General features: G+C 47.1%; 49 protein-coding genes (2 of these 49 cut by a window edge). 36 read left to right on the forward strand and 13 right to left on the reverse strand.

The window, feature by feature from the left end:
- On the forward strand, positions 1-916 hold the 3' portion of the coding sequence (mnmA, locus tag S1OALGB6SA_RS05255) for a tRNA 2-thiouridine(34) synthase MnmA (protein WP_124032778.1). It extends 161 nt beyond the left edge of the window; 916 of the gene's 1,077 nt are visible here — the last part of the coding sequence; its start codon lies beyond the left edge, outside the window; it ends in the stop codon at positions 914-916.
- Positions 917-958: 42 nt separating this feature from the next.
- On the opposite strand, the gene S1OALGB6SA_RS05260 is transcribed toward mnmA, so the two are convergent.
- The 5 genes from S1OALGB6SA_RS05260 to S1OALGB6SA_RS05280 all read right to left on the reverse strand — a co-directional run bounded on the left by S1OALGB6SA_RS05260 (position 959) and on the right by S1OALGB6SA_RS05280 (position 5,336).
- The gene (locus S1OALGB6SA_RS05260) at positions 959-2,128 is read right to left on the reverse strand and encodes an iron-containing alcohol dehydrogenase (protein ID WP_037564484.1); all 1,170 of its coding nucleotides are present in this window, start codon (positions 2,126-2,128) and stop codon (positions 959-961) included.
- The gene (locus S1OALGB6SA_RS05265; protein WP_037564486.1) at positions 2,122-2,430 is read right to left on the reverse strand and encodes an antibiotic biosynthesis monooxygenase; all 309 of its coding nucleotides are present in this window, start codon (positions 2,428-2,430) and stop codon (positions 2,122-2,124) included. The genes S1OALGB6SA_RS05260 and S1OALGB6SA_RS05265 overlap by 7 nt, the downstream gene beginning before the upstream one ends.
- Positions 2,431-2,455: 25 nt before the next feature.
- On the reverse strand, positions 2,456-4,102 hold the full coding sequence (locus S1OALGB6SA_RS05270; RefSeq protein ID WP_124032779.1) for an NAD(P)H-hydrate dehydratase: 1,647 nt from the start codon (positions 4,100-4,102) through the stop codon (positions 2,456-2,458).
- Positions 4,103-4,107: 5 nt separating this feature from the next.
- Positions 4,108-4,446, reverse strand: coding sequence for a hypothetical protein (locus S1OALGB6SA_RS05275; protein WP_052080299.1), 339 nt, complete (start codon positions 4,444-4,446; stop codon positions 4,108-4,110).
- 299 nt (positions 4,447-4,745) lie between these two features.
- Positions 4,746-5,336, reverse strand: coding sequence for an SAM-dependent methyltransferase (locus tag S1OALGB6SA_RS05280; protein ID WP_124032780.1), 591 nt, complete (start codon positions 5,334-5,336; stop codon positions 4,746-4,748).
- Positions 5,337-5,513: 177 nt separating this feature from the next.
- Between S1OALGB6SA_RS05280 and S1OALGB6SA_RS05285 the strand changes: the two genes are divergently transcribed.
- The 7 genes from S1OALGB6SA_RS05285 to S1OALGB6SA_RS05315 all read left to right on the forward strand — a co-directional run bounded on the left by S1OALGB6SA_RS05285 (position 5,514) and on the right by S1OALGB6SA_RS05315 (position 11,603).
- Entirely contained in the window at positions 5,514-7,208 is a 1,695-nt protein-coding gene (locus S1OALGB6SA_RS05285) for a hypothetical protein (protein ID WP_124032781.1), read from the forward strand.
- 143 nt (positions 7,209-7,351) lie between these two features.
- Positions 7,352-7,963 (forward strand): rhomboid family intramembrane serine protease, encoded by a 612-nt coding sequence (locus S1OALGB6SA_RS05290; RefSeq protein WP_037564494.1) that lies wholly within the window; start codon positions 7,352-7,354, stop codon positions 7,961-7,963.
- A 77-nt stretch (positions 7,964-8,040) separates the two neighbouring features.
- Entirely contained in the window at positions 8,041-8,655 is a 615-nt protein-coding gene (locus S1OALGB6SA_RS05295) for a hypothetical protein (protein ID WP_124032783.1), read from the forward strand.
- A 329-nt stretch (positions 8,656-8,984) separates the two neighbouring features.
- Positions 8,985-9,227: a 4Fe-4S dicluster domain-containing protein gene (locus S1OALGB6SA_RS05300; RefSeq protein ID WP_200881743.1), complete on the forward strand. Its 243-nt coding sequence runs from the start codon at positions 8,985-8,987 to the stop codon at positions 9,225-9,227.
- On the forward strand, positions 9,228-10,307 hold the full coding sequence (gene vorB / locus S1OALGB6SA_RS05305; RefSeq protein WP_124032784.1) for a 3-methyl-2-oxobutanoate dehydrogenase subunit VorB: 1,080 nt from the start codon (positions 9,228-9,230) through the stop codon (positions 10,305-10,307). It abuts the gene before it with no gap.
- Complete coding sequence (locus S1OALGB6SA_RS05310; RefSeq protein ID WP_037561270.1) at positions 10,270-11,049, forward strand: thiamine pyrophosphate-dependent enzyme; 780 nt, start codon at positions 10,270-10,272, stop codon at positions 11,047-11,049. Before vorB ends, S1OALGB6SA_RS05310 begins: the two co-directional genes overlap by 38 nt.
- On the forward strand, positions 11,046-11,603 hold the full coding sequence (locus tag S1OALGB6SA_RS05315) for a 2-oxoacid:ferredoxin oxidoreductase subunit gamma family protein (RefSeq protein WP_037561269.1): 558 nt from the start codon (positions 11,046-11,048) through the stop codon (positions 11,601-11,603). Before S1OALGB6SA_RS05310 ends, S1OALGB6SA_RS05315 begins: the two co-directional genes overlap by 4 nt.
- Positions 11,604-11,718: 115 nt before the next feature.
- Here S1OALGB6SA_RS05315 and S1OALGB6SA_RS05320 read toward each other — a convergent pair whose 3' ends face one another.
- Positions 11,719-12,498, reverse strand: coding sequence for an META domain-containing protein (locus S1OALGB6SA_RS05320; protein ID WP_161786760.1), 780 nt, complete (start codon positions 12,496-12,498; stop codon positions 11,719-11,721).
- Positions 12,499-12,613: 115 nt separating this feature from the next.
- On the opposite strand from S1OALGB6SA_RS05320, the gene S1OALGB6SA_RS05325 reads away from it, so the two are divergent.
- The 7 genes from S1OALGB6SA_RS05325 (at position 12,614) to S1OALGB6SA_RS05355 (ending at position 22,304) form a co-directional block, all read left to right on the forward strand.
- Positions 12,614-13,672: an FPP/GGPP synthase family protein gene (locus tag S1OALGB6SA_RS05325; protein ID WP_052079907.1), complete on the forward strand. Its 1,059-nt coding sequence runs from the start codon at positions 12,614-12,616 to the stop codon at positions 13,670-13,672.
- 391 nt (positions 13,673-14,063) lie between these two features.
- Positions 14,064-15,188: an Ldh family oxidoreductase gene (locus tag S1OALGB6SA_RS05330; RefSeq protein ID WP_200881621.1), complete on the forward strand. Its 1,125-nt coding sequence runs from the start codon at positions 14,064-14,066 to the stop codon at positions 15,186-15,188.
- Positions 15,189-15,667: 479 nt separating this feature from the next.
- Positions 15,668-15,850: a hypothetical protein gene (locus S1OALGB6SA_RS05335; RefSeq protein ID WP_037561267.1), complete on the forward strand. Its 183-nt coding sequence runs from the start codon at positions 15,668-15,670 to the stop codon at positions 15,848-15,850.
- A gap of 172 nt (positions 15,851-16,022) precedes the next feature.
- On the forward strand, positions 16,023-17,303 hold the full coding sequence (locus S1OALGB6SA_RS05340) for a malic enzyme-like NAD(P)-binding protein (RefSeq protein ID WP_124032785.1): 1,281 nt from the start codon (positions 16,023-16,025) through the stop codon (positions 17,301-17,303).
- A 516-nt stretch (positions 17,304-17,819) separates the two neighbouring features.
- The gene (locus tag S1OALGB6SA_RS05345; protein WP_052079906.1) at positions 17,820-18,452 is read left to right on the forward strand and encodes a GyrI-like domain-containing protein; all 633 of its coding nucleotides are present in this window, start codon (positions 17,820-17,822) and stop codon (positions 18,450-18,452) included.
- Positions 18,453-18,651: 199 nt separating this feature from the next.
- Complete coding sequence (locus S1OALGB6SA_RS05350) at positions 18,652-21,030, forward strand: DNA polymerase II (protein WP_230204439.1); 2,379 nt, start codon at positions 18,652-18,654, stop codon at positions 21,028-21,030.
- A gap of 86 nt (positions 21,031-21,116) precedes the next feature.
- Positions 21,117-22,304 carry a MalY/PatB family protein gene (locus S1OALGB6SA_RS05355; RefSeq protein ID WP_124032787.1) on the forward strand — a complete coding sequence of 396 codons (1,188 nt, stop codon included), beginning with the start codon at positions 21,117-21,119 and terminating at the stop codon, positions 22,302-22,304.
- Here S1OALGB6SA_RS05355 and S1OALGB6SA_RS05360 read toward each other — a convergent pair.
- The gene (locus tag S1OALGB6SA_RS05360; RefSeq protein WP_124032788.1) at positions 22,294-23,283 is read right to left on the reverse strand and encodes a hypothetical protein; all 990 of its coding nucleotides are present in this window, start codon (positions 23,281-23,283) and stop codon (positions 22,294-22,296) included. The two genes, S1OALGB6SA_RS05355 and S1OALGB6SA_RS05360, sit on opposite strands and share 11 nt — an antisense overlap.
- A 542-nt stretch (positions 23,284-23,825) precedes the next feature.
- On the opposite strand from S1OALGB6SA_RS05360, the gene pheS reads away from it, so the two are divergent.
- From pheS to S1OALGB6SA_RS05380, 4 genes are all read left to right on the forward strand, one after another.
- Positions 23,826-24,917 (forward strand): phenylalanine--tRNA ligase subunit alpha, encoded by a 1,092-nt coding sequence (gene pheS / locus S1OALGB6SA_RS05365; protein WP_230204432.1) that lies wholly within the window; start codon positions 23,826-23,828, stop codon positions 24,915-24,917.
- Entirely contained in the window at positions 24,914-27,088 is a 2,175-nt protein-coding gene (locus S1OALGB6SA_RS05370; RefSeq protein WP_124032789.1) for a phenylalanine--tRNA ligase subunit beta, read from the forward strand. Before pheS ends, S1OALGB6SA_RS05370 begins: the two co-directional genes overlap by 4 nt.
- A gap of 168 nt (positions 27,089-27,256) precedes the next feature.
- Complete coding sequence (locus S1OALGB6SA_RS05375) at positions 27,257-27,589, forward strand: LB_289 family protein (RefSeq protein WP_037561262.1); 333 nt, start codon at positions 27,257-27,259, stop codon at positions 27,587-27,589.
- A gap of 167 nt (positions 27,590-27,756) precedes the next feature.
- Positions 27,757-28,092 (forward strand): thioredoxin family protein, encoded by a 336-nt coding sequence (locus tag S1OALGB6SA_RS05380; RefSeq protein WP_037561272.1) that lies wholly within the window; start codon positions 27,757-27,759, stop codon positions 28,090-28,092.
- Between the two features lie 133 nt (positions 28,093-28,225).
- Here S1OALGB6SA_RS05380 and S1OALGB6SA_RS05385 read toward each other — a convergent pair whose 3' ends face one another.
- Entirely contained in the window at positions 28,226-29,374 is a 1,149-nt protein-coding gene (locus S1OALGB6SA_RS05385) for an MORN repeat-containing protein (RefSeq protein ID WP_124032790.1), read from the reverse strand.
- A gap of 65 nt (positions 29,375-29,439) precedes the next feature.
- Here S1OALGB6SA_RS05385 and S1OALGB6SA_RS05390 point away from each other — a divergent pair, with 65 nt between their 5' ends.
- On the forward strand, positions 29,440-31,803 hold the full coding sequence (locus tag S1OALGB6SA_RS05390; RefSeq protein WP_148084032.1) for a response regulator: 2,364 nt from the start codon (positions 29,440-29,442) through the stop codon (positions 31,801-31,803).
- Positions 31,804-31,993: 190 nt separating this feature from the next.
- Here the strand turns inward: S1OALGB6SA_RS05390 and thrH are convergent, their stop codons facing one another.
- Entirely contained in the window at positions 31,994-32,614 is a 621-nt protein-coding gene (thrH, locus tag S1OALGB6SA_RS05395; RefSeq protein ID WP_124032792.1) for a bifunctional phosphoserine phosphatase/homoserine phosphotransferase ThrH, read from the reverse strand.
- A gap of 195 nt (positions 32,615-32,809) precedes the next feature.
- Here thrH and fusA point away from each other — a divergent pair, with 195 nt between their 5' ends.
- The 3 genes from fusA to S1OALGB6SA_RS05410 are packed head-to-tail and all read left to right on the forward strand — an operon-like array spanning position 32,810 to position 36,131.
- The gene (gene fusA, locus S1OALGB6SA_RS05400; RefSeq protein ID WP_124032793.1) at positions 32,810-34,891 is read left to right on the forward strand and encodes an elongation factor G; all 2,082 of its coding nucleotides are present in this window, start codon (positions 32,810-32,812) and stop codon (positions 34,889-34,891) included.
- Positions 34,892-34,899: 8 nt separating this feature from the next.
- Positions 34,900-35,613 carry a P-loop NTPase family protein gene (locus S1OALGB6SA_RS05405; protein WP_124032794.1) on the forward strand — a complete coding sequence of 238 codons (714 nt, stop codon included), beginning with the start codon at positions 34,900-34,902 and terminating at the stop codon, positions 35,611-35,613.
- 32 nt (positions 35,614-35,645) lie between these two features.
- Positions 35,646-36,131: a hypothetical protein gene (locus S1OALGB6SA_RS05410; protein ID WP_124032795.1), complete on the forward strand. Its 486-nt coding sequence runs from the start codon at positions 35,646-35,648 to the stop codon at positions 36,129-36,131.
- Here S1OALGB6SA_RS05410 and S1OALGB6SA_RS10200 read toward each other — a convergent pair.
- On the reverse strand, positions 36,128-36,292 hold the full coding sequence (locus tag S1OALGB6SA_RS10200; protein WP_195910320.1) for a hypothetical protein: 165 nt from the start codon (positions 36,290-36,292) through the stop codon (positions 36,128-36,130). The two genes, S1OALGB6SA_RS05410 and S1OALGB6SA_RS10200, sit on opposite strands and share 4 nt — an antisense overlap.
- A gap of 154 nt (positions 36,293-36,446) precedes the next feature.
- On the opposite strand from S1OALGB6SA_RS10200, the gene S1OALGB6SA_RS05415 reads away from it, so the two are divergent.
- The 3 genes from S1OALGB6SA_RS05415 to S1OALGB6SA_RS05425 all read left to right on the forward strand — a co-directional run bounded on the left by S1OALGB6SA_RS05415 (position 36,447) and on the right by S1OALGB6SA_RS05425 (position 38,290).
- Positions 36,447-36,677, forward strand: coding sequence for a hypothetical protein (locus S1OALGB6SA_RS05415; RefSeq protein ID WP_124032796.1), 231 nt, complete (start codon positions 36,447-36,449; stop codon positions 36,675-36,677).
- Between the two features lie 4 nt (positions 36,678-36,681).
- On the forward strand, positions 36,682-37,521 hold the full coding sequence (locus tag S1OALGB6SA_RS05420; protein WP_124032797.1) for a leucine-rich repeat domain-containing protein: 840 nt from the start codon (positions 36,682-36,684) through the stop codon (positions 37,519-37,521).
- A gap of 160 nt (positions 37,522-37,681) precedes the next feature.
- Positions 37,682-38,290, forward strand: a complete 609-nt coding sequence (locus S1OALGB6SA_RS05425; RefSeq protein ID WP_230204433.1) for a lysophospholipid acyltransferase family protein — start codon at positions 37,682-37,684, stop codon at positions 38,288-38,290.
- 130 nt (positions 38,291-38,420) lie between these two features.
- Here the strand turns inward: S1OALGB6SA_RS05425 and S1OALGB6SA_RS05430 are convergent, their stop codons facing one another.
- A complete protein-coding gene (locus tag S1OALGB6SA_RS05430) occupies positions 38,421-39,218 on the reverse strand; it encodes a hypothetical protein (protein WP_124032799.1) in 798 nt (265 codons plus the stop codon).
- Between the two features lie 507 nt (positions 39,219-39,725).
- On the opposite strand from S1OALGB6SA_RS05430, the gene S1OALGB6SA_RS05435 reads away from it, so the two are divergent.
- The 10 genes from S1OALGB6SA_RS05435 (at position 39,726) to S1OALGB6SA_RS05480 (ending at position 56,387) form a co-directional block, all read left to right on the forward strand.
- Positions 39,726-43,292, forward strand: a complete 3,567-nt coding sequence (locus tag S1OALGB6SA_RS05435; RefSeq protein WP_124032800.1) for an exodeoxyribonuclease V subunit gamma — start codon at positions 39,726-39,728, stop codon at positions 43,290-43,292.
- Positions 43,293-43,372: 80 nt separating this feature from the next.
- On the forward strand, positions 43,373-46,957 hold the full coding sequence (locus tag S1OALGB6SA_RS05440; protein ID WP_195910322.1) for a UvrD-helicase domain-containing protein: 3,585 nt from the start codon (positions 43,373-43,375) through the stop codon (positions 46,955-46,957).
- Positions 46,954-48,660 carry an exodeoxyribonuclease V subunit alpha gene (recD, locus tag S1OALGB6SA_RS05445; RefSeq protein WP_124032802.1) on the forward strand — a complete coding sequence of 569 codons (1,707 nt, stop codon included), beginning with the start codon at positions 46,954-46,956 and terminating at the stop codon, positions 48,658-48,660. The genes S1OALGB6SA_RS05440 and recD overlap by 4 nt, the downstream gene beginning before the upstream one ends.
- Before the next feature lie 10 nt (positions 48,661-48,670).
- Complete coding sequence (locus S1OALGB6SA_RS05450) at positions 48,671-48,994, forward strand: phasin family protein (protein ID WP_124032803.1); 324 nt, start codon at positions 48,671-48,673, stop codon at positions 48,992-48,994.
- 1 nt (position 48,995) lies between these two features.
- A complete protein-coding gene (locus S1OALGB6SA_RS05455) occupies positions 48,996-50,705 on the forward strand; it encodes an ABC1 kinase family protein (protein ID WP_124032804.1) in 1,710 nt (569 codons plus the stop codon).
- The gene (locus tag S1OALGB6SA_RS05460; protein ID WP_037564304.1) at positions 50,702-51,421 is read left to right on the forward strand and encodes an RluA family pseudouridine synthase; all 720 of its coding nucleotides are present in this window, start codon (positions 50,702-50,704) and stop codon (positions 51,419-51,421) included. Before S1OALGB6SA_RS05455 ends, S1OALGB6SA_RS05460 begins: the two co-directional genes overlap by 4 nt.
- A 9-nt stretch (positions 51,422-51,430) precedes the next feature.
- Positions 51,431-52,456, forward strand: a complete 1,026-nt coding sequence (locus tag S1OALGB6SA_RS05465; RefSeq protein ID WP_081950163.1) for a TRAP transporter TatT component family protein — start codon at positions 51,431-51,433, stop codon at positions 52,454-52,456.
- Positions 52,457-52,466: 10 nt separating this feature from the next.
- Positions 52,467-53,477 (forward strand): TRAP transporter substrate-binding protein DctP, encoded by a 1,011-nt coding sequence (gene dctP / locus S1OALGB6SA_RS05470; RefSeq protein ID WP_052080289.1) that lies wholly within the window; start codon positions 52,467-52,469, stop codon positions 53,475-53,477.
- Positions 53,431-54,504, forward strand: coding sequence for a TRAP transporter substrate-binding protein DctP (gene dctP, locus S1OALGB6SA_RS05475; protein ID WP_081950164.1), 1,074 nt, complete (start codon positions 53,431-53,433; stop codon positions 54,502-54,504). Before dctP (S1OALGB6SA_RS05470) ends, dctP (S1OALGB6SA_RS05475) begins: the two co-directional genes overlap by 47 nt.
- A gap of 23 nt (positions 54,505-54,527) precedes the next feature.
- Positions 54,528-56,387 (forward strand): TRAP transporter large permease, encoded by a 1,860-nt coding sequence (locus S1OALGB6SA_RS05480; RefSeq protein ID WP_081950165.1) that lies wholly within the window; start codon positions 54,528-54,530, stop codon positions 56,385-56,387.
- Here S1OALGB6SA_RS05480 and trpA read toward each other — a convergent pair.
- Positions 56,362-57,135 carry a tryptophan synthase subunit alpha gene (gene trpA, locus S1OALGB6SA_RS05485; protein ID WP_037564321.1) on the reverse strand — a complete coding sequence of 258 codons (774 nt, stop codon included), beginning with the start codon at positions 57,133-57,135 and terminating at the stop codon, positions 56,362-56,364. The genes S1OALGB6SA_RS05480 and trpA overlap by 26 nt on opposite strands.
- Positions 57,132-57,671, reverse strand: the 3' portion of a protein-coding gene (gene trpB, locus S1OALGB6SA_RS05490; protein WP_037564323.1) for a tryptophan synthase subunit beta. The gene runs 681 nt beyond the window's last position; only the last 540 of its 1,221 coding nucleotides appear in the window; its start codon lies off the right edge, out of view — the gene reads right to left on this strand; the stop codon is at positions 57,132-57,134. Before trpB ends, trpA begins: the two co-directional genes overlap by 4 nt.

Consider the following 57,671-nt stretch of genomic DNA (forward strand, 5'->3'; position numbering starts at 1 on the left):
GAACTACGCGCGCGCGGTTTGTGATATCGCGAAAACACCACTAAAAGTAATAAGTCTACAAAAAGAGTATTGGGAGCGCATAGTCTCCTACACTTTGGCCGAATTGAAAGCCGGTCGCACGCCAAGTCCGGATATTCTATGCAACCGACTAATCAAGTTTGATACCTTTTTTCACCGTGTCGGTGAATCCCTGGATAAGGTTGCTTCTGGTCACTACGCGGTTTGCACTCGGGGCTTCGATGGAATCCATTATATCCGAAAATCACCCGATCCAATCAAAGATCAAACCTATTTCCTCTCTCAACTCACACAGGAGCAAGCCTCGATGGCAATGTTCCCTATTGGTCGAATGACCAAATCCGAAGTACGTCGGCTGGCGGTGGAGTTAAATGTGCCGGCGAAGACGAGAAAGGACAGTCAAGGCATTTGCTTCCTCGGGAAAATAAAATATCGAGATTTCGTGCGGCATTATATGGGAGAGAAGAATGGAAAAATATTGGAACTTGAGACAGGTAGGGAACTTGGCACTCAAAGGGGCAGCTGGTTCTATACAATCGGTCAACGGACGGGATTGAGGCTTTCGGGTGGTCCCTGGTATGTAGTAGCCAAAAATCACGAAGAGAACACGGTAACGATAGCGAGAGGCATGGATGCGGAGGCGAAGGCACGCACTTCCTTCGTTACTGAAAGACCAAATTGGATTTCCGGTCCACCGCGAAAAACTCGGGTTAACCTGAAGTTGAGGCATGGTCCCAAAAACGTAGGAGCTACAATCGAAGAACTTGGTTCTGAGCAAAGGGGGCGATTGCGGGTGGATATGGATGAAGCAGACCGGGGTGTGGCACCCGGACAATTCGCGGTGCTGTACCACGAGGATATTTGTCTTGGCGGCGCGATGATTTGTAAGCAGCAATAGCCTTGTTGAGGAGATAGGCAGTGTTTGAACCGGCAGTGGCAGCTAGATGAGTTGAAGGAGAAACTCTCGGCGCTCGGAATAGCTGAAGTTCACGGGAGAATTCTTATTGTCTGAAGCACTTACGATGAGGTTTATGTCGGAGCGCTCAAGCCCATAGTCAACCAGCGGCCTCAATCTCCCCGCCCAGTTCTCTAAATGGTCTATTAAACACTCCACATCCCGGGCCCCAGGATTGGCATTGGAACCACGGTTTATTTGAGCCCCGGCAAATGCGAGTTTATCCAGCACAGCCTGATTGCTATCTTGGGAAAGCCGTTTGACTAGCAGGCGGAACACAGGGACGGCTAACAGTGCACAGGCCAGTCCATGAGGAATCTCCAGATGAGCTCCAAGCGGTCCTGCAAGGCCATGAACGGTTCCAAGCCCCGCGTTTGCCAGGCAGAGACCGGAAAGATATGCCGCCAGCGCCAAACTGCCCCTTTGACTTTCTTCGTTGATTCCAAGCTCTTCTCCGGAAAGAAGTTCGCAAGCGCTGCCAAATAACCGCAGTCCTTCTTTGGCCAACATGTTTGTAAACAGAGTGGCTCTGGTTGAGATATAGGATTCAATAAGCTGGCAAAGAGCATCCATGCCGCAGGCCAATGTCACATTCATCGGACAGCCAAGCGTGAGTTCGGGATCTATAACGGCAGTAGCAGGCACAAAGGCATCATGTCGAAGCGATTTTTTAAAGGGGGAATCTCCATGCTTGCTGATTACGGCGTTTTTTGTCGCCTCACTGCCAGTTCCAGCGGTTGTAGGCACGGCTATCATAGGTAGCGTACGACCGCCTGGAAGGCGGGTGCCGACACCCTCCAAATATTCTATCACACTGCCTTCGTGACATACCATTGCCGCAACGGCCTTGCCGGCATCAAGCACACTGCCACCGCCAATTGCCAGCACCGACACGGCGGCGGCTCCCCTGGCGATTTCCACTAAGCTATCGACAGTATCAGGCGACGGCTCTCCGCTGATTGTTTCATGCACATAAGCAATGCCAGCTTTTTTAAGTCCGGTTTCAAGCAGCGTCCATGCTTGGCTTTGTAGAAAATGGCCGCCGGTAAGTATGAGAATCAATCCTTCCTTTGAGACAAGCTCTGGTAAACTTGCCGCGGAACCGGCGCCAAAAATGAGATTAGAATTCCCTTTGTGTCGAAATGCGCTTACCAATCTTCGTCTTCTTTTGGATAGATAGCAAGAAATTTTTCGCCCTGTCGGTCGCAGGCCATCCAAGGCGCAACTTTTTTTCTCCAGTTCTTGTAATGGTAAGTTTCCTTATGGGCCCTCACCGCTTCTTCTGAACGATAAACCTCGTATAGCATGAAACGGCCAGGTTCGTTCTCACTTTGAAGTATATCAAAGCGCAGGTTCCCTTTCTCTTTCAGGGTTTCCTCACGGTTGATGCTAGTTTCTTTTATGAAATTGTCCACGCATCCATGTTTCACTGATACCGACACGCAATAGACTATCATCGCTACCTCCGTGTTACTGCAGAAATTAGATTTGCATTATTTTGCCGGAAAATGGGTTGAAAGTAAGTTTCTTTTTGTGTTCCATGAAGGCTTGGGGCAAAAAAGTAACAATATCACGAGCGTTTAGACTGATTTGTCCAAGGTTCAATGATGCCAAATCACCCGCAAGCCCATGTAGATAAACAGCTAAACGCAGGAGATCAGCAGAATCCAGATTCGGATGCGAGGCCGCCAGAGCTCCGAGTAAACCTGCAAGCACATCACCCGAACCAGCAGTTCCCATTCCGGCATTTCCCGTTAGGTTTATCCAAACCTTTCCATTGGGATTGGCAATGATGCTATGTGCTCCCTTGAGAACAATCATGGCCCCATAGCGATCGGCTGCTTCCAGGGCGGTATCAATCCGTCGTGTCGACACCTCGCTCGGTGATGAACCAAGAAGCCGGGCCATTTCTTTCGAGTGTGGAGTTAAAAAGGTAGGATAGGTTCGACTTCGACTCAACTCATCGCGACCGGCTAGCGCAGTAAGTCCGTCGCCATCGATAATAAGCGGTGCTTCTATCAAGGCAATGAGTTCCAGCGCCAGTCGGATGGATTCTGGTTGAGTGGAAAGGCCCGACCCCAAGACAACCGCATCTGCCCGACTGCTAGCTTCAAGCAGCTTCGGAAGATGCTCACTCCCCAGATAGCTCGATTCGCCCTGAGGTAAGAACACCGCCTCCGGTACTAGCGGGAAAGCCTGTGAAACCATAGCCGAGGGAATCGCCAAGTAGACATAGCCCACACCGCTCCTCAGTGCGGCTCCCCCCGCCAACGCCACTGCTCCGCAATATCCAGGCGAACCGCCAACGATCAGAATCTTCCCGAAAGTCCCCTTATGTCCCGCTGGTTCTCTCGCGCTCAGTACTGGCGGCACATTCACCGAAAGAGCAATCGAATCATCGTTGCACAGCTCCGGCGGGTAAGAGATCTCCGAGCAATACAAATCACCCCCCAAGTCGAATCCCGGATATAGCAAATTTCCTCTTTTCAAAAGCCCAAAGACAACCGTCACTTCCGCTCGAACTGCCACTCCGAGCACCTCCCCAGTATCAGCGTTCACTCCCGAGGGAATATCCAAAGATAAAATCGGAGTATCAGAGGCATTAATTCTCTCAACTAAAGCTGCCATCGGGCCTTCCAGATTGCGGGAGAGTCCCACCCCGAGAAGAGCATCGACAATAACATCAAACGAATCAAAATCCGTTTTTGCGAGCAAACTGGTAAGCGAGTATAATTGCAGAAATTTCAGAGGCAAGCGCTGCGCAATTCGCAGATTATCTCCCGCGGCTCCTTCCGAATCCTGGAGCCTGCTTGAATTGTCAAAACCTCTGTTTGTTGCGGCTCCGACAGTCGCGCCACCTCTGCTGTTTATATCCGATCTACCAGCCACCAACACAGTAACAGTCGCGCCCTGCGAATATAGCAACCTTGCCAGTGCAAATCCATCTCCCCCGTTATTTCCCGGTCCGCAAGCCACCAACACCCGTCTTCCAGGCACCCCCCAGCGTCTGGCAATCACCCCTCGTGCGGCGATAGCCGCATTTTCCATCAAAATGGACTCACTTATTCCATAGTTCACGATTGCAGAGCTGTCCAAACGCTGGATATCTAGCGCAGTTGCAACCTTCACATTCGTTATTTGCTTTCGGGATTCAAACCGGAGAAACGAAAAATCTCTGATTGCACCCAAATGAAATTTCCGCTCTCCGTCGGAACCAGGAACTGTGAAGTTTCCACGTTTTTTTCATCTTCTGCAATCATAGTCATATGCCTAACTGCCAAAACAGGATAGGATTTTCCCTTGGTGAAACTTTTTGAGATCGTTGTGTAGGAAGCTGCAATGTGAGGGAAGTAATCTTCTCGTGCTTTTTGATAATCTTCCCTAACCGTCACATAAAAAACAATGCTCGACATGTTTTTCATCCTTCCATCAAATTTTGCAGGTTCCGAACCTGTTTCATGATGCTTATTCATTTGATCAGCATCTTATCATGCATTGTCAAAAAAAGCATAGGAAAGGTTCAAATGACACAGTTCTTGGCGATGTCCAGACAAACTCAGTGCAAGAAGAACAGCGGCTCTCGTTCTATTCGGACGTCTAGCCGGTTTTACTTACCAAAAACGCGAAGTAGCGCTCAATCCTGATTATCATCAAGCTCGCCTCTGATTGTTCCAAATAAAAATTGCCGCATTCCGAGTTTTTCATTTCGAGTGATATCGCAGGTTATTACCACCCAGCGTGTGTGCCTTCCCGGCATCTGGTTTGGCAATTTTTACGGGCGGTGTCCCATACCAATGATATAAACCTCCATCGAGTTCTGTCTCACCGCCCTTGGTTTAAACAATTTCACTCTGCCAAAAATCATCTCCATTCTCTCCCGCACTTTTCCTGCATCACCTCCTTGGAAAAGCTTGAGCACTAGATTGCCTCCAACCGCCAAATTCATTTCCGCAATACTTATAATCTGTAAGACCAGATTATAAGAGCGACTAGTGTCCACTACTCGATTACCAGTCGTTGCAGGCGCGGCATCGCTTAACACGCACCCATAGGGCCCCCCCTGTTTCACAAACTCCATCCCCTCCTGCGAAAAAACATCACCCTTTAAAAAACTGATCTTACAGCCGGGTGGCGTCTTGACATCCAAATTCTCGAGATCAATAGCAACTATCCGCGTCCCGAGTCCCAGGGTTCTAAGCACAAAAAGCGTCCATCCACCCGGCGCCGCTCCTACATCCAGTATTGGTTCCTTTAACAGTTTCCATTTCCTCTGAATTTCCTGCAGCTTGAAAACCGAGCGAGAAGGATAACCAAGTCGTCTAGCCTCCATGGCATAGTAATCCGCCCTCTTCCTGTCCTGCATGTTCAGAATTCTCGCATCAAATTTGTTCCGTTCTCACACCTGCGTCAACCTCAATCGTTCAGTCCGGTATCCAAACATCAGTGTACAGTCAAGTTTTGCGCCATCGATACACCCCAAATATAGCGCTTTTGTGTTCAGAAAATCCAATAAAACTCCATTATATGATATCATAAATTTATGAATACTCCTCCTCATCATTTGTGGAAAACGCTGGCACACAATCTGCCATCCAGTTCCCAGCAAAGCAGTCAAGCGGCAGAGCTCTTTCGCGAATACGAATCAGAGGGCTACTTGCGGTACAGCGGAACAGTTCTGGTATCGCTCCCACTTCCGCTAATTGCAGATTTTTTCAATCGAGTGCTGTTAATGCACTCGGCTGAGAGTCCCATTCTTAGACGACGCGACACCCGATGGATGAGCGAATATGACTACACTTTGATAAATATCCGCGCCGCCGGCACTCAAGATTGTCCGGCAAATATCTTGAGTACCGCCATGTATCTCACCACGCTTCGTACACGGGCCATCATCCTCGCCCCCTTTACTATCGGCGAGGGCCCCAATCTTGCTCGACTCCAGTCTCATGTGATAGTGCGTAGTACATTGGCGTCACCCCAGGCTCTCGAAGTTGGATTTGATTCCGCGATTCAGATAAGAACTCTCGTCGAAGCGGCTCATCTACTGGATTTGGCAGTTGGTTATCAGTTAGATAGTAGCGTTCATATTCAGGCTGCCGTGGTCTACAATAAACCCCAGTTGTTTCTCTGGACCAAAGGCGGAGAATTCAATTCCGACAAAGCCTATCAAAGTATCCTCAATCGACAAGTTGAATCGATTGTGTCCACGCTTAAGCGAACAAAACAGGGACTCAAATTCAGTGACTATGCAAGCGCGCTTAGTCAGGCTGGTTTGGCGCCGCTAAGCAAAGCTGATGATAAACAACTCTGCTCTCTTGCACTGGATTATAGTGATGTCGCGCTGTCCTACTGGGGCAGGATATTCGAGCTTTGGCGCGATCGTTACGGTTTTGATTTTTTAAGTCTAAGTGGTACTAGAGCGGCTAGCCGTCAAAAAGATGTGGGTTTGAATCTGAGCCATCTGAAAACAATCGCCCAGATAGTGCGCAAAGGCGGGGTTCGAAATAATATGGGCGTGATGGCAGAGGGCAACCCGATGCAAATCGAGACTTTTGGAATCCATGGAATCGATCTTGTGCAAGATGACATCGCTGAAAGTAAGGCCAACCGAGCCTGGTTTGAAACTACCTTTGCACTTGATGAGAAACTTAGGCACGTCAATCTGGGGCGGAAGTTGAAATTTTCAGTGCCGCTTTCAATTAACCCGGGAGAAAAGGAAAGCAAGCCACGGCGTGAACGGGCGCATATGAAGAGGTTTGTTGCACGTTTTCTCGGGGTTGGACCCGCGCGGCGCCCCTTGCTGGAAACCATGGGTGCTCTCGAAGGGGCTTGGGGCTACATGAGCACTCTCAAAGAATCAGTCACCCTGGGTTGGATGCCGAATTCAGTCGAAGCAAAGAAGTCGAACAATATCGAGGATGTCGCGAACTACTACAAAGATGTATTAAGAAACGGAGAACGACTTGATGGACATTTCGACGAACGCCAGGCCTGGTGGATAATCCGCTTTCGTCGCTTTCTGCTGATAGCAATTGTTTCCGTGGAAAACGAAAATCTTCTACCTCCGGAATCCCTGCAAATAGACTACTTCCCTTATCTGAAGGGGAGTCAGCCGGAATTCGTACTGGAATACGACTTCTCGGAGACACGGGGTAGGTTACAGCTTATTACCGACACCATAATTCATAGCACCGGCATACCTTATCGAGGTTTCCGTCTCTACGCCGTTAATTGAATTACGTTTACCAGTCGTCTCGTGGTGCTGGCACTTTCATGACGGGCCTGTCATCTTCTCATGTGTCCAACAACCAATCGTCGGCTGTGCACCATTGTGTTATTGAACTCCAGAATGAATTTAAGCTAAACTTAAAACCTGTTATGAGAACAAGTGGAAGAGTCTACAATTATAACTTAATAATTGTGGCCGCAAATATTGCAGTTTTCTTTCTGGTGTACCTGTCGCCGGGTATTCTGGAGTATCTGGCCATCTATGCACACGGTTTACTCCTCAGGAAATTCCTCTGGACACCCATAACCTACATGTTCACGCATAGCGGCTTCATGCACATCATCTTCAATATGATAGTGCTAATTTCCATTGGACATCACGTGGAAAGGCATCTCGGAAGTGGGGAATATCTCGCCTATTATCTAATCTGCGGCGCACTAGCCGGGGTTTTCTCGGTGGTAGCCTACATGTCTCGCGCCAGTTTCACACCAATAATCGGCGCTTCAGGAGCCATATATGCGGTCCTGTTGGCATATGCGATATTGGAGCCACGTGCTGTTCTTCTGCTATTCGGGCTCATCCCGATGAGGGCACCCATACTCCTGGCGGTATTCGCGGCAATTGATTTGCTTTCTCATGTCTTTCAATTTGGGGGCAACGCAGCACATCTCACACATCTTAGTGGCCTGGCTTTCGGTTTGCTATACTTCTCCATACGACTAAGAATAAATCCAATCAAGGCGATGAGGAACTGGCACTGAGATACGACGATGCTGTTTTACAATCAGCTGCAATTCGGCGCTTGCCGTTTGGCTGGTGGTTGCTTGGGAGCGGATTATTGCTGATTCAGGTAAGCGTTCCTTTGGCCGCAGAGCCCTTGCGGGGGGAATTCCAACTGTTTCCAGAGCCCATCGAAACCACCGTGCAAGACTATTCCGACCACAGTGCCAATGAATTAATTGACGATGCCAGGTGGATTTTTTCGGGCATGATATATGGATATATAGTCACTTGGGTTCCTCCATTCAGCAGTCGGGGAGTGAAAGAGAAATTCACAATAGAACTCGTGGCACAAATACCAACAGGAGATGAAAAGCTGAAAACGCTCAGTGCTGATAAGATAGATGGGATAACGTACGTGCTTATGGAATACTCAAGCGATTCCGCGCAACAAAAACGTCTTGAAGCTTGGAGAAGTACCCAGTTCCCATTTACCGCCGGCGAAGGCAATTCACCAACTATGGGAGGTTCTCGACGTGAGGCGTTGGAAATGGCTATCAAGGAGGCTGTCAAGAACTATCTCATGAGACGTAATTTCAATCGCCCTAAAAGTGTACAAGCCAGAGTGGCGTTGATTGATTTCCCCCAAATCGGTCTTAGTAATGGCATATATCGTGCACTGGTACGTATTAGGATGAATCCACATAGCGTTCAAGATTACAAAATCGACTAAAAATAGTATAAAACTACCATTTGTATACTCAATAAGAAGCAACTTATTCCCAGCATTTACGAACTGAAAAGACTTTTACTGGCAAAACTGCGTTTAGAAGTGAATTTTAACCTTTTCCCGTCATATTCTTGAAAAATTTCCAGTAGCAAGATTAAAAACAACGAAAAGAGTCTAGTAATTACATACTAGTGATTAGGAACTAAGCTCAAAAAAACCGGAAATATTACAAGAAAAGTGTTTTTATCTTGAAGAATAATCAAAATAAACCTTGCGCTTTCATGACAAATGGCTTAATTTGTCAATAATAAAAAAGTTGGAGGGTCCTTAGAGTGGGAAATAATGGCAACAGGGGAGTGCCAATAATAGATAAAGAAAGATGCAAGGGTTGTGGTTTGTGTATTGCAAACTGCCCAAAAAAGATACTGGCCAAGTCGAAAGAACTAAACAGCCAGGGGCTTCATTATACCGTTTGTATTGATGAATCCATATGCATTGCCTGCGGTGCCTGTGCGCTCATGTGTCCAGATGCCGCAATCGAAATCGATAAGTTTGTAGAGGCGGAGGCGGTCTAAATGTTGGGAAAAGTACTGATGAAGGGAAACGAGGCCTTGGCAGAGGCAGCTCTTATTGCTGGTTGCAGGCATTATTTTGCTTATCCGATTACGCCACAGAATGAAATACCCGTCTACATGGCTCGCCGGATGGCGGAGCTGGGAGGCACATTCATTCAGGCTGAGAGTGAGCTTGCAGCTATAAGCATGGTAATGGGCGCCTCTGCCGGTGGGGTTAGAACTATGACTAGTTCTTCGTCGCCGGGGATGGCGTTGAAACAGGAAGGCATTTCCTATTTAGCGGGAGCGGAGTTGCCCTGTGTTCTGGTTAATGTTATGCGTGGCGGGCCAGGACTCGGCGGCATCGCCGGTTCTCAGGGAGATTACTTTCAGGCAACCCGCGGGGGCGGCAATGGCGACTACCGCACCATCGTTCTTGCACCGGGCAACGCTCAGGAACTGGCAGATTTCACTGTAGACGCGTTTGATTTGGCAGATGAGTATAGAATACCAGTCCTTATTTTGGTAGACGGCTATTTAGGCCAGATGTCCGAACCTTTAACGCTTCCAAAGCCTAATGGGAAAAAATTCGAGAAATCCTGGGCTGTAAGGGGATCTGAAGGTAAGAGCAAGAACATAATCGCATCTCTGAGGCTGGTTCCCGATAGTGCATTAGAGGTACACAATCTCCATCTTCAGGACAAATATGAAAAGATTACCGAAGAAGTCAGGCACGTGGATGAGTATCGCTGTGAGGATGCCGAATGGCTGATTGTTGCCTATGGTGCGGCGGCCCGAGTAGCCAGGAAGGCGGTGGATAGTCTGCGAACCGGAGGCACAAGAGTGGGTTTGTTTCGACCACTGTCCCTTTGGCCCTTTCCCGATAGAGAACTAAACGAATTTGCCAAAGAAGTGGAAAAAGTTCTAACGGTGGAGATGAGTTTGGGACAACTAATTGAGGATGTGAAACTTTCGGTGAACGGAGAAGCCGAGGTGGATTTTTATGGTCGTGCGGGGGGGGCGGTGCCCACACTCGATGATATCATAGGGAGGATTTACAGTTATGAGCATCAAGACCATACCCATGTACAGGCGTCCTGAGGGACTAAGTGATGTTAGAACCCACTACTGCCCTGGCTGTGGACATGGGATTATTCATAAGCTTATTGCCGAAGTTTTGGTGGAGCTTGACATAATTGGCAAAACGATAATCATCGCGCCTGTAGGTTGCTCGGTGCTGGCTTACAAGTATATCGAGGTGGATGGGCTGGAGGCGGCCCATGGCAGGGCGCCAGCGGTGGCCACGGGATTGAAAAGAGCTCTACCAAATAGAATAGTCATTTCCTACCAGGGTGACGGCGACTTGCTGGCCATTGGTGTCGGCGAAACAGTGCATGCGGCAAACCGTGGCGAAAAAATTACAGTCTTTTTCGTCAACAACGCAAACTATGGTATGACCGGTGGCCAGATGGCGCCAACTAGTCTGGAGGGTCAGAAAACCACAACCACACCCCATGGAAGAGACGGTACTGAGGTGGGTTACCCGATTCGAGCCTGTGAGTTGATTGATACTTTGGTAGCACCCGCCTACATTGAACGAACCTCGGTTCATAATCCGGGTGCGGTTAAGAAAACTAAGAAGGCAATTCTGAAGGCGCTTAGTTATCAGAAAGAAGGCATAGGCTATTCCTTTGTGGAAATTCTTTCTATGTGCCCAACTAACTGGGGTGTTGAACCGGCAACTGCGGCGGAATGGATAAAAACTGATATGCTTAAAAGCTTCCCCTTAAAGAAATTTCGTGATAGGCCCATGGAAGCAGCAGTGGAAAAAGAAGCTTCGTGACCGAAGAAATAGTCATCGCTGGTTTCGGAGGGCAGGGTGTTTTACTAGCGGGCAAGTTGCTTTGTGTCGCTGCTATGCGCCGGGGACTTCAGGTTTCACACATCCCCTCCTACGGTGCTGAAATGCGAGGTGGGACGGCAAATTGTTCTGTGGTAATTAGCACTGAGGACATACCTTCGCCGGTAATTGAATGCCCCAGTGTTGTAATAGCTTTAAATGGTCCCTCACTGGTGAAATTTTTGCCCAGAATAAGGCTCGGGGGCATGCTGATTTGGAATCGCTCGTTGATAGCGATTGCGCCAAGTCGTTCGGATTTGTTTAGCTTTCCGCTCGATGCAACTGATATCTCCCTGGCAAATGGAACTGAACGGGCGGCAAACATGGTGGCCATTGGTGCCCTATTGCGATTGAAACCTAACCTGGTGTCAATGAAATCAATCGAAGCGGCCTTGGATGAGGTGATTTCTTCTCGAAACCGCAAATACAATTCTCTCAATTTACGAATACTCAGCGTCGGTTACGAAATGGCCGAAAAGATTGTCGCGAACAAGTAGTTTAGGCCTGGAACTCATCGTTTATCCACGTACAGGATTGCTCCAGCGATTCTTGTGTTCAATTTGTGCACGGATTGAGATGGCTGGGAAGTGACAATCTTGCTGGAGGCGTGATTTAGTCGAATATGTGGGCCCGAAAAGCGACTACCGGCATGGTGTCGGAATATAGGAAAAGGTTGAAATCCACCTGAATGTAACTGTTCACACTCGTGAGACCTGAAACATAGTAATTCTCGAAGTCTAAATAGGGGCCGTTCATGAGTGTACTTGCCAGGGGACCCACCTTAAATAACTCATCTCCGAGCTCAATACTGCCCCTGAATCGATTAACACCACCGTAGCTTAGAATGCTAAGGCCATTTTCGCCCGGAAGTAGAATCATGTGTATATCAGTATCGATGGGCCAGTTAACATCCTCAGCTCCTACGAGTGTCTTGAGGAGCCAGTAATTCCCCACAAGATCCACTTCGGCGGTGCCGCGTATAAGGGATATTCCCATGGTATCGCAGTGGTACTCGGGAATGAGTCTTATATGCTTTGGAAAGCCGTCTTCAACATCGTCTACGAGAATAAAAAAATTATTGGTTAAGGGTATATCCATCAATTCTGGAGCGCCTTGCAGAAAGCTTAGCGATAGCCAATTTCCTTGAATTTCCCATTTGTCACCTATCTCATTTGGGAAATTGATCAAGAGCAATCTACCATCTTTGCTCAGAAAAATTCCTCGGTAGCCGGGGAATCTGGCTGTTTCCTCGAATTCGAATATCCAGGCAAAGCCCCCCAAATTGATATCAATTCCTTCAGATACAGGAGGTGGAGTTATTGATACTGATTCAGGCGTTTCAGTGCTCTTGCAGGCAATAAGCGCAATCGCGGAAAAAGCAAGAACACACATTCGATATACCATGACACAATATATATTAGCTAAATAAATATATACAACTAACTCGCTCAGTGCGATTTCTGGCCTTTAGCTGGAAATTTGCGCTGCAAGCAGTCAATATAGCAATATGTACGACGAGCAACTTAGACGCATAGAGACAGCCATCGATAAAATTCTGCCCGAAGACATAGACTCAACTTGGATTGCAAGTGTCGTGGGAATGAAAACCTCACATGTCAATCATAATTGGGCTAGAGAGTTGACTGAACCCGGAAGGGCATTGCTTAGACGCGGAGGGAAGCGTTGGAGATCCCTGGTTTGCGTGCTTACCTGTGAGGCACTTGGTGGAGGGGAAGCCGCAGACGAGTTAGCACCCCTAATAGAAATTCCTCACAATGGTTCGCTCATCATCGATGATATTGAAGATACTTCCCCCACTCGCCGAGGAAAACCCGCCATACATAAGATTTTTGGCGAGGATTTAGCTATCAATATGGGTAACCTGATGTATTTTTTGCCCAGTATCATACTGGCAAGGAGCAGTTTCCATCCCACCTTACTGACTGCCATTACAAACGATTGGCTAACGGTGATGAGACGCCTCCACCTTGGGCAGGGTTATGATATCATATGGCATAAGAGGTCTAACTGTTTTCCAGATGAACAAGCCTACTTGCAAATGTGTAGACTTAAGACAGGTTCATTAGCCGGATTAGCTGCAAGAATTGGAGGAAGTGCTGCCCAGTCTGTCTTGAAGGATTATGCTGAGCAGGGAAGCGTGCAGGAATTGGGTTGCACATGGGAGACATTGGGTTGTGGTTTTCAAATCATTGATGATGTGTTGAATTTAACTGACGGTGTGGCCGGTAAGAGACGAGGCGACGATATAATCGAAGGGAAGAAAAGTCTACCAGTAATTTATCACGTTGCGAAAAATCCCGAAGACTCATCCCACTTGCAAAACCTTTTCGAACAGGCCAAAAAAACCGCGACCCGGAACGACAGAAAGGCAATAAATGAGGCTGCAGAACTTTTGATAAGCTCGGGTGCTGCAATGGAAGCACAGATGAAGGGGCAGCGCCTGCTAATGCAAGGACGCGACGAACTAAAGAAACTACTGCCAGACAACCAAGCCAGAACCGCTCTCATTCATTTGATTGACTCAGGTATGAACACAGAGACTTAACAAAGGCAGACCCGTGGTGCAAATCCACCCTGATTCATAAGGTTTAGCGGCTTCATTACTTCAGCACTGTTTGAGGTGATAAATTGTTCTTGATGTACCACTCCTTAAGATTTATCCCATCCGATTAAGGAGGAAATCCAATCCCTGCAATAGCTCATGCCGTCTTTACTTCATCAACTGGAAGCCCAAGCTGACCTTGCAGGCAAGCTATCTGTTAGCCTACTGTAACGGGATTCAATAAAGCGTAGTTTCGTCAAGGAATCTGTCAGACGTTTAGCTAACACTTCGCGTTTAGCATTCATGAATTCGAGAATAGTGGTATATTGCCCGCATACAGGATTGCAGATAGAACTGGACAAAGCCTCTCACGACGGCGCATAATAGCGAGAAAATGATGAATCAACACGATTATCCTGATTGCGAGTGGGTTGATTTCAAGCTCCTGGAAACCTTCGTGTACCAGTGTCTTTGTAAGAGCGGCGTACCTGAAGCAGATGCAGCTATAGTGACAGATGTACTAATAGAATCTGATAAGAGAGGAATCGATTCTCACGGCATCGGTAGACTCAAACCCATTTATATTGATCGCATAGACCAAGGAATTCTGAAACCAGTCACAAAGATAACTATGATTAAGGAAACTCCCAGCACCGCGGTGTTGGATGGGAATAACGGCATGGGCCATGTTATCTCAAAAAAGGCTATGCAGATGGCCGTTGAAAAGGCGCAGAAGCAGGGCTTAGGCATGGTGGTTGTGCGAAACTCCACCCATTATGGAATAGCCGGCTACTATGCCACAATGGCTACGGATGCCGATATGATAGGAGTGACAGGCACCAACGCACGTCCTTCCATTGCTCCCACTCACGGTGTGGAAAATATGCTCGGCACAAACCCCCTGGTGTTTGGAATTCCAACTGATGAGCCCTTTCCGTTTGTTATCGATTGTGCGACAAGCGTTAGTCAACGAGGAAAGATTGAGATGTATGCACGATTAGGGAAGAGTCTCCCACCCGGGTGGGTGATTGGGAAAGACGGCAAAACCCGAACCGATACCGAGGAAGTGCTAAGGCATCTTAAGCAGGGAATAGTGGCGCTTAGCCCTCTGGGGGGAATAGGCGAGGAAAACGGTGGCTACAAAGGTTATGGCTATGCCACGGTTGTGGAGGTGCTCTCGGCTGCCTTACAAAATGGTTCCTATCTCAAGGCCCTCAACGGTGTTGATAAGGATGGCAAGAAAATCCCCTATCCTTTAGGTCATTTCTTCCTGGCCATAAATATCGAAAATTTCATATCACCGTCGTTGTTTAAAAAAATCGCGGGGTCCATTATGCGAGACTTGCGGCAATCTGAAAAGGTTCCTGGGGAGGAACGTATTTATACAGCTGGCGAAAAAGAATATGAGACATGGATTTATCGCCGGAAGCATGGTTGCCCCATCCCAAAGCCACTTCAAGTGGTGATAACCAGTTTGAAGGAGCGTTGGCAGCTTCAGCTCGATTTTCCCTGGGAGTAGGAATACTCTTATTGTCGATAGAACGAATAAACAATCTCTTCTAATGAGCGAATTCAAACGTTTTTTCTACGTTTTTCTGAAGAAAGGACAAAATAGATTAGAAATGTACTACAGTTACCGAAGATATAACAGGTGTTAAAAATAAACATATTATACATTATTGCCCTTTATGGCAGGATTTGCTAGTACCGCATAGGTAACCGGCCCTACCGAAGCGTGCCGGAGTGGTGAGAATCACTCCGGTTTTTTGTAAAAGAAATTCTTCATTCAATGCTTCTTCAAGCTGTGCTGATAGTAACATAGCGTTGGTCTACCTGCACTGCTGAACTATGCTTCCGGCAATCTGGAGTAGCCTGGACTTCAATTCAAGCTCAATAATTGATCACTTTTTTATGATTTTTTCTATAGGGGATGAAAAAATGCTGTGCGTTAGCTTTGATCGTGTGCGATATAAAGAATGAGGAAACAGGAGCAAAGCTATGAAAGAGAATTTTTTTGTGGTCTTAATTGGGTTTGTCGTATTTGTCGGTTTCTTAGTTACGACGACTGTACTCATTGGCTGGAATAAGGGCGTAAGTCCAATGCCCACCATGCAAGCCTCGAAGTTGTTGGAGCCCGACGAGAACGCCGAGAATATCGCTTTCTCGGAGACAGAAGAATAGCCTCCGAAAATTTATTCTGCCAATGCAGTTCATAAGTTTCCAACTCAGATTGGTTAACGGGTATCAATTTGCCCGATTTTTTGGCGGGTTTCAACGCTGGGTGTCATAAGGTACACCACTTATCTTAGAATATCACTAACTGCTAGAATCGCCTTATATGAGGATGGTGGTTATGAATAGCATGAAAGAAAGGGCATTGGAGTATCACGAGCTTAACGGACGACCGGGCAAGACAGAGGTGATTGCGACTAAGCCTTGCTTTACGGCAGATGATTTGTCGTTGGCGTATTCTCCGGGGGTGGCCTTCCCAGTTCTGGAGATTGACAGAGATGAGGAGGCGGCTTTCCGCTACACTGGAAAGGGAAATCTAGTGGCAGTGGTTTCAAATGGTACGGCAATTTTGGGTCTTGGTGATCGAGGAGCGCTCGCTTCTAAACCGGTGATGGAAGGAAAGGGAGTGCTCTTCAAGCGTTTCGCGGACATCGATGTTTTTGATATCGAGGTGAACGAGAAAGATCCTCGGAAATTGGTAGAAATTGTAAAGACCCTGGAGCCGACGTTTGGTGGAATTAATCTGGAGGATATTGCGGCTCCGGAATGCTTCGAAATTGAGAGAGCCTTAATTGAGGCTTGCAATATTCCAATTTTTCATGATGATCAGCACGGCACCGCGATAATCTGCACGGCTGGAGTGATCAATGCGGCCGAAATAACGAAACGCAAACTTGGAGAAATGAAGGTGGTGTTTAATGGAGCCGGGGCGGCTGGTATTAGTTGCGCGAAGATGTTTATTGAGGCCGGAGTGAAGAGAAGCAATATCATAATGTGTGACTCCAAAGGTGTGATTTCGGCAGATAGGAAAGAATTAAGCGAGGAGAAAAAGCTTTTTGCAACGGATCGATCTGAGCGAAGCCTGGCGGAAGCTATGCGTGGTGCCGATGCCTTTATTGGACTTTCGGTAGCCGATGTGCTTAGCCCTGATATGCTGCTTTCAATGAATGATTCTCCAGTTGTATTTGCCATGGCAAATCCAGATCCTGAAATTTCCTATCCACTTGCTAAGAAAACACGAGATGGCGTGATTATGGGAACGGGAAGATCTGATTATCCGAATCAAGTTAACAATGTGCTTGGCTTTCCGTTCATTTTCAGAGGAGCGATGGATGTTCGCTCCAGGCGTATTTCCGAGGGTATGAAAATGGCGGCGGCCAGAGCTTTGGCGGAATTGGCGAAGGAGCCAATACCAGATGAGGTTAGGCGGGCCTATGGCCAGAATTTTGAATTCGGACCGGAATATGTTGTTCCCAAACCCTTCGATCCCAGGGTGATTGAGTGGGAGGCGGTGGCAGTGGCCAAAACAGCCTGCGCGGAATCTCTAGCCACCAAACCGATCAAGAATTGGGATTCTTACGCCGCAGGTCTGCGTGAACGCATGAGGAAACATTGGATTTAGCAAAGCGGATGGATCTCAACTTGACCGGCCAAATCAACCAACGGGCCAGCGGAGCTTTAATTCCACTATGAGCTGCTATGAAATTCACCCATTACACTGTTTCGGACAGTGAGAACACGGCTGACGGTTTTGAGTTCTGCTAATGAACCCATTATGAGATGTATTCTCGAACTTCGAGAGGTACAGCGATAAAAACAATGGATGTGGTGTTTAACATGAAAGTGCAGCTGAAATGCTTGAAGAAGAGAAAGTGGGTTCAACAATATGTGAGCGTGCTTGAATGATATCCCGCGTGGAAAGAAGCAAAAGCGTGTTGAGAAGAGTAGGAATATCTCGGTGTTTCTCAATTTTTACAAAGATCACAAAAACCGGAGCTTATAGGCTACAGTTTCCGGAGCAAGTCTTATTGACTAGTTTAAATACAACTCTCAGTGAGATTAAGGCCGCTAGTCTGTTTATCACGGAGGGATTGAGCATATTTGAAGCAAAGTGACAGAAGTGGAGGTTAGATCAAGTATGATACTAGAATCTAAAATTGAAAAAATTGATCATCGGAAAAAATTTGCCGGTTTGTACAAACCCAGGGTTGGCAGTGTGCACGAAGTGGAGGTGCCCGAATTCAATTTCTTGATGGTAGATGGCAAAGGCGGTTCATACGACTCACCGCATTTTATCGACGCGGTTATGGCACTTCATTCTGTTTCTTATGTATTCAAGTTTCATATTAAGAACCATAAGCAGATTGATTATCGAGTGATGCCTCTAGAGATGCTTTTTTGGACAGAAAACATGAAGAGATTCACACTCAGGAACAAGTCGAATTGGAAATGGACTCTTATGATTATGCAACCTGACTACATCAGTGCTGATATGATGAAAGAAGGAATTAGAGGCGCTTACCTGAAGAAGAAGTATCGTTCACTCGAATTGATGAGATTTGAGAGCTTGAAAGAAGGATCTGCAATGCAGGCGATGCATGTAGGTTTCCTCAGCGATATGGAACCGACAGTTGTTGCTGTGCGCCATAATATCAAATCCTCCGGCAAAGCGTTCACGGGTAAGTACCACGAGATATACTTGAACGATATTCGCAGAACTCCCAAGGCAGCATGGCGTACCGTGATTCGACAAACCTTTAGTGATTCCTAGAGTCGCTTGATTTAATCAGGCTCTTGTTCTACCTCAGTTTGTCTTAATCGTAGGCTCGACAACGCGAGCAGTCTCAAATTCTGAAATTCACCAATGCAATCAGGTATCTTCGACTGAGGTGGCGTGTTTGAGTTATAATTATTGGATGGTCTGTTTGTTTGAGAGGGCGCATGCAAGCGGTGCAGGAAATTCTTTTTTGATGGAAACTTCCAGCAACTTCTTTTTGTTGACCTCGGGGTGTATAGATGTAAGGGGTTTTTGCGAATTACTCTTCTGGGGCTGTGACTCTGAGGGAGCAATTCTGGTTCGCATTCCCAGGCACCGGCCTGTGTTTTTTATCTATGCTGATGTGCATTTGCCAGCTGATTTCGAGGTGGAACGTCGTCGATTGGAAATGAGATCGTTTGATGGAAAGGCGGTAGATGGACTCTATTTCCCCTCGTTGGCGGCATACCATGAGGGACGGCGTAAACTGGCAGAGGCTGGAATTAGAACTTGGGAGTCGGATGTCCGCCCCGAAGAACGTTTTCTCATGGAGAGGCTTATTCACGGATCGGCTAGGTTGAGAGGAAAAGCGCTCATAAGGGATAGATACAGGGAGTTTGTCAATCCGAGATTTGAGCCATCGGAATGGTGTCCGCAACTTAGCACTGTGTCACTGGATATCGAAACAGGAACGAATGGTACACTTTATAGCGTTGCTATGGATCGCAGTGCTGAAGGGATAGATACAGGGAGTTCTTCGAAAGGCGGCAAGCGCATTCGAATTGTGGGACTGTTGGATGAGCGGTTGCCTGGACCGGGTTATAGAAGCGAGGAACTCCAATTAAATGAAGAGGAAGCTCCAGCACAGCTTTGTTATTTGCCAACCGAAATTTCGTTGTTGGAATTTTTTGTCGAGAAAATCACTGAACTCGATCCCGATCTGATTATTGGCTGGCATGTAATTGGTTTTGATTTAACCTTTCTCTTGGAGCGCTCGCGACGACTCAATTTTCCGTTGCGGATAGGTAGGAGCAAATCAGTTCTGAGGTTGGTTAAGCAGCAAGGATCGCTGCCGATTGTTAATCTGGAAGGTAGGCTTGTTATCGATGGACCGCCACTATTGCGTGGAGCTTCAATTCGGTTTTCTGAGTGGCGACTTAACACGGTTGCAAACGATGTACTTGGACGAGGGAAGAGTATTCCAGATGAAGGCAGGGATAAAGTGGCCGAAATTGAACGTCGCTTTCGGGAGGACAAAGAAGCTCTGGCTCGATACAACCTGGAAGATGCGATTCTTGTAACTGAGATTTTTGAGAAAACCGGAGTTTTGAAATTGATGACAACCCGCAGTTTGATTACCGGCCTTCCGCCCGATCAGATACACCGTTCCGTTGCGGCCTTCGAACATTTTTTTTTGCCTCGCTTGCACCGTAAGGGTTATGTTGCTCCAAACCGAAGTGATGTGCACGCCGGGGCAACAACTCCAGGCGCGATGGTTTTTGCCGGAGGGTTTGGATTGTTTGAAGAGGTGACAGTTCTGGATTTCAAGAGTCTTTACCCAAGCTTGATTCAAACCTTCCACATCGATCCATATTCTCTACTGAAGGCTGCAGAAGATCCGCTTGTCACTCCGGTAAACATTGACTTTTCTGTCAGCGAGCATATTCTGCCGGATTATATTTGCAAGCTGATGCAACGAAGGACGGAGGCCCACGACGCCAAAAACGATGCGCTTGCTTACGCCATTAAAATTCTGATGAATTCTATGTATGGAGTTATGGGTGCCGCGAACTGCCGTTTCTATAACACCAAACTGCCCACTGCCATAACTGCCATCGGCAGATGGGTGCTTGAATCCACCGCCAAGCAACTTCGAGATTGGGGTTACAAAGTGCTTTATGGCGATACCGATTCAGTTTTCGTTCAACTCAAGGATGATGAACGACTTGATGCCAATGCAGCGGGGCGGGATTTAGCTCAGAGAGTGGATGGATATTTCCGCGAAGTTATCCAGTCGAATTTTGGAGTTCCTTCTTTTTTGGAACTTGAGTTCGAGAAGCACTATGTAAAACTGTTCTTACCGAGGATGCGCACAAACGACGAGGAGACCGCGGTTAAGAGATATGTGGGTTTGTTGTCAGATGGGAGTTTGGATATCAAAGGGATGGAGTTTGTGCGCTCGGATTCCACCCCGCTTGCGCGGGATTTTCAATATGAACTCTTTCGGCGCTATTTCAATGGCGAGGCCCTGGCACCATGGATCCGAGGAGTTGTCGGACGGCTTCGCAACGGCGAGTTCGATGATAAGTTAGTCTATAAACGCAGACTTTCCAGGCGAGCAGCGGATTATAAATCGCCACCACCCCATGTTAGGGCGGCGAAACTGCTTGATCCTGATGGTTCCAGGAATATTCGCAGAGTTGAGTATTTGATGACACCGACAGGGCCTGTTCCCTTGGAGCTGAAACCGGACGAGATAGACTACAATCATTACATCGAGAAACAATTGCGATCTCTGGCTGATGACGTTCTGATTCATAGTGGTGAGAGCTTCGATGCCATTCTGGGGGGCAAGCAGCTTGAGCTGTTTTAGGGGAATGAACTAGGAAGCAGGCGTCGGAAACCGCGAAGGCGCCGGAGACTTGATGAGAAAGATGTCAGAGGCCAGTATACTTTGTTATGGTCTCTACAGACTTCGGCTTCGATGAATGCATTGAGAGGCGGGGTACCTCATGTTACAAGTGGGATTATGATTCGCGCATAACAGGGCACACGGGTTTGCTCGCTTTCTGGGTGGCAGATATGGATTTTCGCACGGCGCCTGCAATTCTGAGGAGAATCGGGAAGCGATTGGAACATGGGATATTTGGTTATACGGGTAGACCGAAGTCTTTGGATGATGCGCTGACTGGCTGGCTGGAGCGTCGTCAGGGTTGGAAAGCAAGGAAGAATGAAATCCTTGAAATGCCTGGCATTGTTCAATCTATTCACATGCTTATACGAGAATTATGTGAGCCTGGAGATGGAGTTGTCATTCAGGAACCCGTTTATTACCCGTTTCGGGAGGCAGTGAAAGGTGGTGCGCGGCGGCTGGTTGTGAACGAGCTGCGCCGCGGCAAAGATGGGCGCTGGAAGATGGATTTGGAGAATCTGGCCACACAGATAGCAGAGTGCGGAGCAAGACTCTTGCTGCTTTGCAATCCACACAATCCAGTGGCCCGGGTTTGGGAAAAGGAGGAACTGTTAAGGCTTGCCGATATCTGTCGCGAAGCGGAGATTACTGTAATTAGCGATGAGATTCACGCGGATTTAGTTTTTCAGAAGCATCAGTTTGTACCCTGGCTCAGTTTGCCAAAGGAAAGCCTGCCACAGTCGATTACGCTTGTTTCTCCCACTAAGGCGTTCAATATTCCGGGTCTGAATATAGCTTTTGCGGTTTTCTCCGATCAGAAACTGCGCAGGCAGGTTCACGGAATGCTTGAGACATATGGCATTTCGAAAGGAGCCTCCGCTCCACTCAATTATGCCGCGGCGGAGGCTGCTTGGCGAGAAAGTGAGGACTGGCTCGATTCGATGTTGGCCTATGTTAAGGAGAACGATGATTTGGTTCGGAGTGCTCTTGCTAGTCTACTTGGTCCCGATTCGATTGCAATGCTGGAGGGCACCTATCTGGAATGGATTTGCGTTGCTGGAAGCTTGAAAGAGGAGGAGACAGTTTGGAATAGCCTCTTAGATGCAGGGGTTTGGCTGAGCAGGGGAAGTCAGTTCGGAATGACCGGTACTGGCTTTCTGCGAATGAACATCGCCTGTCCTCGATCGCGGCTGGAGATTGGCCTTGATAAAATTTGCAATGTCCTTAGAGCTTAAATTCGTTTTCAAAGCCGGCCATGATATCCTCATGTATTCGAATCAGTATAGGCATATCTCCAATACGGCTAGTCTCCAGTTTTTCGCGAAGTTCTTCATAGCGTTGTTCAAGTTCAAGCACTTCCAGAAAGCTGAGGGGTGAGGCGTTGTTTTTGTTGTGGATGTGGGATATGAGCGATGGAGTGAGTTCCAGCCAACTGTGTACCGCCACCGCATATGGATAAATTGTTGCATCGTCGCTCAGGGGCGGAAGCTCAAGTCGGTTATTCAACAATCCTTCCCCCAAGCTGTTAATGAAATCCCTTAATTCATCTGCATCCCCCTTCTCCTCAAATGTGCGAGTTGCGATATAAAGTCCTTGTGCTACTAAGGATGAAAATCGCTCAAGATACATAATTGCGCTGGCAAGCTTGTCTTCTTCGTAGCTATCAAGCAGGAAGGATTCGTATGGGCTAAGTAGATATCCTCTGGGCAGAAGTCGATCGCGAATCAACAGCGCCGCGCTGTTATAACCCTCTATGCGAATCAGAAGTAAATCCAGTTTATTGATTTGAGAGACGCCCCAGGCCTGTGGATCCTTAAAAAAGATATATGCATCTTCCACTCCCAGGGAAAAGAGGGAAAAAACCATTGAGGGATAATCTGGCCAAATATCGACTAGCCACTGCGAGAGAACAATATGAGTAGTATTCGAGCCCGGCATCGCCCTGAAATATACACCTCTTAATAGGTTGTTATCTGTCGGGTCAACCGTAAAACGCAGGAAGCCTTTGTTGATCGCCCTGCTCACATAATTCCAAGATTCAGCTGGTTGGTCCTCCATGCTCGGGTCCAATTCCTGCGCGAGCAGCTCCTGGTAGGCTTCGATAATTTCGACTACCTTTGCATTGGTGTTTGCGTCTTGAGCATCAATCGCACCTAACCATGTGACGGCAAGCATACCGAGCAGAAAGAGACGTTTCGCGAATGTATCAGCCATGATTTCCTCCGACATTCAATCATAATCTCTTAAGTGATTTTTCGTCATGCAAATTAAGGTGAGTGGAGCCGAGAAGGAAGAACCCGGCGCTCAAGTGCTTCATGAAGGCTGATATCCTTCAGATGCTTGTCATTTTGAGTCGATCTTGCCCTAGGAGGCGACATCTCCCAATGCCTCTGGCGCTTCGGTTTCCTAAGATTGGAAACAGCTTATCTCATTAACAACCCCCCCGAACCCAGGCTCGGCGATGAAAAATCCAACGTCTACCCTTGACCGCTACTTGGTTGTCTTAAGATAATAGCCCGGCGATTTAGCGAATTGGAATACGAAACGGAGTTTCTGAAGAGATCGAGAAGCTTTTAGCGGGCGGTCCATGATGAGAAGGGACAGTTGATTTTAAAAGAGTTTCTGGTGAAGTGCTTGGACAGTCTCGCGAGTAACGATGCGTCTGTTTGCTATCGGAAATTTATCGCTCACGGATAAGCGCGGAGCATTTTAGAAGGAAGAGGACACGCATCTGTTTGTGCAGAGGCTTTGTCCGGGTGGTACATTTTGCAGCGAGGTTGAAGCCGCACACATTGGTTAGAATGATGTTTGAGAAATTAAAAGTTTTGGAAGAAACCTTCAACTGCGCGTTGCGCGATGGGGACAGCGAGGCCGAACTGGCAAATATCAAGGCGCAGTTCCTCGGCAGGAAGGGCAAACTTGCCGCTATCTTAAAAGCCCTGGGCCAGATGCCAATGGAGGAGCGCAGGGAATTGGGCAGAGCTGCCAATGACTTGAAGAACCGCTTACTCCGTAAGTGGGTAGATGCCAGGGCAGATATCGAGAAAATTTCCATCGACAAAAAACTCAAGGAGAACTGGATAGATATCTCGCTTAGAGAGCGCGATCGCGCCGGACGCGTGTGGGAGGCCGGACTGCATCCAGTTACAATTGTTCAACGCGAGCTAGAGGATATCTTCCTTTCGATGGGTTTTGATATACTTGATGGACCGCATATTGAGGATGATTTTCACAACTTCACTGCGTTGAACATTCCCGAATCGCACCCGGCGAGGGATATGCAGGACACCTTTTGGTTCAAGGACCTGAAACATCTTCTACGGACGCATACTTCCACCATTCAGATTCGTGGGATGAAGCAGAAAATTAAGCCACCGTTCCGCTTCGTTGGGCCGGGAAAGGTGTTTCGGTGTGAAGCAATCGACGCATCGCATGAAGCGGTGTTTCATCAGATGGAGGGAATGCTAATTGGACGTTCGATTACGGTGGCTAATCTCATCTATTTCGAAAAGGTGCTGCTCAATGAAATTTTTGGGAAAGAGGTTGAGATTCGTCTGCGCCCCGGGTTCTTTCCCTTCGTTGAGCCCGGTTTCGAACTTGATATTGCCTGTTTGATTTGTCACGGTTCGGGTTGCAGGGTTTGTAAAGGAAGCGGCTGGGTTGAACTTTTGCCCTGCGGGATGACTCATCCAAATGTTCTTAAACACGGAGGAATAGATCCGGATGAATATAATGGTTTTGCCTTCGGTTTGGGTTTGGACAGGCTGGTGATGATGCGTTACGGAATTGACGATGTACGACTGATTCACAGTGGAAACATCGATTTTAGCAAGCAGTTCGCAGTATGAAAATCTCGCTCGATTGGATTGGAGATTTTGTTGACCTTCCAGAGGGTCTGAGTGATAGAGAAATCACTAGACGGATAACACTGAAGGTATGCGAAGTGGAGGAATACGAATCAAGCTCGGAACATGGTGTAGTCACCAACCCAAATCATGGCAACCTGGTGCTCAATATCGACAATAAATCGCTTACACACCGACCCGATCTCTGGGGCCACTACGGGATGGCGCGGGAATTCGCGTTGGTTTTCGATTCTCCATTTCGGGATAAGTTTGACGCAAAGTGGACCGATTCGCTCAAGAGAAGAATAGAGGAAGCCAAGGAAGCTGCATCTGCGTCAGTCCCGGCTGCGCCAATCACAATAGAAGTAGAGGGCGATACCGCTAATCTGGGGTTTTTGGGGCTAGTTATGAATGACATCCGCGTAGCTCAGAGCCCTCTTTGGATGCAGAGACGCCTTATGGAAGTTGGACTGCGTCCCATTAATTCAATCGTAGACATCTCCAACTACGTGATGCTCGAAACTGGAATCCCCAATCACATATTTGATAACTCCACCATACGCGAGGGGAAAATTATCGTGCGCCGCGCCGGTTCTACTCAGCATTTTGTAACTCTGGATGGATTGGCGCGTCATCTGGTTGCAGATGATACCCTGGTTTGCGATGCTTACAAACCTTCGGGAATTGCCGGCATCATGGGCGGACTTGGTAGTTCGGTGTCTGAAAGTACATCTCAAATTATGATAGAGGTGGCCAATTGGAAGGATGTGGAAATTCGGCAAACTAGTACGCGACTAGGGCTTCGTACTGATGCCTCTGTTCGCTATGAGAAGAGTTTGGATAGCGCTCAGTTGGAGAAAACCCTCCTGCGAATATTTGAATTGGTGCTGGAGTTAAACCCGGGGGCGCATTCTGTTGGTGAAATCCAGGCCGCTAACATGCCCAGTCCCATTCCACTGGAGATAGAAACAGGACCGAAACGGATTGGCTCGGTTTTAGGGATTGCAGTGGATGAAAACCGCTTCGGAAGCATTCTCAAGGCTCTGGGATTTGGAGTGAGAAAGCTAGACGAGGAGAGAAGCAGCCAATATAGCCACAAGGTAAGCGTTCCAACTTGGAGATCTACCAAGGATATTGAATGTGAGGCTGATATTGCCGAGGAAATTGGCAGATTCATCGGTTATGATTCCATTGCTCCTCTTAGCGCTGTGCACAACATAGAGGCTCTGCGACTTTCACCGAAAAAAACTACGGTACGCCGCGCCCAAGATTTCATGGTTCTCAGAGGGCAGGCTCTGGAAATCTATAATTATCCTTTACTTGGCGAAGCCCTGCTTTCATGCGCATTCTGGCCCGATCTCAATGAAGGGCTGGTTTTAGCCAATGCCCTTAACCCCGATATCGATAGAATGCGCCCCACTCTGATTCCAAGTCTTCTGCAGGCGACAGCGAATAATTTGAAGGAACACTCTGGTTTTCGGATTTTCGAATTTGGCCGAGCTTATAAGCAGTTGGATAGTCCCGAATTTTTCGCTGAAAATCTCCATTTAGGAGTGGTGTTTCAAGATTTAAACCACAATCCCTTCGTTGAATTAGCGGATATAATCGAAGGACTTTGCCGTTATGCAGGAAGGGATGTAAGCTTAATTCCAGGTGAGTTCAGTAAAAATCACGCGCTTATTCCTGTCGATTGGCCTGGTCTTCATCCGATTGAACTTCTGGATGTCAAGATTGGAGAGCTTGATGTGGGCACAGTTTTTTCCCTGCATTCCCGAGTGGGGCAGGCCTTTCGGATTAAGGGGAGAACAGCGATTGCGGTGTTGGATTTCGATGCGCTGATGGATATGCAAGAGGAAAGCGAATATGTCTTCACATCGCTTGATCGCTATCCGCGCGCGGATTTTGATTTAACCGTGGTGGTGCCGAAAGCGCATTATGGAGCGGAAGTCCTATCCGTTGTGAAGAATCTGGGCATGAAAGAAATACGCAAGGTGGGCGTACTCGATAGTTTCAACTTAAGCAGTGACGCGCGTGCTCTGACTCTACGGGTGGAATTCAGGGATTCGAGGAAAACCTTGAATCCAACCGCTATCAAAGAGGCCCAGAACAAGGTTATTGCTTCGCTAGATGCCGCCGGTTATCCGCTGCGAAACGCGGAATTCATGGCCCAATAACAAGTCCCGGTTCAATTCCTCTTTTTGTCTTTCTGTTGCTGACACGTTCCGGCTCGTCGGCATTGTCTAATTATAGTCGCTAACTCGGCGTCTCAGATTCAAGCTGACTTGCCTTTTTCTTAGCTCAAACAGTACTATCGTTAGGAACAAAAACTTGGAGTTGTTCCAATGAAAAGTACAGATCTGGCGAGACGAGACAGAGAAATCAGAAAGGCTCGCAAGCGGGAGATGGTTTTGGAGCGTAAAAGCCAGCGGGAAGGCCGCTCGGCTGGGGATTACATCAACCTTTTAAGCGAACGCCTTTTTTACGACAGTGAAAGAATATACAACATAGAACAGAGCGAGGATATCCTGATGCTCCTGGAAGAAATGAAAGAAGATCTACCTGACAGACAATGGGCCAATGTGATTCGGAAAGCGGTGAAGAGAACCAAGGTTAAACAGAAAGATACGGCCATCGAGCAACTTGCCAGTATGGGAGGAATTGACATAAACCCTTAGCGGGTCCAATCGATATATTCATTAGAGACAATTCGGCAATTTTATGATACACAGCAAAGTTTCCCTGCTCCACGAAATCTTGGAACACTGAGCGTACTACTTAACATAGGATTCCTCCGCAAAAGTGCTTGACCCTTTCTGGTGGGAAGGGCAATATTTTGGATACTGTGAATGCGATTCAAACGGTAGAAGAATTTCGAACCCTCGCTAATGGCGCAAAGCCATTTTGCGCCATTTTTACAGCTGACTGGTGTGTCGACTGCAAAGTGTTGAAACCGATGCTGCCTGATATTGAGAAAGAATTTGACAATCTATACATGTTTGCCACGGTCGATTGGGATGCCTTCAAAAACCTCTCGGAAGAGTATAGCATTCTAGGCGTTCCTAGTTTCGTCTCATTTCATAAGGGTGAAGTCATCGGAACTCTTATCAGCGGGCAGCGGAAAACTCGACAGCAAATAAGAAATTACCTTTATTCCCACCAAATTCATCACAACTCTTAGTAGTACATTTTCTCAATATTGCAGGTTATTAGGAACTACACTTTCGAAGCACAGATTTCTTACCGAAACGGCACATAGTTTTACGAAAGAGTATTCGTATTTTTGAAAACCGAACGCACGAAGTTCTTCAAATTCAGGCCCGCCTACCGTTATTGAAGCGTCCCTCATAGCGTTCACCATTTGCCCAAGTGAACACTCCCACTCCGTGCATTTTTCCTCTTTGAAACTCGCCAACATAGTTGCTGCCGTCCTCCCATGTGCAGCGTCCTTGTCCCTCCAATCGACCTGCGGAAAACTGTCCCTCCATAATCCTCCCATCTGGCCAACTCAACTTGCCGGGACCCTCCATAAGTCCATTTCGGAATTCTCCCTCGTAAAGGCTTGAGTCGTTATACTGAAACACTCCATGACCCTCGGGTATCTCCCCTCTAAGTTCGCCTCTATAAACCCCGTTCCTAAAGGCGATCGAATCCAGCCTCAGGCTTTCCGGCAAAGCCTGAGGCTGGTTCTTGTTGCCTTCTGAGAGGGGTTGGAACTCGCTGAAAGTGAACGAGCGGAAAACAGTTTCCAATGGTCGTCGTTTTCTGCTGGAACCCGGAACCCAAATTGTACACTCAAGCCATCTTGCCCCGCGTGTTGTTGCACCATAAATATACAACTCGTCTTTGATTTTCCTTCCCTCTGCATCAAACACGAGTTCCGATTCCGGACGGCCTTCCTCGTCGTAAGTGAAAAGCGTTTTACGCTGGATTTCTCCTTCCGTTTTCCCAATCACAATAGAAACGCGGCGGTTCTCAGAATCATATTTGTGCCAGATAATTAAATCGGCCCTGTTCTCATCGTAGAGATACTCCTGTAAAAGTCTTCCCTCATCATCTCTCTTTTCCACTCGTACCCGCCGATCCTGCCGTTCAGCAACCATGCGCTCTTCTCCATTGTGTTCGTAGGTCCAGACAGTTTCGACTTGGTCGCCTTTAGTTTTCAAGGTACGCTTTTGAAGCTTATGGTTTTCATCCCATTCCCATAGCTCCCGCTCTTTTACTTCTCCTTTCAAGTCCAATTTGTAGCGAGCAATCTTGTCATTGCGGTCGTTGTATGTAAAGAGTTGAACTCCGTCCTCTTCCTCGATTGAAGTAAGCTTCCCCATCGCGTTCCAGCTATATCGGGCGTCAAAGCGCCGCTCGCCTCCTTTCCAGAAAAAGTATTTCCGACTGAATTCCTGGCGCTCCAGGGTAAGGATATCCACTGGACCGGCTGTATCGGTTAGAAAATCTTCAAGCATGCGCTTATTATGATTAATGCAATTTCTTGTTGCTACTTAAAAAGTCATTGCCCGATAATGCTGACATGACTCGCGAATTCGACAAACTTCCATTTGCGAAGACGGTAGAAAAATATCCCGAAGGTATTGCTTACATCGGTTCGACTGGGGAAATAGAGGATTCCAATCAAGCTTTTAGAGAATTAACTGGTTTTGGCGAAGGACCTCTGGAACGCTTCAATTCCCTAGTTCACCTCAATTATATCAAAAAATGGAGACGGGTGCTAGCAAAATTTCTTGGCGAGCGATCGAAAGTCACCCGTTTAGTACTCAAACTGTATGGGAAGAGAAAGAATGATCGATGGATTCGTTTAACTCTGTTGCCTCTGGAAATCGACGGCTATTTACTTCTGCTTCTTGATATTACAAGTCAGAAAAAGCTTGAAATGAAGCTTACTCTGGCTCGTGATAATGCTGAGAAGGCTGCCCAATCAAAGAGCAACTTCTTAGCGAATACCAGCCATGAGATTCGAACCCCTATTCACACTATAACCGGGATGTCAGAATTGCTTGCTGATACGGCGTTGGATCAAGAGCAGTCCGATTACCTGGACCAAATACGTTTCGCCGCCGGGGTACTAATTACTTTGATCAACGATCTGTTGGATTTCTCAAAAATCGAAGCAGGCCACCTGCGTTTAGAGAAAACAAAGTTCAATCTGATAAGAATGCTCGAAGATGCCATTGATTTAAGCACTCTGGAGGCGCACAGAAAGAAGATTGATGTTGGGTTCTATATGGATCCACGGATTCCATCGATTTTGTATGGAGATCCCGGGAAGCTGAGACAGGTTATCGTAAATCTGATGAATAATGCTGTTAAATTTACCTATCAAGGTCAGGTTGTATTGGACGTGGAAATGATTTCGGTTAGCAGAGTCGGCGTGAGGCTCAAATTTACGGTAAGCGACTCCGGAATAGGCATACCCGAGGAAAAGCGTGCGAAACTCTTCGAGGCCTTCCAACAAGCCAATAATTCAGCTGCGCGTCAATATAAGGGAAGCGGCTTAGGCCTGTTTATTTCGAAAAGCATTGTTTCCCAGATGGGGGGAGCCCTCTCATTTATCAGTGAAGTTGCCAAGGGCTCATCGTTCTTTTTCGAAATTGAACTCGAAAATGCTGAAATTGATGTACCGACAACCAATATACATAGGGATTTTTTCCTAGGCAAAAGAATTCTGGTGGTGGACGATAACGAGGCGATACGCGATAGAATAGCAAGAACTCTTGAATCCTGGGGTTTTGTAATGCACCAGGCCGATGGTGCAGAAGCAGCTCTACGCATGCTGAGTTCCGCGAAATCCGAAAGCTTCGAGCTGGTTTTCGTTGATCAGACAATGCCCAGCATGGATGGTTGGCAATTCGCCAGCAAGGTACATTCCAATCCAACAATAGTTCCACCTCGAATGATACTAATGTCCATGAAGGGCGAGCAGCACTCGTCCGAAACGAAGATGAAACTTCTTGGTTGGTATAATTCTTATCTCACCAAGCCAATGCGGCAGAAAGACCTTTTTTCCACATTGCTTCGTCTCCTTAGTGTCAATTCCGAGTTGGAAATAGCGGAGGAGGTGAGGGATGTGGATTTCGTTGATGAATCTCGAACCCGTGGCAAAGGTTATCGGATATTGATAGCCGAAGATCACATAATCAACCGAAAATTACTTCAAACTATATTGAAAAAGGATGGTCATGAGGTATGGGAAACAGCAAACGGTGAGTTGGCTCTAAGTATAATTCTAACTAAGAGACCGGACTTGATTTTCATGGATTGCCAAATGCCAGTTATGAATGGCTATGAGTCCACGCGGAAAGTTCGAGAGGCGGGGATTCATACGCCAATTATCGCGGTTACTGCCAGTGCCTTAGCCGAAGAGCGAAAGAAATGCCTGGCCTGCGGTATGAACGATTTGATAACTAAACCGTTCAAGCAATCCGATATTTATATGATGATTGAACGATATCTCGGTGTCGGCAAGGAACTGATGGAAGGCTCTGAGAAAGGTGTGAATATCAACACAGATGAATATGTGGATCGGCCAATCTTCGATTATAAGGCAGCAGTAAGTATTTTCCTCGGAAATGAAGATACCGTTAGGAATCTTATGGAAATTCAAATAGAGAAGATGGAGGAGGATTTGGAACTGATCAAAAATGCCGTTTCTTCCAGGGATTGGAAATCACTTGGCAACATCGCTCATTCCATGAAGGGTAGCTGCAGTAACATGGCAATGCTGCGCTGCGCAAGTATCGCGAAGAATCTTGAAATTGCCGCGAACAATGCCTTGGAGACAGTGGCGCTTACTGGCCTCAAAAATCTTGAGCGTGAAATCCCTCGTCTGAAAACAGAAATCGAAAAAATCAGCAGAACTCAAAATTTTCGGCAATAATTGTAAGCGACAAAACCTTTATCTATGAGAAGCGCCGAGTTTGAGAATCACCCGTGCATAGCAAGCATCATTATAACGGCATATCTCGAAGGCGAAGAATTCGAAACTGTTTTGCAGGAGAACTAAACTGGATTTTAACAGTGTCACATTCAAGATGCGCGGATTTGCTTACTTTGATGAAGCTGCAGTGTCATACAGGTAGATGAACATGTTTCAGGAAATTGCGGACACCTGCCAACAGTTGAGAATGGTTTTCGGCGCAATCGAAGTCAGGATATTTTTTCTTAATCAAATCTGGTGCGCGAAAAAGCACACTTTTATGGGCTGCTTTCAACATGGAAATATCATTGTACGAATCGCCCGCGGCAAAAACCTCCAAGCCCATTGTACGAAAGGCCTTCACTGCTTCTCGCTTACCATCGTTTTGGCGGAGTCTGTAGGAAGAAATTCGACCGCCCTTTTCCACCAACAGTGTGTTGCAGAACAAAGTTGGAAAATTGAGCTTGTTCATCAGTGGGGTGGCAAACTGATCGAAGGTATCTGAAAGCACCACCAACTGCGTCTCCATTCGAACCTGTTGAACAAAGTCGCAGGCTCCGTCCAGGGGCTCAAGTTTGCTGATTATCGTTTGGATATCCTCTAGAATCAACCCTTCTTTGTCCAGAATCGACAGACGGTATTTCATAAGTTCGTTGTAGTCATTTCTATCCCGGGTTGTAAGGCTGAGTTCCTTGAGTCCAGTTTCTTCAGCTATCGCAATCCATATTTCCGGAACTAAAACTCCTTCAAGGTCTAGACAAACTAATTTCATTTATGTATCCAAAGCGATAAGATTTTCGCGGAAGACTAGCTTGAAGTGACGATTCTTTTCAAGAGCAAAAAAGTGTAGACCAAAGATGTGACGATAGCTATACTACGCCGACTTCTTGGTACAATCCCCCAATAAGTAAATATTTAGTTTAGAGAAATCCCGCCAGATGGGGTTTTCGATACGAGGTAGGAACGCATGAGTTTTGATACTGAAAAACTGCGTAATATTGGAATAAGCGCTCATATTGACTCAGGAAAGACAACACTTACAGAGCGAATTCTATTTTTCTGCCAGAAAATACACTCCATTCATGAGGTGCGTGGCAAAGATGGCGTCGGAGCCACCATGGATTTCATGGAACTTGAGAAGGAACGTGGTATTACGATTGTCTCTGCTGCAACCAGTGTTAACTGGAAGTATCACCAGATAAATATCATCGATACTCCTGGCCATGTCGATTTTACAATAGAAGTTGAAAGAGCGCTGCATGTTCTGGATGGAGCCATCCTGGTTCTCTGTTCAGTAGGCGGTGTTCAAAGCCAGTCGATTACCGTCGATCGGCAACTGAAGCGTTACAACGTACCCAGGGTGGTCTTTGTTAACAAAACCGATCGAACTGGCGCAAACCCTTATAAGGTTTGCCAGCAGCTTGTAGACAAGCTGGGACTAAATGCAGTGATGATGCAGATTCCAATCGGACTGGAAGAAAAACATGAAGGCGTAGTGGATTTGGTTAGCATGAAAGCAATCTACTTTGATACCGATGTAGTCCACGAAACTCGCATTGCGGAAGTGCCAGCTGAGCTTCAGGCTGAAGCGACGGAGAAACGTGAAATCATGCTTGAAGCTCTCACCATGTTTGACGACCAATTATTAGAAAGGGTGATGGATGGCGATGAGATTCCGGAAGATCTCATTCACAGGGCCGCTCGTGTCGGCACCCTGGCAAATAATTTGGTTCCTGTTTACATAGGGAGCGCATATAGAAATAAGGGTGTGCAGCCTTTATTGGATGCGGTTATTCGCTACCTCCCCTCTCCGACAGATGTCACTAATGAAGCCCTTGACTTAAGCAAGAATGAAGAAAAAGTAGTTTTTACATCAGATTTTACGAAGCCAGCTGTTGCACTGGCGTTCAAACTGGAAGATGGGCAGTATGGGCAGCTGACATATATACGAATCTATCAGGGGGTCATCAGGAAGGGCGCTGATTTGTATAATGTTCGCAGTCAACGGAAGTTTAAGGTTGGCCGCCTTGTTCGAATGCATGCCGATTCAACGGAGGATATTAACGAGGCGGGACCCGGGGACATAGTTGCACTCTTCGGAATTGAATGCGCTTCGGGAGATACCTTTTGCGGTTCCAAGTTGAACTTCTCGATGACATCCATGTATGTTCCCAATCCAGTTGTTTCTCTATCGGTGAAGGCGAAGAACAAATCGGCATCGGACAAGGTGATTAAGGCTTTGAATCGTTTTGCCAAGGAGGATCCGACATTTCGCAGTTATGTGGATGCGGAAACGAATGATACCGTTGTTCAAGGAATGGGAGAGTTGCATCTTGAGGTTTACTTGGAACGCATGCGTCGCGAGTACAAAATTGAAATGGAAACCGGTGCGCCTCAGGTGGCATATCGTGAGACGATAACCAGAAGAGTGGAATGGGAGTATACGCACAAAAAACAAACAGGCGGCAGTGGTCAATATGCGAAGTTACTTGGAATCATGGAACCCTGCGAAGGAGAAAACTATATTTTCGAAAATAAGGTGAGAGGAGGCAGTATCCCCACTGATTACATTCCCTCGTGCGACAAGGGATTTCAAACCGCGATGCAAAAAGGTCCTCTACTGGGTTTTCCGATTGTCAACGTGAAGATGACAGTTGTGGATGGGGGCTCACACTCTGTTGATTCCTCAGATATGGCGTTCCAAACAGCCGCTATTCTGGGTTTCAAGAAGGCCTACAGGGAAGCAGGGGCCGTCATGCTTGAACCGATAATGAAAGTCGTGGTGGAAGGGCCAACCGAGTTTCAGGGCAGTATATTTGGCAGCATAAATCAGCGACGAGGTATTATACTGGCATCGCAGGATGAAGGACATAATTGTATAGTGGAAGCGGAGGTGCCGCTTAGCGAGATGTTCGGTTACTCCACAACACTGCGTTCCTCCACTCAGGGGAAAGCAGAGTTCACAATGGAGTTTGCTAAGTTTGTGAAAGTGCCTCGATCGATTGCCGAAGAATTGCTGGAAATTCAAACCAGTAAGCTCGGCAAATAGGGGGATTTGTGATAAAAAATGAGCTGATTAAGAAAAGCCCGCTTCGGAAACTTGATCAATCAATCCGAGGTGGATTGAGCCGGGGGAGTATTGGCGTGATTGCCTCTCGCAAGGGTATTGGGAAAACTGCATGCCTTGTTCATATTGCCACCGATAAGCTGATTGCCGGGCAGCGGGTTATCCATGTTTCCTATGCAAAGAGAGTGGATCACATTGTTGATTGGTATGAGGATATTTTTAAAGAAATCAGTCAGAAACGCGATTTGGAAAACGCAATGGAAATTCACGATGAGATAATTCACAATCGCGTAATCATGAATTTCAGTCAACATGGTACTTCGGTGGCGCAGGTTATCTCGGGTCTCTCGGCTATGATGAATAATGGTCGAATGGATGCAGAAGTTATTGTTTTCGATGGATATGATTTCACTCGATCCGATTATCAGGATGTCTATGCATTCAAGAAATTTGCCTCCGATAAAGAGGTAGAACTTTGGTTTACGGATGATTACCACAGAACCGATATCGATGGCCCTGTACTAAGCGATGAAGGGATACCCACCAATTTGATTCCTTTTCTTGATTTGATAGGGGTAATTATCACAATAAAAGCCGAGAGAGACTATCTTCATCTGTATCTGGTGAAGGATCATGAGAGAATCAACATAAAGGATCTCCCTCTGAAATTGGATCCGAGGACGCTGCTAATCGCAGAGGTGTAAAATGCTCTCAGGAGGATTAAAGCCCACGAAGCATGACACATAGAATTTCGTATCAGTTAAAGTTTGGCGTTCCCAGCGAGTTTAGAAATCAAGAGCGAATGCTTGCTTCAGTCGATTCACTTCTTAGAGCATTTGAGGGAGTTGACCGTCTAATTGCAGATTCCATAGGAATGGAATTAATCTACAAGAAGGCGCTCAGGGAGATGGAGCCGACGTACTTCGATTATGAAGTGACGCTCACTCTGGTTTGGCCGGTTCAGATGCGACTGGGTAGCTCGCCAAAACCAGCTTCCATAAGTCTAATTATAGAGCAGGCTCATCAAGATCTGCTCAAGTCGCTAAAGCTTGATTCTGCGGATGCAAGTGAAATCACCAATAATTGGGATAGATGGGCCAGAAATGAGGGATTTGCGGATTCCTTCATTTATCTTGCCCCGTCTGCAAAACACTTTCAGTCATTCCTGGATGACTTCAGCAGAGCTGCTCATAATCTTGATAATAGGATTATTCTTAGTTAGAGTGCGCGTTCGTTATTCGGTAAACTACGTCTGTTTTGCCTGATAATACCATTCTTCAAATTTTGCTTCCCTCTGTTTTTCCTTGCTGCCACGGTGCCGAGGACGACGATTTCCTGTTCCGCTGCAATAACTCCCTGCCTGATACGCTTATATCGATTCATGTTTTCACTCCCGGGTAGCCGATTATCGGATTATCCAGCCACTTGATTTCATTGAATTTTTTTTCAGATATGCTCTGGTAAAAAAATCTCGAAAAATCATGTAGACTATGGAAGACTTTCATCCAGGAAATTATTATTTATGTAGGAGGAAGTCATGTTCGATTTGAATAGGTCTATCGATGCCGAAGACAACGACGAAAAAACCGATGAAATATCCCTAGAAGACCTTGAGAGCATGGAAGACGAAGAGAGTAATCAAACTGGCGATTTTGTGGACGAGGATGGCTGGGGTGATTCCTTCGATGATTTGGACAGCGGAGCGTGGGAAGATCGGTACAATGATGAAGAGGATGGAATAGAGCGAGATCCATGGGAACTTGGATGAAAGAGTGAACAACTGGCATAGTGAACTAATTGATAAGTTGCAATATATTTTTGTCCGTGGCGTATATCAGGAGATAGATGCGTTAATCGCCGCATTGCACGACAAGAACAATTTTGAAGATTTATGTGAAAAACTCTTTCGAGGGTGTTCAATAGCTGACAATGGCTATCTAGTCCCTGGTGGCTTTTTCACGGATGAAAACTGCTCGGCCTCCTTACAATATGTGATGTATGAGTTATTGAGTCGAACTCCGGATACTTTTTTGTTGAAACACAGAGTTACCAGAGTGAAATTTGTTCGAAGTCGGCTTAACGGAGCATTTCGGTTTCCCTCGAAGCTGTTTTCACTACCCCGCTTACAGGCGCTGACCGTACGTGACATGGGAATAAACCAGCTTCCCACGATTCCCAATGTCAATAAAACCATTACAGTTATAGATTTAGAGGGTAACGAAATTGGAATTTTCCCCGATGGACTCCTTCGGTTGCCAAATTTGTCTATACTGAACCTCGCTTACAATAAGATTGAGGAACTTCCAAGTGCTTTATGTAGATTGAAGCGTCTGCGAGTCCTAAGCCTCAAAGGAAACGTTATTGGAAGAATTCCAGAGGATTGGCATAGGATGCAGAATCTTCGTGTTCTGGACCTATCCATGAACCGCTTGAAAGTTGTTCCAGATTCCCTGTGCACACTCGGAGCACTTAAGGACTTGAGGTTGTCGTTTAACGATCTTCCGGCTTCCATAGAGGCGTACTGGGAAAGGAGTATTACAAAGGAGTGTAAGAGGGGACAGAACCTCATTAATAGCAATGTATCTTCCCAACATTTTAAAGGATCGCTATGAGACCGATCCGATTCGTCATTGTCGCTATTCGTCTCGACGCATGTTCACTAGTGCAATTTGGTTTTACCTGCGATATATAATCTTAGTTATCTGCTCTGGGATAAAATTCTTTTTTGCGAAAGACCCTCAGCGCACGGTTGTTCGCCAGGCACTTCTTGTAATGCGGATTGTGGAAAGGCAAGGAGTGCATCTAACATTTGAAGGATTAAGCAAATATCCGGCCGAGAGCGGGCCTTATGTGTTTGCCTGCAATCATATGAGCACTTTGGAAGTGAACGTCTTGCCAGGATTGATTGCTTCAAGAATTCCCATGACCTTTGTAGTTAAGCAAAGTCTACTGAAAACGCCGTTTTTCGGAAAAATTCTACGCAGACTTAGGGCCATTCCCGTTAAAAGGTGTCATCCTGGCGAAGATTTGATACAAGTTATCAGAGTGGGCAAAAAAATGCTCTCCGAGGGCACTTCAGTGATACTCTTTCCGGAAGGTACCCGCCAGGATGTTTTCTCACCACGACGTTTCAACAGCCTAGCTGTCAAACTCGCTCTCAAGGCAGAAGTACAAATTGTCCCCGTTGCTCTTAAAACGGATTTTTGGGGAGCCGGTAAACTGATAAAGGAATTTGGAGCTCTTCACAGAGATAGGCGAGTGAATATATCTTTTGGGGGTCCAATCAGAGCCAGCGGGCGAGGCAAAAATGAACAACAAATGATTGTAGATTTTATTTCGAATCATCTTCGTGAGTGGGGTTCTCCGGTGGATGCGGCGTAAAAACAGGGACTCTTGTGGATAACTTGTGGATAGTTTGAGAAAAGTCGAAAATACTCAAAAATCCGCTTTTTCCTCTTTTTTCGTATGAATTGAATCATTGAACCCGTGCATATACATTGAATGAACCTTTTTAGCTGACATTTTGGATTTTTCTGAGCGCTTTTCTCATGTTTTCCCCATCGGTAGACAGAAAATCCCGTCTATGGGTCATCTCTGTCTCCCAAATTGTGGATGTTTTGCTTGTGGATAAATTGTGAACAACCTTGGAATAATCGGGCACGCTGGAAGAAAGCATAGAAACTCCAGTCCGCATCATCTCGGCAGTTTCCCAGGAAACATGACAAATCGAAGTCTCTTTGGCCAGGGAGTTTGCAAAGAGTTCGTCTATTACTCGCCTGGGTTGGTCCCCTTCGTATCCAAGGATGATTTGTTTAGGGTGTAGGAAATCGTTGAGGTTTCTGTCTTTGCCAAAAAAAGCCGGGAAGGCCACTACATTTATCATGTCGGAATACATGGTCTCGTTTAACCAATCCTGCAGGACGTGACAAGAGCCACTTGGTACCTTGGCGCTCACAATTACCATGGAAAAGGAACCCATGATGCCCGTTAAACACTCCGCTGCCCGCAGTAACGCTTCCTTATCAGGCATAGTGTCACTGTCGGAACTGGGTACTTCGGAGATTACCACAACTTTGGCCTCTAAGAGGCATTTCTCCAGTTCAGATGTAAATCTCAGCTGTCCTTCCCTTAGAACCGATTTCATATGAGAAGATAGTTCCTCATCATTTATGCTTAACATGCCACGCTGCAAACGTCTTGCTCTTGTTGGATTCACATCAATAGTGGTTACTGTGTGTCCCAATATGGCAAGACCAACCGAAATGATTACTCCTTCGTAACCTGAGCCCAAGATAGTAATATGCATCATCCCTCCCTTACGTATCCTAAAAATAAAGTTAACCCAGTTTTTCCAATTCCACAGGGAAAGAAACAAAAAGAATTCAAATTAAATGTGGGATTGGATACTTCTATCAATGTCATTTCACTGATCCGAACCAACAATTAACCTCGGGCGACATCTCGCAGAACGATTCCTTATCGTGCAGACAACCTATGGGCGAGTGTCGCCATAGTCTCTTCCGGAAGAAATAAGTTTCTCTGCTCAGAAAGAGATTCAAAGTACCCGCGGCCTAATAGTTACTCTCGGCCTCCTCAGCTTCAGTGCTTGCAAATCGTTCAGTTCAAGCTGCCGAAGCACCATTTCCTTCTTTCAACCCAATAGATGTCAACAAACCCCTCATAGGAGCAGGCCGAGGACATGGACGACTATTCACTGCCGGTACAAAGCAAAGCATAAATTTAATAAAGAACAACTGATTATTATGACAGAACTTTGTCACAATGCAAAGATGCATTTTGGAGTTATGATACATACATGACAGGTTATTTCGTTTACCAATCCTGTAAAATCAATTCATTCGTAGATGAATATCCAAATTTGTTCTGCCAGGAGAATCCTTTATCTGAGCCTACCTACTACGTTGTTAAGAATCACGAAATGGGAGAATGGCTGAAACGATACTTGGCTGATAAGTTTGGCACGGTGCTGGGACTTCGTATTCTGGAAATTAGTCGGGCCATACAAGAATTCAATAGCTGGTACGGAAGTTCTCTTAGTCATCGAAGAGGGATGACAGAGAACAGGAAGTATTCGGATGCTTCGAACGGCACTATGGCGAATTCGGGCGCCGCAGAGGAGGCGAATGTCGCACCGATGGCGCTGCTCTCCAGAAGCGAAATGAGACTTGCTATTTACAAGGCATTGGAAGAGCTTCTTGTGGAGGAAATTGTACCTTTCAAGTCCATACAAGCCTATCTTGCCAAGGCGCCTCATGGCGGAGAGTCTGAATGGCTCTGGCAGTTTGCCAACTCAGTTGCAGATGCCTTTATTTTCTATGATTTGAATTTTTCGGAGCAATGGAAAGAATCGGAAACAACATGGCAGCATCTGCTTTGGAAGAGGATTTTCCATACCGATCTCCCGTATAGCTCTCTTGGTAGTAAATTGTCTGGGATTGTAGCTTCGGAAAGAGTATCGGGGAAGAATTCGACTCGAATTGTAATTCTTCTTCCAGGTTTGCTCAGTGAATCGACGCTGCGGTTCATTCAGCATATGGGGAAAGAACACGAGATTCATCATCTACTTATTATGCCTATGTGGGCGGAGAAACCAGTTCGAGCCTTCGTGTTCAATAATTCAAAACCAGCGCGACGTATGGTTTTGCTTTGCAGTCGATTGAAAGAAACAAGGCTTGAATCCATTTCCCTCAAGGGAAGAGATGAAAATAAAAAAACACTTCTGGAACGGCTGCGGGAATCGCTTAGGAATGATGAGCCTGTGCGGGGAACTATTCTTGATGATGACAGTTTTGACATACACGACGTATGCGGACCACGCCGGGAAATCGAGGTACTCAAGAATCTCATACTTGCTGCACTTCGAGACGATAAGAGCCTTGCCCCTTCCGAAATAGCAGTGTTGGCTCCGGATATCAGCTTCTATGCTCCATATATCGAAACAGTCTTTCCCTCCGTGGGTGATAAATCCTCGAAGGGCGTCGACCATCTTGGATATGAGCTCATGGACATTCCGAATCTCTCTCTGGCCCCCTATCCAATGGCCTTTAAAACGCTTGCTTCGCTGCCGGGTTCTCACTTCGGCAAACGCACATTGCTAACTCTATTTGACAACCCTTGTTTCGCACCCACGACCGGTCAATCGGAATTAGCGCATGAGTGGAAGAATATTGTTCAAGAGCTCAATGTCCGTTGGGGTAGCACCGCGGAGCATCGACGAGAGGAGGGCGCCTCCGATGTAGTAACAGGAACTTGGGAGAACGCCTTTGAACGTCTGCTGGCCTCCTACTATCATGACGAGGACGACAGTTTGGATTTATTTCCGGCCAGATATTTTGGCGATACCTTCACGGAGGGCGCAGGTCAACTGATACATATAATTCGCACACTCGATGTGCAGCTGCGCCAACTTCACAAAAAAGCCCTTCCTCTCACAGAATGGGCTGATTGCTGGTTGGAAATCACAAAAAATTGGCTCGTGGCTCAGCCTGACAGCGAAGATGAGCTGCGCATACAGAAAGCGCTCGGGAATCTGGTTGTACTCAGCAGAAGACTGGATGATTTCTCTGATTTCTCCAATCGAACGATACCCTGGCCAGTATTTTCAGTTCTCCTGGATGAGTTATGCTTTCCCAGCCACATACACCACAGCTATAGTTCGGGTCGCGGGGTTATTTGCTCGTCGATTCGAAGCCTTCGCTGCATACCCTTTCGTCGCATCTACATACTGGGAATGAACGAGGGTGCCTGGCCTCCCAGGCAAATTTTGCCAGGTTTCGATTTCAGGAATGACATGGAAAACTATGATGACTTCTCGCGCGAGGCGGACGATCGACTTTGCTTCCTGGAAGTATTTTTTTCAGCCAGCGACAATGTTTCACTCCTATATACTGGGAGAGACAGTGAACTCGGAGATCGGCTTTCTCCCGCCGCGCCAATAGTTGAACTGATGGAACACCTGGGTGAAGGCGCTCAAAATTTGATTAGGCGCCATCCACTAGCCCCTTATCACTACTACCACTCATTCGGAGAGAGTGATCGGACAGTTCTCTCCAGTGTTGCAAGAGGGTACGAGGGGAAGACGCGAACATCTGAAAAAAAGAGGCAGATTGATTCCCCCTTGCCGCAGCATCTTGCCCTGGCACGATCACTCCGTGAAAAAAGAAGACGACCTGCAGCCTCTTCGACAATCCTCCCACTCCCCTCAATGGAATCAGACAGTATCGACTGGAATATGCTCGTGGCGTTTTTGCGCAACCCGGTAGAATATTTCTACCGCAGACGGATGGGTGCTGCCTGGCCGGAAATGCCGAGTGACCTCGGTGAGTGCGATGTATTAGAGCCGGATTATTCAGAGTGGTATAACTGGTGCAGAAAGGCGGTTTTGGAAAACCCTGAAACTCTGAATTCCGCCTCTGCATTGGTAGACGGTTTTCGCAATTACATTCGTCGTAAAGGTTCGGTTTCGAACAGTTTGGTAGGAGAGTTGCAGTCAGAGCAGTGGTTGAAAGAATCGGAGTCACTTGTCTCCAGTTTAGAAGATTTGCAATCCGAAGGTTTTGAACTTGAATTGCCCTTCTGCTGCCGTTTCTCGTCGGAGCCTGATTATCCGCATCGATCTGATCGGCTTATGCACACCACTGAAGCAGGCGGCAGAATCCAGCCTGTGCCTGGGGAAGAACTCTATCTTCCGGCTCCACGGGCAGGAGGGGAACATGCACTGCAAATTGTCGGACTCATTGGGGGATTGAGACTGTCTTCCAGGGAACCGGAAGGGACGGTTTGGACAATGCTGGATTTTGCAAGTGCGCGGGAACCCGGTTCCAAACATAATTTGCGTACTTGGATTGCCGCACTCATAATCGGCAGCACACTGGGTTCTAATGGACCACGGGAACTGCGAGTATTTCGCTTGGGCCGAGGCCTTAAAGAACTTAGGCGTTATTTTTTTCATATCGAAGGCTGCCCGTCTGAGAGCGAACAAGATTCCGTTTTCATGGTGAATCCGAAAGCATTACTGGGAATACTGCTGGAGATATTTTGGGCCGGGCAGCGGGCGCCAATACCGCTCTATCCGGAATTGGCAGACAGGATTGCCAAATTGAGTGAGAAGAGATTGAATGTGATAACGGAGGATGAGTTGAATGGTGTCGAAAGGGAAGGATATCTCGCGAGTCTTGCGGAAAGAGCCTGGGGCGAGTTGATAAATTCCAGATGGGATGTCTTCAATACGGTTCGGAGCTGTTACTACCGGAGATGCTTCCTAGGCCCGCCCAATTTTGCATCCAAGGTATTTTCGCGCGCCTGGAAGGAACTCTATCTTAGAGGCGGGTTGCTGCTCCGGCAAGCGAGCGGAAACAGGTAAGATGAGATGCTTCACTGCCAATGCTTTTGGAACAAAGTGCAACCTCACGAAGTGAACGTTCCTTTGGCAGCAGGTGCTTCATGAGAAAGATTTTTCGACCTGAATCTTGCCCGAAAGAAGGAATTTTCTTCCTTGAGGCCTCGGCTGGCACGGGTAAGACTCATACACTTGAAAGAATAATAGCTCAACTTGTCGGACGGAATGAGAACCCACTGAAAATTGAGAATATTCTAGTAGTTACGTTTACCAATAAAACTGCACGAGAGATGAAGGAACGTATCAGAAATCATCTACTGAGTTTATCGAGAGATGGAAAGGAAGAGAAGCTAAACCATTATCGTAGAGCAATTTCGAGTTTTGATAGGGCGGCCATCTACACGATTCATGGTTTCTGTCAGATGGTGTTAGCTAATTGGCCTTTTGAAAGCGCTTCACCCTTTAAGCAGAAGCTACTTATCGGTGGGGAAATCGAGAGGCAAGAGGCTAGAACATGGATTGCGAGCCTTCGTAAGGAAGATTTCAACTGGAATTTGATTAGACCCGCATATCGTTATTCGCGGAAAATTGAAAGATTGATTCTGGATTTGGTGTACAGAATCACCTCAGACAAGATTCCGGCTGGGGCCCGGGTGGAACCAGACGCGAAGGATTTGGCGGACTTTGTAGATTTTTTTGAATCTGTCGTAACGCCGGGAAGTGCCCTGGAAAAGGTGACCAATGAACTTTTCGGACCCGATTGGAGCAGAACGGAAATTTCAGCCGTGTTCAATGAGGGGGGAGGAAAGAAAAAAACGGATGGAAGCATCGGAAAAATTCAGAGTCATATGAGAGCCTGCCGAAAGGTTAGGAGCCCGGGGGCGCTTTCGGAGGTGGTTTTCGGCAAGGATTCAGAAGACCATTTTCGGGAACTGCTCAGTGTCGCCTTGGCGTCCGAATCCGAGAATTTCAAGCTTGGCAGATCGTTAGCGGATGCGCTGATCAATTTCTTCACGCAAATGGAACCTTACGTAAAGCGTCCTCTCGAGAAAGGTGAATTTCCAATCTCGCTGGTTGATCGCTATATGCATTTTGCTTTTATTGACTTTGCTGTGCGCGAAATCCGGAAGAAAATTGAGCGTGTGAAACTCGGTTCTGGACAATGGGGCTATGCCGATTTGATTCGCAGGGTTGTTGAGAGTATACTGGAGTTGAATTCTCCCCTTCTGTCCATACTGAGGAATAGGTTTTCCGCGGCATTGATTGACGAGTTTCAAGACACCGACCCAAGGCAGTGGACTCTTTTCAAGCGGGTTTTTGGCGAAAAGGACACGGGGCATGTTCTGGGATTGATTGGCGACCCTAAACAGTCGGTTTACGGTTTTCGCGGGACGGGCCTGCAGACCTACCTGGAGGCAAGAAATGTGATTCCGCGGGACAGGATATTTCGATTGGGTACGAACTATCGTTCAAAAGAAAACCTGGTTAGGGCTGTAAACAGATTATTTGCGCCTCTATTTGAATCTACCGAGGTTGGTTTTGAACCAGTGGAATCGGGATACAAAGGGGAGAGAGTTCTGGAGTGGGCGGATGCCAAGTCGGCGATAACCATGCTGGGCGTGAAATCCAGACAAGATTCCGCCGCGCTGATAGCCAACCATATTCGAAGACTGTTGGATGTCAATTCAGGAGCGTTTTGGCGCAAGGCGGATGGGAACAAAGAAAGAGTGCTAGCCTCTGACATAGCAGTTCTGGTTCGGAAAGAATCAGAGGAAGAGGAGATTTTTCTGCGACTAAAAGGCCTTGGCATCCGGGCACGGAGGCTTAGAAGCTGCTCTGTTTTCACTCAGGAGATTGTGGGATTGCTTGATGGAGTGCTGAGCGCCTTCGACAATCCTCGGGATGCACCCCATTGGCGTTCCTTGCTGCTTGGAGATTTCTTTTCCCTTCCCCCTGTGTATCTGGATCAATTCGAGAGAGAAGGCAGATTGGATGAATTTGTCGAGAAGGGAAATGAATGCCGGACTTTGTTTAATTCGGGAAGCGCTACCAAGGCAATGGAGGAATTCTTTGGTTTTTCGACGGTATTGGGTAATTGGATATGTGCGGCTGGGGATAAGGAACTGGGAACTTATTTGACGCGGTCCTGGCCGGAGCGAATTCTCGCCGAGCCAGATGGGGAACGTATATGGCAGGATTGGCGGCATATTTGCGAACTTATTCAGAGCAGACAGTCAGATGGCATGTGGGATATATCCCTGATTAGGGAATGGATACAAGAAAGCGCGACGCTTTCGGTTGATTCGGAGAATGCGGTTCGGTTGGAATCTGAGGAGCCTGCTGTTCGGGTACTTACGATGCATAAGGCGAAGGGACTTGAGTTCCCGCTGGTGTTCATCCACGGGGGCTATGACATTAAGAGCAGGAAGAGCAGGCAATGGCCCTGGGGAGAGTATCGCTTCATGGAGGAAGACGAATTAGTGATTGACCGTTTGCAATTGAATCCAAACCGGATGCGGCATCTTCTGTTCGAATGGGAGGAAGACAAACGACTATGGTATGTTGCATTCACAAGAGCCGTTGAGAAGTTATGGAATCCCATTGTGTTGGAAGGGGCATTTACTCAGGGAGAGTCTCTACTTGCCCAGGCGTTGGGAATGAACGGCGAGAGTGGGATTAGCAAAATTCCTCCCTATCAGCTTTTAGCTAAAAAAGATGCCGAAGTTTTCCGTGCGAAGTTGAGTAAGCGCTTAACTCGCTTGTGCCAAGAGGCACCAGAACTGTTTTCCTTCTCTATCGCGGAGTATTTGGAACTGCCACCGCTGGAGCCCCCGGTAACTCCGGAGCCTGTCGGAATCAGTTTGCCAGCCGCTCCTTCTGATGATCGTAATTTAGTTCAGAGTTCGTTTAGTTCGCTTACATCAGGAAAAAAATCCGTTTTTGGCGTATCATTGAATGTGGGCAGTGTAATGTTGGCATCGGATGCTGGGACTGTTTTCGGTAATTTGATGCATGAATTGTTTGAATTCTGCGACTTTGAACGAGCGCGGGAACTCCTGGAAGATCAGTGGTGCGTTGATAGCGAGATTGACGCGTTTTTCCTGAACACCACGCTGCGCTTTTATGATTTGACCTGGTATTCAACAAGGGCTTTGAGTTTGAAGAAGATGGTTTGGCGAAGTTTGCGTGCCAAGATTCCGGAGCTGGGTAGCTTGTGCGATGTTGGAATGCGTGCGAGAAAAACCGAGATTGAGTTTGTTATGAGAGTTCGGAAGGATAATTGGCTCAATCTGAAAAATATCGATGTGCACGTCTCCCACGGTTTCTTGAAGGGCTATATCGATCTTTTAGCTTGTGTGAAAGGGCGCTGGTGGGTGGTGGATTGGAAAACTAATCTGCCTCCGGAGAAGCACTGGAAAGGTGTATATGATGATGCGATTCTAGAATTAATCATGAATGAAAACCATTATAATTTTCAATATGAGCTTTATTTACTGGCCTTGTGTGGATCGCTTTCCGCTGAATTGGGACGGGCAGTGGACTGGATGGAGGAAATAGGGGGAGCGGCTTATGTGTTTGTTCGAGGGACAGGAGAGGGAGAATCAAGAGGAATTTATTTTGGAAAACCCTCACGGGAGCGTATACTTACTCTTGCTTCGAAGATGGGTGTGGGTGATGTACTGAAGTGAAGCACCGGGGACAGATTGGACTGTACTCAGGATACCTGGCGGATTCCTTGATTTGGGGTTTTAGTCCGGGAAGCGAGGAGTTGGGGCACTGGTTGTTGTTACATCTGGCTGAACAGGCGCAACGGGGGCATCTGAGAACCGATCTTAACAGGCTTAGGCAGGAAATGACGGAGTGGCTCTCATCGCTTGAAGATTTAGAAGGAATCTCGGATAGACTCCCCGAGCAGGTGACAAGCAATCTTGAGCACCTGATTTCACTGGGGGAGAAGAACAGGCTTATCGTCAGGCTCGCAGAGCCCGACAGCCCCGTCAGTTTGCTTGAAAAGCCGCGTCCCCCCTTGGTTTTAAGCAGTGATGGGAGGTATTTATATTTTTTACGAAGGAGGAAGGGGGAGGATTCACTCTTGGAAAAGCTCGAAGCTCGCTCAAAGCGAATGTCGGTTGCAGAAAACTTGTATGCACAAGGCTCGCAGGGCGCCGTAATGGCGGCGGATTCGAAAATGGATGTCGCTGCGATACTGCTCGACAAAATTACAAATGGTCTGCGTTTAATCCTGCTGAGCGGCGGCCCCGGGACGGGCAAAACCACCGCTATTGTCAATTTGCTGGACCTCTTGTCGCGAAGCGAACTCAAAGTGATAATGGCGGCGCCCACTGGACGTGCAGCGGCTAGAATTACCGAAAGTCTGAAGGGAAAAATCAGGGCCGATAAGAATTTATTTGGCCGGACCATACAAAGCTTACTTGAAATGACACCGAATCGGGAACCACGACGCAATGCGAACAATCCACTTGTGGCAGATTTGGTGATAGTAGATGAGGTTTCGATGGTAGACGTTGCACTTATGAACCAATTGCTTGACGCTCTTCCCATGAATGCGGCACTAATCCTGGCAGGCGATCCGAATCAACTTCCCTCCGTGGAATCGGGGGCACTGCTTTCAGACTTGCTATCGGGGGCGAAGGAGGCAGAAAATGCCAATCGGCGTGGTCCTCTATGGGAAGCCGTGCTTTCTCTTGAAAAAGTGTATCGATCCGATACAGGAATATTGGATGCATCCGCGGCTGTAAGGGCGGGTGATGCGAAGGCTCTAAGGACTGCGTTCGAGGTCGATGAGTCCCTTACATGGCATGAAATGGTGAATCCCTCGGAGATGGCACAAATAATTGCGAGCAAATACAAAAAACATCCCGATTTCTCTGAACTAAGTGTTTTAATCCCATTGCGTCGTGGATACTGGAGCGTTTCCGTTCTTAACGATAAGATTTCCAAAATTATTGGGGGGAAAACAACTCCGTTTGAGGGAATGCCCGTGATGATTATCCGTAATGATGCGTCTAGAAATCTGTGGAACGGAGACAGGGGAAGAATAGTTTTTCGAGGAAGCAAATGCTGGGCCAGTATAGGATTTGAGGGGAGGGAATTCCCGCTGGCCGCCCTACCCGGATGGGAGCCGGCTTGGGTTCAAACTATTCATAAAAGCCAGGGTTCGGAATTCGATGAGGTGGTTGTAATACTGCCTCAGGGAACAGAACACTTTCTTACGCGCGAAACCCTGTATACGGCAATAACCAGAGCTAAGAAGAGAGTAAGTATGTTTGCCGAATTCACGGAGGTAGAGTCCATTTTGGCTCGGGAAGTAACAAGAAATTCCAGGATTCGAGATTGGGCCGCGGCGGCATATTCCGGCGGGGCCCTTTAAGGAGGTGATTATGTCAATATGGGATGTGCTTGAAAAAGCGGCTTATACAGGCCTTGGATTAGCCGCTTTAACCAAGGAAAAACTTGATGAAGCACTGGAAAAAATCAAAAAGGAAAGGGGTTTTACCGAAGAGGAGGGCCGAAACTTTGCGAAGGAGATGAAGGAACATGCCGAAACTGCACGCAGGAAATTCGACGAGATCGTAACCACAGCCGTGGAAAAAGCTCTCTCGAAGGCTAAGCTTGCAAAATCCGAGGAAATCGATGCTTTAAGTAAAAGAGTAGTCAATCTCGAGAAAAGACTGGCAAAGCTTGGAGATAAGAAAAAAGCTTGAGATGATAGAAAAACGTAAGGAATCGGCGCTTCGAGTTCAAGTGGAGCGCGCCTTGCGGCGAATGAACCGCTACAGGGAGATACTTGGGGTTTTAGTGCGATATGGCTTTTACGACGTGGCGAGGAAGTTCGATGTCAAGGTTGGGCTTCGAAGTAAAAGATTTCAACGGCAAAAACGAACCTGGACAAAGCCGGAAAGGATGCGCCGCGCTCTGGAAGAACTGGGTCCCACCTTTGTCAAAATAGGCCAGCTTCTAAGTCATCGTCCTGATATTCTTCCATCCGATTGGATTGCGGAATTTGAGAAGCTTCGCGGCAAGGTACCTCCGGTTAACAGCGAAGGAATAGCCGAAGTTGTGGAACAGGAACTCGGTGCGCCGCCAAAGGCAGTTTTTCAAAACTTCAGCTCATCGCCGATTGCCTCTGCCTCCATAGCCCAGGTTCATCGGGCCCAATTGAAGCTCAAACTACCAACAGGTACAGCACGGACCGTTGATGTGGCCGTGAAAATTCAGCGCCCGGGCATACGCCGTACAATTGAAATCGATCTATCCATCATACGGGACATGGCTCGAATTTCCGAACGCACAAACGCATCAATCGCCCAATTCAAACCCGTCGAGGCTATCCGGGAATTGGAATACGCTCTGCTTCAGGAACTCGATTTCCGAAACGAAGCAGACAATCTCAGATGTTTCCGGCGCAATTTCGAGGACAACCCCTTGATCAGCGTGCCAGAACCGCTCCCACACTATTCCAGCAGACGAGTATTAACAATGAATTTCATTGATGGTATCCCAGTTGGCGACTGTCTGGAAATTGATTCGGAAAGCATCCATAAGCCGAGCATTGCAAGACTTGTCGCCGAAACGGTACTTAGACAAATTTTTGAACACGGGTTTTTTCATTCAGACCCGCACGGAGGGAACATTTTAATAATTCCCGGGAACAAAATTGCCTTCCTGGACTTTGGGCAAGTGGGAACGATTCTTCCTAGCCAACGAATTTTCCTTGCCGATTTATTAGCGGCTATAATTAACTCCGATGCCTCTCGTGCAGTAAGAGCAGTTTCCAGATGGTCGGGCTATCGCGAACCGGAGATTATTCGTCGCTTCACCATAGATATGGAACTGCTAATCCAGCGCTACATAACGCGTCCCTTCGGGCGCATTGAGATTAGCGAGATGGTTTCCGCTATTATAAGTCTAATCAAGCACTACGAAATAAAGATTCCCTCGAATTTCTATTTACTGGCAAAGGCTCTCTTAACCATTGAAAATATCGCGAGTTCCTTAGAACCATCCTTTAATTTCAAACAGGTTTCCACTCCTTTCGTAAGGAAAATGATAGCCAAGGAACTCAGCCCAAAGAGAATCGCGGAGAAAATGGTACAAACCAGTAACGATACTCTTCGATTGATACAAAATCTTCCTGCAGAAGCACATGATATTCTCAGCTTAATCAAAGAGGGGAAAATTCGCACCGAAATTGAGATTAAAGACACAAGAATACTCATCACCACGCTCAGAAAAGTGGCAACTCGACTTTCAGCTTCAGTGCTCCTAGCCGCTATGATTATGGGTTCCTCCATTCTTGTACAGTCCCTGATTCCTCCGTTGATTTTTGGAATTCCCGCCATTGGGATAATCGGGTTCATATTCTCAGGCCTCATAGGTATCCTTTTTCTTGTTGACCTCTGGCGCAACAGATGATAGATAGCCAGTTCCTATACGAAGACAATCATCTCCTCGCGTTGAACAAGAATCCGGGGCAACTGGTTCAGGCCGATAGGAGCGGAGATGCCTGCCTGCTCGATATGGTAAAAGCCTACATCAAGACGAGGGACAGCAAACCAGGTGAAGTATTCCTCGGCTTACCCCATCGATTGGATAGATCTACAAGTGGTGTTATCGTACTGGCGAAAACTTCTAAAGCTCTTGGCCGGCTTAACGCATCATTTCGAGAACGAAACTGCCGCAAGATTTATTGGGCAATCACGGAAAGCGCGCCGCGAAAACCTGAAGACGAGCTAGTTCATTGGCTGAAAAAAGATGGACACGCCAACATGGCCAGAATTGTCGAGGCCGGGAGTATAGGTGCAAAAGAGGCGCGCCTGCGGTATCGCTTGCTGGGAGCTTCGAAACGCTGTTTCCTAGTGGAAATAGAAATGCTAAGCGGACGACATCATCAAATACGGGCACAAATGGCGGCCATATCCTGTCCCATAAAGGGGGATATAAAATACGGCGCGAAAAAGTCCAACCTGGGTGGAGAATTGTGCCTGCATTCACACCTTATCGAAATAGCCCACCCCACTCGCGTAGCTGCCCTGAGCATCGCCGCCCCTCCGCCCGACAAGCCGCCCTGGCGCCTCTTTGCGAAATTTCTTCCGCCCAGAAGCGCCAGCAGGGTGTCTCGTGCGCCATAGGTAGGAAAAATGTTACTTGTGTATGGGACAGTGAAAAACCATAATGGAGATATGGGGACAATTTCTATTATTCTTATAGCTTCCCTGCTGACGCTCAGCTCTTGTAAAACATTGCAGAATATCACCATTAATGCAGTGGCAAACATACTGTCTTCACCTGAGGGAACCAATACCTTCACATCGGATAACGATCCAGAACTGGTTGGTGATTCTTTTCCCTTAGCTCTGAAACTCTATGAAATCGTTCTGGAGAAAGATCCTGAAAACTCCGAATTAGCGGCGGCTACAGGGCGAAATTTCGTGATGTATTCGGGCGCATTTGTGCACATGCCAAGCGATATGCTGAACGATACATTCTGGAAGGAAGCCGATGCTGCCAGAAAACGAGCCAAGAAATTATATCTTCGTGGCAGAGATTATCTTATGCGAGCGTTATATCTACGACACAGCGAATTCGAAGAACTCTTGGAAGAAAAGAAATATGACGATGCGATAGCTCTTCTGAACGAAGATGATGCGGAAATTGCATATTGGGCGGGTTTGGCCTGGCTCGGAATGGCCAGTACCGATCCGCTTGATATGGAATTAATAAGCACACTCGATATTGCCGTCTTGCTGCTCCTTGGTTCAATGAAACTGAACGAGGCTGACTTCAGAATTCAAGATGTCATGATTCAGATTAATCTGACATTGCCCTCTTCAATCCTTGTGAACTTACGCAATCGCAGTCCGCACATGGCATCATATATGGACGAGTATTATTCGGCGGCCGGAATTGATGAAAACCCAGTAAATCGAGCGTTTTTTCACTATAATCGCGCCCTGGAATTGTCAAAAGGTCTTGAACCATCACCACATATTACCATGGCCACGGCACTTTCAATAAAAGAGCAAGATATCGACGGTTTTAGGAGATATCTTGAGGCTGCGCTCGCCATCAAACCCGATGCAAACCCTGATTTTCGCCTGATGGTGATTATTTATCAGGAAAGGGCTAGATGGTTGCTTGATAACGTTGAGAACTTTTTCATTTAAGGATGCTGAGATGATGAAGACTATAAATTCGATTGGCCGTGTTGGACTGTTGGGAACATTTTTGCTTATTATCTTTTGCGGAAGCCTTCCAGCTATAACCGTGAAGCTTGGAAGCCCGTTCCCCGAGGGTTCGGCGTGGGATTCATCTCTAAAACGCGTGGCTGCAAGCTGGGCGAGAATAACGGACGGCGAAGTTAAGATGAGGGTATACCCAGGGGGAATAGCCGGTGATCAGGCCGATATGATTCGTAAGATGCGTTTCGGACAGTTAGACGCGAGTGTCCTGACTTCCTTTGGTATGCGAATAATAGTTCCAGAAACCTTTGTTCTCAGCTTACCCGGAATGCTAAATTCCGAAGCTGAACTTGATTATGCTATTGATGAGTTTCTGCCCACCTTCAATGATGACTTCATAGACAAGGGATTTCGAGTGCTGGCATGGTCTAAGAGCGGTTGGGCTTACTTCTTCTCCAAGAATGCCATCACTACCCCCGATGAGATAAAGTCGGGAAAACTGGCAATTCCGAAGACGGACAATGAGGTTGCCACGATTTTCAAGTCGATTGGTTTGAATGTGGTTCCCATGGATTTCAACGAGTTGATGATGTCTCTACAAAGTGGTATGGTTAATGTCTTCTACACTGCACCAATGGCCGCGGTAGCCTACCAGTGGTTTGCCCTGGCCCCGTACATGATGAATTTCCCTATAGCCCCGGTATTGGGTGGAATTGTTATTAGCGAGCGGACATGGAAACGAATTCCGGCTAAATTCCACGAAGACTTGAGGAAGGCTATCGAAATAGTGGCACAGGATTTTTATCTGGAATCGGAGCAATTAAATGCGGAAGCCATTCGAGTAATGTCTAAGCATGGTTTCATAAGGCAGGAACTCAATGAGGAAGAAAAAGCCGATTGGTACGAATTCATAAAAGAGGGGCATAAATTGGTTGTGGGGGAGAATAAATGGATCGACAATGATACTTACGAAAGGTTTGTCTTTGTGCTTGAAAATCTCAGGTAAATATTGGCCTTTTCTGAACTTAGCGACATGGAAGAAAAAACTGGCCTTGTACCTGATGTTCGTTCTTCTTTGTCTGGCAGAGAACGCCTGGGCGCTAACAATTAAATTGGCAAGTCCATTTCCGGAAGCAACAGAGTGGCATAACTCCCTGTTGCGTATGGCTGAGGAGTGGAGTGCGATTACTGACGGTCTGGTAAAGGTAAAAATTTATCCGGGGGGGATTGCTGGGAAAGAAGGCGACATAATTCGCAAGATGCGAATGGGTCAGCTTGACAGCGGTATATTTTCGGCTTTCGGCTTACAAGCGATTGTTCCTGAAACCCTCGTACTAACCCTTCCGGGTTTGATTCAAAACGAAGAAGAACTCAATTTCATACTGGATAACTTTGTATGGCGATTCGATGAGAGATTTCACGAAGAAGGTTTTGCAATTCTGGCTTGGGTTCAATCGGGGTGGGCGAATGTTTACAGCAGTACACCGGTAACCAATTTAACAGAATTTAAGAAACTGCATTTGCCGATAGACAATACTGAGAGCGCCACAGTTTCCGGATTTAAAACCTTAGGATTCAATATTGTCCCGGTTGGAATGAACGAAATCATTGTCGCCTTACAGACTGGTTTGATTGATTCTGTTACCGCGTCGCCGATGATTGCCGCCGCTTTTCAATGGTTTGCCTTGGTACCCTATATGACAAATCTGAATCTGAGCCCGATTATCGGTGGATTGATGCTTAATCGAAAAGTTTGGCTTCAAGTGCCAAGTGAATATCGCAGTGCCCTTAGAGCTTCCATGGTAAGGACTGCCAGGGCTTTTAACTCTGCATCGGTTCGTCTAAACGATGTAGCGATGACCGTGATGAAAGATAACGGTTTACAAATGGTTGTTTTGAATGAGGACGCACGGCACGAATGGTATGATGCGATGATAGGCTGGCACGATTTAGCTGTAGGCAGCGATAAAATCATTCCCACGGAAATATACGAGAAGCTACTGGACGAGTTGGAGAAGCTTAGAAACAGGTAAGGCATTGTGCGAACATAGGATAGATGATGAGAGAAGTGTGGGATGACAAAATTGCGCTAATCGAGGATATAATTTCTGGAGTTCTTTTACTGACTCTGGCAGTGGTTCCAATTTCGGAAATTGTTATTCGAAAAGCGAGCGGATCTGGTTTTACCTGGTCAGATGGATTTCTCACACATCTGGTTGTCTGGGTATCGTGGCTTGGCGGAATTATTGCTTCTCGGGAGGGCGTGCATCTTTCTTTGAGCTCAGGATCTAAACCGACAGAATCATTTTGGAAAACCATCGAAACGGCTAAGGCCGTAACGATTACCGCTGTAAATATGGCTTTCGCCATTGCCTCTGCCGCCTTTCTGGTTTGGGGTTTTACACCAAGGGAAGAAATAGGCGGCGTGTCAATGAGGCTGATACTTGTAATTCTCCCTATCGGCTATTTCTCCATGTCGCTAAGGGCTCTGTGGCGGCCTCGCAAAAAACCTTCTGCCTGGCTTTGGCTTGGGATTTTGCTTGGAGTGATTTTTGCGTGGGCAAGTGTGATTAGTCTAATAGAGGCAGCGAGTCCCGATATTCCGGAGTTTCTTTATAAGAGTCAGGATTTGTATTGGACTTTTTTCCGATGGGCCAGATGGCCGTTAATCATGGTTATTATCCTTTTGGCTACACGTGGTCTTCCAATTTATATTTTGTTGGGTGGTACGGCTTTGTTTCTATTTGCGGGTAATTGGGGGCATTTGGCCGTGTTGCCCAACGAGGCATATAATTTACTCATCAAGAATATTATCCCGGCAATTCCCCTATTTACCTTCGCTGGATATCTGTTATCACAAAGCTCGTCCGGCAAGCGCCTGGTTCGCTTCTTCAGGGCGACTCTGGGCTGGCTTCCTGGTGGGCTTGCGGTTGTAACTGTGGTGGCCTGTGCGTATTTCACTACTTTCACCGGAGCCTCTGGAGTTACGATTTTAGCCTTGGGTGGTTTGCTGTCTTCGGTGTTGATTGAAAGCAAGCAGTATGGAAGGGATTTTTCGAGGGGGCTGATTACTTCATCTGGCAGTGTAGGACTTCTGTTTCCACCCGCTCTTCCTATCATCATGTATGGTGTTGTCGCTCAGGTTAGCATCAGAGATATGTTTCTTGGAGGACTTATTCCAGGAACACTTCTGGTGCTGGCTCTTTCCGGAATGGGTATTATCCGAGCATTTAAGTACGGGACAAAACGGGTTCCCTTTGTCTTCAGCAATTGTATTGCTTCCTTGAAGGCGGCAATCGGCGACCTTCTTCTACCGGTTATACTGCTCGTCTCGTACTTCACGGGCATCACAACGGTGGTTGAGACAGCGGCGCTGGCTGTTGTGTACAGTCTTATTCTCACTCTTGTTGCCGGGGAGCTGAAGCTTGAGTTGATATTGCGAGTACTGCGGCGGGGTGTACCAGTAATAGGGGGAGTGTTGGTGATTTTAGCGATGGCTAAGGGGCTTAGCTATTTCATTATCGATGCCCAGGTGCCCACAATGCTCACCGCATTTTTTCGTGAAAATGTTTCATCACGCTTCATGTTCTTGATTCTGCTGAACCTGGCCCTGCTGATAACCGGCACATTGATGGATATTTATTCCGCGATTCTTGTAATGGCGCCGCTGGTTATACCCCTGGGCGTTCTATACAACGTACATCCGGTGCAATTGGGGATTATCTTTCTTGCAAATTTGCAGTTGGGCTATCTGACACCTCCGGTTGGAATGAATCTTTTTCTGGCAAGTTATACCTTTGAGGAGCCGATGATTCGGATCTATCGGCAGGTGCTGCCTTTCTTTGTAATTCTTCTAATAGCGGTGTTGCTCATCACCTATGTTCCTTGGTTTAGCCTGGCGTTTTTGGGAGCTTGATATTTTGAAGTTCTCCCACTAGCTTTCGTACCGCTTCGCCTGGGTGCCGGGCGCCGCTAATGGTTTTCACTATAGCCGATCCCACCACCGCGGCCTCGACGAATTCCAGCAAATTCGCTACTTGAGCGGTTTTTTGTATACCGAAGCCAGCCATTATCCTTGGACGGCGTTGACGTGTTCTGATTTTTGCTAGGAAGCTACGTTGAGGGGCTTCGATTTGTGTGTAGGCGCCAGTGATTCCACTGCGTAGCGCCACGTAAATCCAGTCGATTGGCATTGAGAGAATTTCATCCAATCTTTGATCGCTAATCCATGGAACTAGCACCGGCACCGCCGGGCAGCCAAGTTCGGCTGCAGTGCGAAATAATCCTTCATCCGCTCCAGGCACAAGGTTTGGGATGATTATGCCAGTGGTGGCAAATTCGACAGCACGACGCAGGAAGTTTGCAAGCCCACAACTGATAGCTGTGCTGGCATAACTCATAAGAAAAATTGGAATTGAGGATTCTGCGCGGATGACTTCAAGCAGCCTCCACGTGTCCGCCACCTTGAAGCCCCTGCTCAGAGCCACCCTGCAAGCATTTTCGATTAAAGGACCATCCGCGTTGGGATCGGAGAAAGGTATTTGAATTTCAAGGGCGTAAGCGCCACCGGCTATTAAACCTCTGGCAACCTCCAGAGATTTTTCGAAATCCGGATAACCAGCAATCATGTGAGTGATAAGCGAAGCCTTGACATCTGAGTTCATGAGTCCTCTTCCGTTATGCTCTGCTCTCGGAGAAAGGTTTTCCAGGCCGGACCGTCCAGGGCGGCTGCGGAGATGAAGATGTCCTTGTCGCCACGGCCGGACATGTTAACCACCACGGTTTTTCCGGGGCCAAGACTGCGGGCGAGAGTAATGGCCGCGGCGCCGGCATGCGCAGATTCCATGGCGAAGATTAAACCCTCCTCAATTGCGAAGAATTTGAGCGCCTCAAGGGCTTCATCGTCGCGCACGCTGACAAAGCGAATTCTTCCGCTCTCTGCTAAATATGCGAGCTGAGGGCCAATTCCGGGGTAGTCTAAGCCCGCCGAAATGGAATGAGTTGGCAAAACCTGGCCGTCGAGGTCTACCAAAAAACGACTTTTATATCCGTGAACTATACTGATTCTACCATCCCCAGATATCCTTGAGGCATTGTTCCCGATTCCGGCTCCCCTGCCGCCTGCTTCGGCACCTAGCAGGATTGGACGCACACCCTCCAGATAAGGTTCGAAAAAACCGATGGCATTGGAACCACCACC

This window comes from Olavius algarvensis spirochete endosymbiont, from assembly GCA_900608495.1.
Taxonomy (GTDB): domain Bacteria; phylum Spirochaetota; class Spirochaetia; order DSM-2461; family DSM-2461; genus UBA2779.

Coding starts and splice junctions, on each gene's coding strand:
- S1OALGB6SA_RS05340 (WP_124032785.1), top strand. CDS start 16,023: ATGAATAGCATGAAAGAAAGGGCATTGGAGTATCACGAGCTTAACGGA.
- S1OALGB6SA_RS05370 (WP_124032789.1), top strand. CDS start 24,914: ATGAAAATCTCGCTCGATTGGATTGGAGATTTTGTTGACCTTCCAGAG.
- S1OALGB6SA_RS05345 (WP_052079906.1), top strand. CDS start 17,820: ATGATACTAGAATCTAAAATTGAAAAAATTGATCATCGGAAAAAATTT.
- S1OALGB6SA_RS05335 (WP_037561267.1), top strand. CDS start 15,668: ATGAAAGAGAATTTTTTTGTGGTCTTAATTGGGTTTGTCGTATTTGTC.
- S1OALGB6SA_RS05425 (WP_230204433.1), top strand. CDS start 37,682: ATGCGGATTGTGGAAAGGCAAGGAGTGCATCTAACATTTGAAGGATTA.
- S1OALGB6SA_RS05275 (WP_052080299.1), bottom strand. CDS start 4,446: ATGAATAAGCATCATGAAACAGGTTCGGAACCTGCAAAATTTGATGGA.
- S1OALGB6SA_RS05375 (WP_037561262.1), top strand. CDS start 27,257: ATGAAAAGTACAGATCTGGCGAGACGAGACAGAGAAATCAGAAAGGCT.
- thrH (WP_124032792.1), bottom strand. CDS start 32,614: ATGAAATTAGTTTGTCTAGACCTTGAAGGAGTTTTAGTTCCGGAAATA.
- S1OALGB6SA_RS05435 (WP_124032800.1), top strand. CDS start 39,726: ATGACAGGTTATTTCGTTTACCAATCCTGTAAAATCAATTCATTCGTA.
- S1OALGB6SA_RS05355 (WP_124032787.1), top strand. CDS start 21,117: ATGGTCTCTACAGACTTCGGCTTCGATGAATGCATTGAGAGGCGGGGT.
- S1OALGB6SA_RS05410 (WP_124032795.1), top strand. CDS start 35,646: ATGACACATAGAATTTCGTATCAGTTAAAGTTTGGCGTTCCCAGCGAG.
- S1OALGB6SA_RS05310 (WP_037561270.1), top strand. CDS start 10,270: ATGAGCATCAAGACCATACCCATGTACAGGCGTCCTGAGGGACTAAGT.
- S1OALGB6SA_RS05440 (WP_195910322.1), top strand. CDS start 43,373: ATGAGAAAGATTTTTCGACCTGAATCTTGCCCGAAAGAAGGAATTTTC.
- vorB (WP_124032784.1), top strand. CDS start 9,228: ATGTTGGGAAAAGTACTGATGAAGGGAAACGAGGCCTTGGCAGAGGCA.
- S1OALGB6SA_RS05480 (WP_081950165.1), top strand. CDS start 54,528: ATGATGAGAGAAGTGTGGGATGACAAAATTGCGCTAATCGAGGATATA.
- dctP (WP_052080289.1), top strand. CDS start 52,467: ATGATGAAGACTATAAATTCGATTGGCCGTGTTGGACTGTTGGGAACA.
- S1OALGB6SA_RS05330 (WP_200881621.1), top strand. CDS start 14,064: ATGATGAATCAACACGATTATCCTGATTGCGAGTGGGTTGATTTCAAG.
- fusA (WP_124032793.1), top strand. CDS start 32,810: ATGAGTTTTGATACTGAAAAACTGCGTAATATTGGAATAAGCGCTCAT.
- S1OALGB6SA_RS05285 (WP_124032781.1), top strand. CDS start 5,514: ATGAATACTCCTCCTCATCATTTGTGGAAAACGCTGGCACACAATCTG.
- dctP (WP_081950164.1), top strand. CDS start 53,431: ATGATACTTACGAAAGGTTTGTCTTTGTGCTTGAAAATCTCAGGTAAA.
- S1OALGB6SA_RS05385 (WP_124032790.1), bottom strand. CDS start 29,374: ATGCTTGAAGATTTTCTAACCGATACAGCCGGTCCAGTGGATATCCTT.
- S1OALGB6SA_RS05265 (WP_037564486.1), bottom strand. CDS start 2,430: ATGATAGTCTATTGCGTGTCGGTATCAGTGAAACATGGATGCGTGGAC.
- S1OALGB6SA_RS05280 (WP_124032780.1), bottom strand. CDS start 5,336: ATGCAGGACAGGAAGAGGGCGGATTACTATGCCATGGAGGCTAGACGA.
- S1OALGB6SA_RS10200 (WP_195910320.1), bottom strand. CDS start 36,292: ATGAATCGATATAAGCGTATCAGGCAGGGAGTTATTGCAGCGGAACAG.
- S1OALGB6SA_RS05390 (WP_148084032.1), top strand. CDS start 29,440: ATGACTCGCGAATTCGACAAACTTCCATTTGCGAAGACGGTAGAAAAA.
- S1OALGB6SA_RS05350 (WP_230204439.1), top strand. CDS start 18,652: ATGGAAACTTCCAGCAACTTCTTTTTGTTGACCTCGGGGTGTATAGAT.
- S1OALGB6SA_RS05455 (WP_124032804.1), top strand. CDS start 48,996: ATGATAGAAAAACGTAAGGAATCGGCGCTTCGAGTTCAAGTGGAGCGC.
- trpA (WP_037564321.1), bottom strand. CDS start 57,135: ATGAACTCAGATGTCAAGGCTTCGCTTATCACTCACATGATTGCTGGT.
- S1OALGB6SA_RS05290 (WP_037564494.1), top strand. CDS start 7,352: ATGAGAACAAGTGGAAGAGTCTACAATTATAACTTAATAATTGTGGCC.
- S1OALGB6SA_RS05460 (WP_037564304.1), top strand. CDS start 50,702: ATGATAGATAGCCAGTTCCTATACGAAGACAATCATCTCCTCGCGTTG.
- S1OALGB6SA_RS05320 (WP_161786760.1), bottom strand. CDS start 12,498: ATGTGTGTTCTTGCTTTTTCCGCGATTGCGCTTATTGCCTGCAAGAGC.
- S1OALGB6SA_RS05325 (WP_052079907.1), top strand. CDS start 12,614: ATGTACGACGAGCAACTTAGACGCATAGAGACAGCCATCGATAAAATT.
- S1OALGB6SA_RS05415 (WP_124032796.1), top strand. CDS start 36,447: ATGTTCGATTTGAATAGGTCTATCGATGCCGAAGACAACGACGAAAAA.
- S1OALGB6SA_RS05430 (WP_124032799.1), bottom strand. CDS start 39,218: ATGATGCATATTACTATCTTGGGCTCAGGTTACGAAGGAGTAATCATT.
- S1OALGB6SA_RS05465 (WP_081950163.1), top strand. CDS start 51,431: ATGTTACTTGTGTATGGGACAGTGAAAAACCATAATGGAGATATGGGG.
- S1OALGB6SA_RS05360 (WP_124032788.1), bottom strand. CDS start 23,283: ATGGCTGATACATTCGCGAAACGTCTCTTTCTGCTCGGTATGCTTGCC.
- S1OALGB6SA_RS05450 (WP_124032803.1), top strand. CDS start 48,671: ATGTCAATATGGGATGTGCTTGAAAAAGCGGCTTATACAGGCCTTGGA.